Below are 57,671 nucleotides of genomic sequence, written 5' to 3'. Positions count from 1 at the left end.
TTCCCTCTATGATCAAATAGGTATGATTATCAAAAGTCAACTCAAATGTTTTTTCCGCACGCCTGCCGGCTGTAAAATCAAAGATAGGAAACTGTGCGTGGCCATCGCGGAAAAGCGTCTGCATCACGCGCTCAAAGCATTCCAGGTCAAGCCCTTCGACGCTTTCATAGTTCTGATAACCGTCCTCCCACCGGGGAAGCTCATCGCTTGATTTGTAAAAATTGTCAAGAGACAGGCGGTTGACGCGTTTGCCACGCACATGCAGCTCCAAAGCAAGCTTTTTTGCTGTCGTTGTTTTACCGGAGGCGGATGGCCCTGTGACAAGCAGAAGATGGATGTGATTATGTGTGACCATATCGCAAATAGAGGAAATCTGCTGGTAATAGGAATCCTCTACCTGTGCAATGGCATCGGTGGGATGGCTGGACAACGCACCTGCAACGACGGATGTGCGCACCTGCTCCATTATCTGGCTGTATTTCAATATCCATACCCCCTGTTCGGCAACTCTAAGACGGATGTCGCTCGTTAAAACAGGGCGGGCGCTTGACATACGCCCGCCCCACGTTTGTTCTGATTAGATCGGCGTTTTCCACAGCCCGTGCAGATTGCAGTATGCAAAAACGGCAACCGGTTCGTCATCAACGACAAGAAAACGCGCGGCAGCTTCTTTTCCGGTTTCTAACGTCTTGCGCTGGCCGCCGTGACGGGTCTGTAAATAAATCCATGCGATATGGTGTTCTTCACTCATCGGATGCAGCACGGAACCGACCTTGACGCACACTTCATTGCCCTCCGCTTCGACAACGGGGACATGCTTTTCTGTTGCCGCGTCGGTCGTATTTGCGACAAGCTCCGTCATTGGTTCGCCACAGCAGACTGGCTTCACACCGGCGTCATAAATCATACCGACGATATTGCCGCAATGCTTACAAATCATAAATCTGTGTTCCATGCCCATGCTGAAAGACCTCCTTCAATAATGCCGCTTATCATTTATATGTCGACGGCCGCGCAGACGCAGCGATCTATATTTTTTATTGTAGCATGTATGCAAGGTTTTCGCAAGCAGCAGCCCTATAGCAAAAAAGTCTTTAAGGCTGTAGCATGAAACGCCTCGCTGTGCTATAATATGCGCAGGGCAAACGGCTTTGCCGTTTGCGGGCGTCAGATGGCTGCAACCGCTGCAAAGCAGCGGACTGCGCATGTTACACCACAGCCGAAACCGGCCAAGCCGGTTTACCTGCCGCTTTGCGGCAGACAAGCCCAAAAGGGCTCGCCGCTGTGGTATCATAACCGCAGAGCGGTTATGATACCGGATTATGCCCAACGGCTCGCCGATTATGCGGCAACCGCATTTTAATCAAGCGGCCCCGCGCCGGGGACGGCGCGGATATCCAATTTTTTATAGATTGTGCTCCGCAATCTATAAAAAATTATCGCGACATAAAGAAAGGAAGGTTGTTCAATGCAGTACAAGCAATTTGGAGATACGTATGTTGTACGTCTGGAAAAGGGCGAGGAAGTGGTTGCGACGATCAAGAGCCTGTGTGAAAAGGAACAGATTCGTCTTGGTACCGTTACAGGACTTGGCGCCGCAGACCGTATTGTGATCGGGCTGTTTAATACAGCCGAGAAAAAGTACTATTCCATAACCTATACAGAGCCGATGGAGATGACAGCGCTCTGCGGCAATATTACGGAAATGGATGGACAGGTTTACCTGCACTTCCACGCCAATTTTGGCCGTGCGGGAGGCGCTGTGATCGGCGGCCATCTCAATGAGGCGCATATCTCTGCGACAGGCGAAATCTTTATCCGCCGTTTGGATGGAGAGGTCGGGCGTATCTTTGACGAGGAAATCGGACTGAACCTCATGAAGTTTTGACCTTTCGCGCAGCCTGGTAAAGTGTATGCAAACGGCAGGCGTTGCTGTACATACGGAAGAGAATGATTTTGTGCAAACGATCTTGACGGCCACGGGTGTTTTGGCGTGTATTTTACTGCGCTTTCAAAAAACAGAAAAACCCCCTTGATTTTTCCGGAAAAGTATGCTAATATAATATAGTTGATTTAGCACGATCCGGATATGGCGCAGTTTGGTAGCGCGCTACCTTGGGGTGGTAGAGGCCGTGGGTTCAAGTCCCGCTATTCGGACCAAAAAGAATGCCCACTTTGGATACCATCGGCAGAAATGCCGATGGTATCGGGCTTTTCAGGGGTTTTTGCCCCTCAAATTTCACAGGTAAAATAAAAGATCCAAACGGGGGTTTCACAGAAGCTGGCTGGATTCGAACCCCCAATTCTTTAGAAATCTACAGCGCCCTTTTTGAAATGGGATTTTTCAAAAAGGGCGCTGTTTTCATACCCAGCAAAAATCAGAGTGCCAAAGGCGTCAATCTCTCAGCCAACAGGCTGAAGGGTTGGCGCCTTTTTTCATATTCCGAAAAAGGGCGCTTCGGACACTGTATAGCCCGCCCGTTTGAGCAATGTAACCATGATTTCATATCCAGCTAAATAATAATATTCTTGGGAATCCTCAATGGCGCGTTTTCTTCTTTCAAACTGCTTGTTAACTTCCTCGCGCGCCTCTGGCGGAAGCTCTTTTATAAATGATTGGCAAACCTGTATCAATTTCTGTTCCTTATCCGCATGGCCAGGAATTTCTTTCAGATCGACTGTTTTAACAATCTGTTCGAGCAGATCTCCAGCTGCGCTCAGAAAACCTTGTGCAAGATAATAATCGTTGATGAGCTCTTCATAATCAATAAAAGCATCTGTGACGGAAGAATAGCTGTCTCGCAGGTCGTATTTTTTGAGACAGAGACAGGAAGAATGATAATGCTCCTTATACTCTCGATAGATAGGGGAGCACCGCTTCTGATAGGGTATCACTATAGAAGAAAGTTCGCCCAATATACCTTCTATAAATTCTTCTGTGATTAGATGTTTTTGAGACATTGTGCGGCCCCCTTTCTATTTTAACGTGTGGCGCTCAATGTAATCCCTGGACGCTGTCGAGACCGCTAATAATCACAAAGCTTTTTGTTGGTAATGAGCTGTGTGTTGGCAAAATGCCCAATAAAAAGAGGATTATTTATACGAAAGCGTACAGCTACAGGGACTAAATGAGGGAATAAGTTGGTATACTTACAATTAAGAGGTGGGGGTGTGCAACTCAATAAAGCTGTAAGTAAACGAATTGAGCAGTTACTTGAAATGTATGACCTAACACAATATGAACTTTTTATGCGAAGCGGTGTTCCAAGATCGACTATTGGAAATGTTATAAACTGTACGTATGAATCAGTGAAGTTGCGTGTTATTTATGAGATATGTCAAGGGTTCGGTATAGGACTTGATGAATTTTTTAGTTCACCGCTTTTCGATGAGAATAATTTGGAACCGTAATCCTCTCAACACACAGTATGTTGAGAGGATTTTTTGACTTAAACTTAACATGATATATAAATACATTATATTCCAAAAATAAAAATATTGCAATACCGGTATTTTTAACAAGCCAAAGTATTTATACATAATAACCTCATGATCAGTGAAAGTGAGGGCACATTATGTTTTCAAATCGGATTAGATTTTTGCGTCAGTCAAAACAAATAAATCAAGTTCAACTTTCTGAAAAACTGAATGTGACTAAGCAAACTATTAGCAATTGGGAAAATGGAAACATTCTTCCATCCGTGGAAATGTTAATAAAGATTGCCAATTTTTTCAAGGTTAGTACAGATTATCTCTTAGATCGTGATGTTCAAAAGAGCGAAAATATTTATATGATAGACGTAACTGGTCTTAGTCCACAGCAAATAGAACATATACAGTATATTGTAGAAGATTTTCGTAATGGAGCAGATTAGAAGATGCACTCGCATTGTCTACGTCAAAGGAGCCTGCGGCAAAATATGAAGCGAAAATAACAGCTTAAAATAAATGCGCAATGCTGTACGCCGTTGTGATTCATCAAATGCCTTTTCATGACATCATTTTTTGCCTATATTATATATTTGCTCAAAATATTAGTCAATAGCTCACTGGGAGAGGCGGATTATTTTCTCTTTCCACCGTATAATAAGAGCCAAAGGAGGAAGGGAATTTTGAGCAAAGAGGTGCAATTCCAAAATCGTGACCGCTTTATTGAGCTTGGCTTGACAATTTCTGCTCTAAGGAAAATGCGCGGTATGTCACAAGAGGAGTTAGCGGAACGAGCCAAAATAAGCCGGTCGCATTTAAGTTCTATTGAAGCACCGAATATCATCCGGCCTTTCTCGGTCGAAGTGTTGTATAATATTGCTGATGCATTAGAAGTTCGGGCGGGCGATTTGCTAAACAGCTCCATTTTGCCTGAAAAGAAGAAGTAGACGAAGTTCGCCGCCATTTGGCTGGCGGCTTTTTATTATATAATACCCCGGATGCTGATGTATCTTCATCCGACTATTACCGTGTACGGGAATAGTTGGGTATTTTTATTGCTATCATAAAGAAAATACTGTATGAGTATTAACTAAATGATAGCAGGTAGAAAAGATGAATGACCAATATTCACAGATTATCGTCAATCGAATACTGTCATTATGTCAGCAGCATGATTTCACGATATATCAGCTATCTACTATGAGTGGCATTAGTTATTCAACACTGGATAACCTTATAAAGTACAAGACATTCAATCCCAAAATAAAGACACTCCACAAAATTGCTTCTGCGTTTAGTCTCACATTGTCTGAATTTTTTGATTACCCTGAAATTGAAAATTTTTCATTTGATGATAGCAATGATTAGGAGCGAGAAACTGATTTTGATTGCCCCTCAAGTAATCAAGATGCAGTTCAACATTTTCTATTTATCGTATCATGTTAGGTCTAGGGTGTCAATGTGATTCGACTAATATTATTGATTTTATCATCGTTTTTAGACTACACCAACGTATTACAATATTATTGGGGTGGTTTTATGTCGACAGATGAAGCCTTTGACTTTGGATTACGATTACGCCAACTCCGAGAAGATCGTGGAATGTCACGATTAACTTTGGCAAAAAAGTTGGGTGTAAGCAAAGAAACTATATATCGCTATGAGAACAATTTGCAAGATCCTGCATTAAATCGTATCATACAGCTTGCCGGAATTTTTCAGACCTCTATTGATTATTTGGTCGGATTGGATTATAGCTACACTATAAAGCTGCCCCAACTTACTAATGAACAACGAGTTGCCCTAAACGAATTTCTAAGGGTGTTTGTGCGTGATTTGGAAAAGAGATAGGCGTACCAGTATATGTTGGTACGCCTATCTTTAATGGTGCTCAATGTGGCAATGTGGCTCTATGATCCGCTCTCCTACTGCCGCTCGACTGTCCGCCTCCTTCGTGCTATACTAAGGGGGAGAACAAGAGAACGGAGAACGAACCACATGACCAAAATATTGTTTATCTGCCACGGTAAACGGTCGTTTTGCAGACAATGACTTTTCTATGCCCAAAACAAACGCCCGTGTCCGGGGTGGTTCCAAACTGGACAGGCGCATCAATAAAGAAACCTGCTTTCAGCCAAAAGCAGCAAATCAAAAAGCCAGCGCCATTGGGGCGCTGGCTTTTCTGTCTATATTTTGTGCGTGAAACAGACCCAGATCAGACGAGGCCCTGTGCCATCATGGCATCGGCAACCTTGAGGAACGCGGCCACGTTGGCGCCGGAAACATAATCCTCCGGCGTCTTGCCGTATTCAGCGGCAGCGGACGACATGCTCTTGTAGATGTCCTTCATGATATTCTGCAACCGCTGGTCAACGTCCTCGAAGCTCCAGGAGAGACGCAGGCTGTTTTGGCTCATTTCCAGAGCGGAGACGGCGACGCCGCCGGCATTGGCGGCCTTGCTGGGCACAAAGAGGATTCCCGCTTCGATGAAAGCATCCATTGCCTCCAGAGTGGACGGCATATTGGCGCCTTCACAAACCATCCAGCATCCATTTTTCAGCAGGCTTTTGGCGGCGTCCAAGTCGATCTCATTTTGTGTCGCGCAGGGCAGAACGATATCGCAGGGAACGCTCCAGATCCCTTGGAAGCCCTCGTGGTATTCCGCGGACGGACGGACTTTGATATATTCCTTGATTCTGGCGCGGCGAACTTCCTTGATATCCCGAATGGCAGCGATATCAACGCCGTCCTTATCATAAATATAGCCGTTGGAATCGCACATGGCGATGACGGTGGCGCCCAAAGAAATGGCTTTTTCCGCTGCATAGATCGCCACATTGCCGGAACCGGAAACCACGACTTTCTGGCCCTGGAAGCTCTTACCCTTATGGGTGAGAATTTCATTGGCAAGGTAAACCACGCCGTAACCGGTGGCCTGTGTGCGCGCCAAAGAGCCGCCATATGTAAGGCCCTTTCCAGTGAGAACGCCGGAATACTCGCCAGTGATGCGCTTATACTGGCCATAGAGATAGCCGATTTCACGGCCGCCCACGCCGATGTCGCCCGCGGGAACATCACAGTCTGGACCGATATGACGGTAAAGCTCGGTCATGAAGCTCTGGCAGAAGCGCATGACCTCGTCGTCGCTTTTACCCTTCGGGTCGAAGTCGCTGCCGCCCTTGCCGCCGCCGATGGGCAGACCGGTGAGGGAGTTTTTAAAGATCTGCTCAAAGCCGAGGAATTTCAGGATGCCCTGATTGACGCTCGGATGAAAGCGCAGGCCGCCTTTATAGGGACCGATCGCGCTGTTGAACTGGACACGGTATCCGCGATTGATCTGATACTCGCCCTTGTCGTCAACCCACGGAACACGGAAGCTGATGATGCGCTCCGGCTCGACAAGGCGTTCAAGCAGCTTGGCCTTTTGATATTCGGGATGGCGATCCAAAACGCCGCGCAGGGAGTTAAGGACCTCGGTGGTTGTCTGAAGGAATTCAGGCTCATGTGCGTTTTTTTCCTTGACCGAAGCCAAGACCTGATCAACATAGCTCATTGATAAGACCCCTCCAAAAAAATATTTGCCGGAAACGGTGTGCCCGCAAGGGCGGCGGTCCGGTATCATGCTGCCGGAGACGATGCGCAGAAAAAACGACAGGAAATGATCTCGTCCGCTTTGTATTGATTGCCGCGCCCGGACTTAAATTTCACTTTAATTATACTGTCTAACCGGGGGGCTGTGTCAATAGGTTTTGCCAAAAAAATATATTTTTTTGCATGTATCAGAATAAAGTGCTGCAAAAAGAGGTCTGTTTTGTCCAGAAAAGATAGACTTTTTACATGGAATCAATTTGAGATCGTCAAAATTGCGGATAATTTTCCAATTATTAGAAAACAGTTTCGGTGCAGGAACAGCACCTTACGGCCTGATAAATCAACACCGAAAGCCGTGTCAAAATTCACATGGGCAAAAAAGAAAGGGACGCTGAGGCGTCCCTTTCTTACTGATAGCCGCCTGTTGAAGACAGACGGTTTATTCAGTTTGTAATTTACATCTTGCTGAGTTCGCAGGCGATCTGCGTGGCAACCTTTGCGTTGTTGTAGACAAGCTGGATGTTCGCCTTGAGGCTTGAACCGCCAGTGATTTTCTCAAGCTTATCGAGCAGGAACGGCGTGGTATCCTTACCCTTGATTCCCTTGGCGTTCGCCTCGTCGATGGCCTCTGCAATCGATTTGGAGATGTAGTCCGCGTCCATCGCATACTCCTCGGGGATTGGATTGGCGACAACCATGCCGCCGCGCAGGCCGAGATCATTTTTTGCCTTAAAGGTAGCTGCAAGCTCCTTCGGGGTATCCATACGGTAGTCGACCTTGAAGCCGCTCTTGCGGGTAAAGAACGCGGGCAGCTCCTCGGTCTGATATCCAAGGACGGAAACGCCGTGCGTTTCAAGGTATTCAAGCGTCAGACCAAGATCAAGGATTGATTTGGCGCCGGCGCAGATAACCATAACCGGGGTGGAGGCAAGCTCCTCAAGGTCGGCGGAGATATCCATTGTGGTTTCAGCGCCACGGTGAACACCACCAATACCGCCGGTTGCAAAAACGCTAACGCCCGCGAGATTGGCAAGAATCATGGTGGCGGCGACTGTTGTGGCGCCATCCTCGCCGCGTGCGACCAACACAGGAATATCGCGGCGGCTGGCCTTGGTAACTTTCAGCCCCTTCTTACCGATATAATCGATTTCATCCTTGGAAAGACCGACGCGCAGCTTGCCGCCGATAATCGCGGTGGTAGCAGGAATCGCGCCGTTGTCACGGATGATCTTTTCAACATTCAGCGCCGTTTCGACATTCTGCGGATACGGCATACCATGGGAGATGATGGTGGATTCAAGCGCGACGACCGGGCGGCCTTCGTCAAGGGCTTTCTGGACTTCGGGCGAAATTTCGAGGTATTTTTTCAGATCTGTCATGACAATACACTCCTTTTAAAATATATATATAAATGTGGATGGGTGGACTGTTTTTATTCCGCTTCCTCGGACGGCGTCATCCCGATGATATCATAGACCGCCTTGGCGCTGATGCGCGGACTGATGGTTTCTTCGCTTGCGATGCAGATGCTCGCGGCGGCCAGGCCGGCGCGTGCGGTGTCCTCCAGCGAAAGACCCTGTCGCCATCCCCAGGCAAGCGCCGCCATAAAGCTGTCGCCCGCGCCGGTCGTGTTGACCGATTCGGAATCGTAACAGGGCAGAAGCGCCTGTCCATGGTGATTGGCACAGAAAACGCCGTCGCCGCTAAGCGAGATAAAGACCTGCTCAAGTCCCATATCGAGCAACTTTTTAGCCGCGTGCCGCAGGGAGCTTTCGTCGGTGATCTCGATCCCGGTGAGAAGCTGCGCCTCCAGCTTGTTGGGCTTGAGCGTGTGAATGTGATAGAGCAGCCCCGCAAGCTTTTTCGCCTTTGTTGTGGAAACTGTGTCCGCAAAAAGCGGACAGCGGCAGTTTTCCGCGAGGTAACGCAGCGATTCGGTGGTCAGATTTGTATCAACGATGCACAGGCTTGCGCGGTTGATAAAATCGATTTTTGTTTCCAGAAATTTAGGGGTGATCTGATTGTAAATGTCCATATCAGCGATGGCCAGCATCATATCGCCGTGCTCGTCTGTGATGAACATATATGTAGAGGTGACGCCGCCAGGGACTGTCAGCGAGTTGGAAATATCCATGCCGACCCTGCGGCATCCCTCGGCAAGCTGTGCGGCATGAGTGTCCTCACCGAATGCGGAAATAAACTTGACATCCTCTCCAAGAAGGGCCAGATTGTGCGCGATATTGCGCGCGACGCCGCCGGGGGAGAGGCTGACATGGCCGGGATTGGAATCCTTCTGGACCAACGGCGCGTCCGGATGCCCGAAGATGTCCATATTAACGCCGCCGACCACAACGATATAAGGATTTTTTTGAAGGATGTAGCCCTTACCCTGGATCAACCCTTTTTTCATCAGGTTGGAAATGTGCACGGCCACCGACGAGCGGGTGATGTTGCCAAGCTCGGCAAGCTCCTGCTGTGAAATCAGCGGATTTTCCTCAATCCAGCGCAGGATTTGACGCTCACGCTCCGTAATCATTGGGTCTCCTCCTTGGTTTCAACAATTGTTTATTTGAATAATCTTATGTTTAAAATATATCATGCGTATTTTAGATTGTCAATAGGGATAAAAGAAAAATACAAACAAAATTATGTAAGGTTTTTTGGGAAATATATAAAAACCGGGCAGATCGCAGGTACATTCCTGTGATCTGCCCGGTACAGGGCGGTTTGATCGCTATATAGCAGCTTTTTTCATAGCGGCGATGCCGTCGTTTGTCATTCGTTTTGCGATGTTATCGCGTATATACGCCTGATTTTCAAGATACTGGCTGAATGCGGTGCAGTCGTCTTCTGTGGATAGGAGCGATAAATCACGGCACGCCTCAAAAAATACGCGGTTGACGCGGTAGATTTCTTCAAGTGTGTCGGCATAAACTTTGGTATGACGCTTATTGCTGCCGCATGCATCCCGCAAGTGCGTCAGTACACGCAGCATCGTTTCGTGACGCTCTTTACAATAGTCGTCCGCACCGCGCGCAAGAACCTGCTGGACGGCGGCTGGCTGTTGGTTTATGGGAAGCGGCAACCCATGCTCGCCGCATTTCAGTCTATAATCCGGAGCCGTTTGGCCGATGGCATGAACGGCAGCCTCTGTGAACGCAAGGCCAAAGGGGTCGCAGATCTGCCGCAGACGCTGGTGTTGCCGGGAGCTTATGACGAAGCTGGCTCCAACAAAAAGTATCATAAGTCCGTATACGATCAGATAATTGGTATCCATCAGCACTTTCCCCCATCCAAAGTATGGATATTCATTTTGAACAAAACAACTATTGAAAATATAACATAAATCAGATGAATTGTCCAGCACAAAGCTGAAATAAGGGCGTCTCTCCGCTTTGGAGAAGACGCCCTGTTGCGTATTTTATCAGACGACGCCGACCGTCAGAATGATGCAGGCATATGTGCGCTTTTCGCCCGTCGAGATTGCAAGGCGGACCTTCGGCTCATTGGCCTTGCTGTAAAATCCCCAGCGATCAATGGTTTCCAGCTTCACGCCGTCAAGCAGCTCGCGGAAATCCTTGAAGATCGGCGGCTCTGTGCCGTCGCCCGGAGTCATGACGAGCGCGCTTTCAATGCCGATCGTTTCGGACAGAACCCTGAGCGTGTCGGTTACGGTCGGGATGCCGGCGGTCAGGCCGAGATAAACCTTTTTCGCGTCGCCGCTCTCCGCGTCAAGCGGATAGTTGCCGTCGGCGATCAGGATTTTGTCGCCGTGACCGCACAACGAGATGGCTTTCATAATTTCGGGATTGATACACGCGTTTTTCAGCATAGCAGATGCTCCTAACCTTACAAAATTTATTTTTCGTTTTCGCGCAGTTGGCCGAGCGTCCCGCCCGGATGCCATTTGACATACTCCTTTGGATCAAGGCCGCGGTTGACCTGGAGCAGGACGCTCAACCGTTGAAGGACAAACGTCTCTGCGAGGATTGATGCGCGCGGCGCGCGGTTGAGCGGGCCGCCTTCCTGCTGCACGCCGGCAAACAGATGCACGTCGCTTTCCTTTGCGAGCCATGATGCACGGTTGCCGGTGATGCCGATCATTTTGCAGCCGTTGCGCTTGATGGCGGTAACGGTTGTTTTCATTTCCGCCGTTTCCCCGCTGTTTGAAATGCAGATGACAACGTCGCCGGCGGCAAGCTGGCCGCAGGAACCGTGCACTGCTTCCGTGCCATGGAGGAAATATGTCGGCGTGCCGGTGGAGGACATCAGCGACGCGCCGTATCCACTGACATGGCCCGGCTTTCCGATACCGGTGATATGCACGCGGCCGCCCTTTGCCTGTGCGTCCAGAATAAGCTGTGCGGCGTCGATGTATTCCTGATCGGCGGCATTGTCCGCAAAATGATCAAATTCGGCCTTGGCCAGGGAGGTGAACGCTTCCATAGCCTGAATTGCTTCCTGTTTCAACATTGGATCAATCTCCTTTTCGTCTGCTTCGTCTGCGGAATGTAATTTCATTTCAGGATATCGAGCAGTCCAAGATCGAACCCGTCAAATTGCTCGCGCCGCATCAGTTCGACCACATCGGCCAGATGCGGCAGGGACGGCTGCGCGCCCATCTGTGAAACGGTGATCGTCGCGGTATAGTTTGCAAAGTCGAGCGCCTGGCGCTGGTCCAGTCCGGCGCATACGGCTGTACAAAACGCGCCGACGAACGAGTCCCCCGCAGCGGTCGGGTCCTTGACCTCCACCACATCGACGCACGGGCTGAGGTCAACGCCACGATCGCCGGCCACGGCTGCACCCGCGCTGCCAAGCGTGATAATGACGTTCTGAACACCCTTGCCGCGCAGAGAGGCGATGACAGCGTCGAGATCATCGCGATTGACAGACTTGCCCTCCTTGCGGATCGGGATGCCGGTAAGGTCCGCCGCCTCGTGCTCATTGGGCGATATGTATGCCAGGTGTGAAAGCAGCGCGGCTGAAAGCGGCGCGCTTGGAGCGGAATTGAGCATCACCGGTACGCCCTTTTCAAAGGCGTACTGCGCGACCAGTTCATTGATCTGCATCGGGATTTCAAGCTGAAGCATCACCATATCGAATTCGGAGACGATGTCGCGCACAAATGCGACGTCGTCCGGAGTGATCGCCATATTGGCGCCTGAAACGACGATGATGCGGTTTTTGCTTTTCTGGCCCTCTGCGACCTCCAGCAGGATATTTCCGATTGCGGATGGATTGTCCGGGTCCTGAAGGATATGCTGCGTGTGGATGCCGGCCGCCTGCGCGGAGGCGATCAGCTCACGGCCGAAGCTGTCGTCGCCGACCTTGCCGACCATGGTGACATCAGCGCCAAGACGCGCCGCCTGCACAGCCTGGTTCGCACCCTTGCCGCCCGGCGCGGTCCGAAAGCTCTTGCCAAGCACGGTTTCACCGGAACCGGGGAATTTTTCGGTGGAAACGATCAGATCCATGACGAAGCTGCCGACCACCAGGATTTTCGGTTTCCTGTTCATACGATATCTCCTTTATTATAACATGTTGGACGCCGTTTGCCTATAGGGTATCAGGACCGTGCGCACCGCCGTGCGACTGCCGGACGGCAAGTGTGGAGGGAAGGACGACGGCTGCCGGATCAGGCGTATTGCCTGCGAGCAGCTCAATAAGCATACGCGCGCCGCGTGCGCCCATACCGCGCGCATCCTGGCGCACAGCCGTGATCGGCGGAGAGACGATCTGTGTCCAGTCGTAATCGTCGAACCCGACGAGCGCGATTTGTTCAGGGATGCGGACCCCCTGCTCGTTGAGGTATTGGACAACACCCATCGTCAGGACGCTGTTTGCGGCAAATATGGCGTCGGCCCCGTACCGCACAAGGGAACGGGCCGCACTGCGCGCGCTCTCAAGATTGTAATCAAGCTCGTAGGCGATCAGGCTGAAGTCATACGGAAGCCCCAGCGCCGCAAGCGCCTTCTGATAACCGCGGTAACGGTCATATGCGGAGGAAAAATCGAGCGTGCCCCCAATATAACCAATTCTCCGCCGTCCGCTGCGCGCCAGAAGCCCGACAGCGCGCGCGGCCGCCTGCTCGTTATCGGAACAGACGGAAGGCAGGCTGACGCCGTCCAGCCGGCGGTCAATCAGAACGACCGGGACATCAATGCCGGTCAGACATTCGGCGCGCCGCCGGCTGCCCGGTACGAACAGCACGCCGTCGATCCAGTTCTTTTGCAGGACGGGGATATTGCCAAGGAGAAAGTGCGGATCGTTTTCAGAATAAGTGGAAACGACCAGGTTGTACCCCTGTTCCTGCAATGCCTCTTTAACGCCGCCGAGCACGTCAAAGAAAAAACAGTTGGTGGAGTTGTTCGGTTCTGTGGAAGGGATGACGAGCGCGATGATGTTGGTACGCTGCGTTTTGAGCGCCTGCGCAGCGCCGTTGGGGCGGTAGCCGGTTTGGGCGACCGCTTCGCGGATGAGAGCCATACTTTTTTGCGAGACAGCGCGCGTTCCATTGAGCGCATGGGAAACAGTGGTGATCGAAAGCCCGGTTATACGGGCGATTTCCTTCAGCCCCATAAGAAGCTCCTTTATATCAAGAGGCGGTTGTATGAAATGAGTAAAACGTTTGCGCGCAAACGTTTTATATATGATAAGGATACCACCCTAAAGCAAATAAAGTCAAGGTTTATGCAATCGTGAAAGGTGACAAATATTTAAATGTTTTTTATACATTAACCCAAAAAATCCAAATGTTAGTAAAATATTTGTGGAAAGGGCTTGCAAATTGAGAACATTATGTTAATATAAACCTGTAGTACAGGTGAACAGATTTCGGAAACGCTTGGCAATCAATGAATGCAACTTTGCAGCGTGCGTAAAAAACGCCGGACTGCTTCACCGCAATGAGCAAGGAGGAAAAGAAATGAAAAAGATTCTAACATCTATGCTGTCGGCTGCAATCGTTTCGGCCATGCTGCTTACAGGCTGCGGTTCATCCGGCAGCGCGCCGGCGGCGGACGCGTCGGCCGCCGGTTCCGCCCCCGCCGCGGACAATGCCGCCGGCACAGCGACCAGCTATCCGACCAAACAGATCAGCATGATCATCCAGGCGTCACCGGGCGGCCTGTCCGACACGAACGCGCGCGCCATCGCGCAGCTTGTCCAGGAGGATTTGGGTGTACCCGTCGTCTGCACCAACAAGCCCGGCGCTTCCGGCGCGGTTGCAATGTCATTTTTGCAGGCGAGCAAGCCGGACGGCTACACCATCGGTTATGTCCCGGTAGAGCTGTCGATGGTTCAGGCGCTTGGCTATGCGACAGACGTTTATCCGGATGCGTTTGATCTGATCTCCGGATGCAACGTGCAACCTGCCGCGATTACCGTTCGAGCCGATTCCGGCTGGAACAGCATTGAGGACCTTGTCAATTATGCCAAGGGGAATCCAGGCCAGCTTCGCGTCGGAAACTCCGGCACAGGTTCCATCTGGCAGGTTGCCGGCGATTCCTTCGCGAACGCTGCGGGCATCGAGGTCAACCAGGTCCCGTTTGACGGCGCCGCTCCGGCTGTCGCCGGCCTGCTGGGCAAGCATATCGATATGGTTTCTGTCTCCGAATTTGAGGTTTCCTCCGGCGTTGCCAGCGGCGAGTTGAAGATTCTGGCTGTCTGCTCCGAGGAGCGCAGTAAGTTTAACCCCGATGTTCCCACGCTTAAAGAGCTTGGTTATGATGTGAATGTCAGCGCCTGGGGCGGCTTCGCGCTTCCAAAGGACACCCCGGATGATGTCAAGGACATTCTGTATGCCTCGTTTGAAAAGGCGGTCGGCTCCGACAGCTATGCCGATCTGTGCGCAAAGAATCAGTATTCTCCGATGCCCCTGAAGCATGATGAATTTGCGGCGTTCGCCAATGAGCAGTATGAGTTCTACAAGAGCTATTTTGAGCAGAATTCCGTGACCTGATCCGGTTGCCAGACGCATTTTCGGGAACGGGCCGGCTGTGTGTCGGCCGGCCCGTTCCCATTTTCAGCAGCTCCTAATATTGATAGAAGGTGATGTTGCTTGGATAAAAAGAAATCTGCATTCAATGCTGATGTCGTCATTGGGATATTCGGTATCCTGTTAAGCGTCTGGTGGATTGTCATGGCGCTCGGTTTCCCTGGCTCCACAGCCAAGGACGGCACGCCGGGACCGGCGGTTTTTCCAATCGGCACGGCGGCGATTTTGATTGTTCTGTCTGTGTTGATGATCCTGGCTGGATTAAAAAATAAGGTGACTTATTTTAATTTCCGCCAGATGGACCGCGACAATAAGATCGCTCTGGCGCTCTCAATCGTATGCTTCATTCTGTTTCTCATGCTCTGGAATTATGTCCACTACATTGCGGCCAGCTTTGTGATGTCCTTTGGGCTTGGCATCCTTTATCGGATGAAGCCGGTCAAGGCTGCCCTGCTTGGCGCGATCTTTGGCGCGGGCACCTATTTTTTCTTTACAAAGGTGCTCATGGTCATGCTTGACATCGCACGATAACAAAAGGGGGCTGCACATATGGAATTGCTTTGGTCGACGCTCGTCGGCATTTTTACGACAGATGTATTCTTTTATTGCCTGCTCGGCGTTGTGGCCGGTATGGTCATCGGTACGCTGCCCGGCCTTTCCGCCACGATGGGCATTGCGATCCTGACGCCGCTGACCTTCTGGCTGGAGCCTGCGCAGGGCATGGCTGTCCTGCTTGGCGTTTATAATTCGGCCATATGGGCGGGCGGTATTTCCGCAATCCTGATCAATACGCCGGGAACGCCGGCGTCCATCGCGCAGTCTTTTGACGGGTATGCGCTTGTTAAAGAGGGGAAAATCGCCAAGGCGCTCAATACCAACACGATCTTTTCGTGCTTCGGCGGCCTTGTTGGTACGATTGTCCTGATCGTCGCTTCGTTTCCGGTCGCGCGCTTTGCGCTCAGCTTCGGACCGCCGGAGATGTTCGCGCTGTCCTTTTTCGGCCTGTCCATGATGATCGGCGTTTCGGGTGGCAACATCCTGAAGGGATTGTTTGCCGGTATCGCCGGCTTCATGATCTCCACCATCGGCCTTGACCCGATGTTCTCCGTCCCGCGCTTTACCTTTGGAAATGTCAATCTGCTTTCCGGCGTCCAGTTCGTCGTTGTGCTGGTGGGAATGTTTGGCGTCGGCGAGGTGCTGTATCAGGTGAGCAACCGCGTCAAGGGGGAGGAGACGCGCAAGGCTGAGATCAAGCGCGTGAAGGGCGACAGCCTTCTGACAAAAAAGGAATGGAAGGATTGCGCGGTCCCTACGGTGATTTCCGCTCTGATCAGCGCCGTGATCGGCGCAATCCCTGGGACGGGCGGCGATATCGCCTCCATCATCTGTTGGCAGCAGGCAAAGAACATGTCCAAGGACCCGGACAGCTATGGCAAGGGAAACATCACCGGGCTGTGCGTCACCTCCTGCGCGAACAATGCGGTCATCGGCGGCGCAATGACTACTATGATGACGCTGGGCATCCCGGGCGACGGCGTAACGGCGGTGCTCATTGGCTCGCTGATGATGTACGGTATGCAGCCTGGGCCGCAGATGTTTGTTGAACACGCCGATTTTGTGTACAACGTCATGGCGCTGATGGTCGTCGGCTACATCATGATTATGATCCTCGGACTGCTTTCCTCAAAGCTGGCAACGCTGATCCTCAAGGTGAAGCAGGAGGTCATCTGGGTGATCGTCATCGGCTTCTGCGTCCTCGGCTCCTACGCGGTCAACAATTCGATGTTTGATGTCATCGTCATGTTCTTTGCGGGCGTCATCGGCTTTATCTGTAAAAAAGCGGATATCCCGCTCGGACCCTTTATCCTGGCGTTGCTGCTCGGTCCGATTGCCGAGTCAAATTTCCGCCGCAGTATGGCGCTGTCTATGGGCGACGCGTCAATTTTCTTCACGCGCCCGATCACAGTGATCCTGTTGCTGCTCACAGCCGCTTCGCTGATCGTTCCGATCGTCCGCGAGGGCATGAAACGCAAAAAAAGCCAGGTCCCCGCTTGACGCTGGATGATGGTTTCATTTAAAATGGATGTATGAATAAGCGTTGAAACGTCTTAATAGGGGAGGACGATGGTGGTGAGGACGCTGCAAAACATCGATTATGAAGTGAAACGCGAAAATTTGTATGAAACAGTTGCGGAGAAACTGGAGGATAGTATTCTCAGCGGTAACACGCAGGTAGGCGAGCGTCTGCCGTCTGAGCAGGCGCTCGCGGAAAGCTTTGGCGTCAGCCGCAATGTGATGCGTGAATCGTTAAAGCTGCTCAAGGAGCGCGGGCTGATCGATTCGCGCATGGGCGGCGGTTCATACATTACAAAGCCGGAATCAAGCGATCTTGTGAATGTTGTCAACCGGATTATTCTGATGGACAACATTGATTATGAGCAGGTTTTTCAGATGCGCGGCATTTTGGAGAGCGCCGCATGCTCACTTGCAGCCGTAAAATGCACACAGCAGCAGGTCGCGCGCCTGGAGCTGATGAACCGTCAGCTTCGTGAGGCTGCGGGCGATCAGGAAAAAAGCATGGGTATCGATGTGGACTTTCATACGGAAATCGCCCGGCTGTCAGGAAATCCGCTGCTGGAGATGTTTGTGGAGGTTATGGCGCATCCGCTCCGGCGGGGAATCGCCGCAGGCTACAATATCAATGACGAGAACCGTGACGCGTTTATGCGTCATAACAACATCATACAGGCGCTCAGCGAGCATGATCCGCATAAGGCGCATGCCGCCGCAATGGACCATATCAGCCATTCTCTGGATAATATCCGGGAACGGGAAAGGATGAGGATGCAGTGATCTTTGATTCGATCGCATATCTGGAGCAATACCGCGGGAAGATTCCGTGTGTCGATGGGATATTGGCTTTTCTTGATAAGGCGGACCAATTGAAAGAAGGACGGTATGATTTCGATGGAGGCTTCGTATTAGTCCAGGAGGGTACGACGCGTCCGCCCGAACAGGCGCAGTTTGAAGCACACGACGCTTACGCCGATTTGCAGCTGCTTTGCAGGGGTGGCGAGCGTGTGGAATGGGCTGACCGCGCCGCGCTGCCGGAGGCTGTTGCATACGACGCGGACAAGGATATCGCTTTTTTCCATGGTTCCGGCGTCGCGTTCGATCTTATGCCGGGCATGTTCTATGCGGTTTTTCCGCACGATGCGCATAAACCCGGCTGCCATATGGGCGGCGAACGCCCCGTGACCTACCGTAAGCTTGTATTCAAATTCAAAGTTTAACAAAGCGGCGGAATATTCCGCCGCCCCTTTGGCCCGCCGGCAGCAGGCCAAAGGGGCAAAAACAGATTTGGAGGCAATCAGCTATTATGAAAAAGTTGTTTGGTGTTACCACGGCTATGACCACGCTGTTTACTGCGGACGGTACGCCGGACGTGGATGCAATACGTGAGTTGACCGATTTCTTGATTGAAAAGGGAGTAAACTGCCTGTATCCGTTGGGGACGACAGGCGAAATGCTCCGCATGACAGTTGAGGAGCGCAAGCTTGTGGCCAAGACGGTTGTCGGGCAGGCAGCGGGACGCTGTACCGTGTTCATCCATGTTGGAGCGATGCGTCAGGAGGACGCTGTCGAACTGGCCAGACATGCATATGAAATTGGTGCGGATGGAATCGGCGTTGTTTCCCCACAGTTCTTTGGGGCCAACGACCGTGAAATTGAGGAATTTTATGTCGCTGTCGCAGGGAGCGTTCCAGAGGATTATCCCGTTTATCTTTACAATATTCCGCAGTGCGCGGCCAATGATATCAAAACATGCGTGGCGCAGAATGTTGCCAACCGCTGCAAGAATGTAATCGGCATTAAATACAGCTATCCCGACTTTATCCGTACATATGAATATCTCGAAATCAACGGCGGAGATTTTTCCGTTATGCAGGGTCAGGACAAGATGTTTTTCCCGGCGCTGATGATGGGGTGCGACGGCACAGTATCCGGGATTTCGGGCGTGTATCCCGAGCCGTTTGTCGCCGTCTATAAAGCGTACTGTGACGGCGATTATAAGCGCGCCAACGAGCTTCAGCATGTCTGTATCAAGTATTGCAGCGCGCTGCGCGGCGGCAGCAATATGGCCTATTTCAAAGAGGCGCTCAAAATGCGTGGCTTGAAATCCGGCCACATGAAGGCGCCGCAGCTTGACCTTACGCCCGCCGAGATTGAGGAACTCAAACGCGATCTCGAAGCGATCACGGAAAAATATTGATTTATCCATAACGCAATTGAAAAGCGGTGCGGTCTTTGACCGCACCGCTTTTGTTTTGATTCAGGGCATGGTATAATAACCGCAGAGCGGTTATTATACCGGGTTATGGCCAGGGCGATACGCGGGCGCAGCCCGCTGCCGCCCCGATGGCCAATTATACCATGCCGCTTCGCGGGCATGGTATAATAACCGCAGGGCGGTTATTATACGCCTTATGGCCAGGGCGATACGCGGGCGCAGCCCGCTGCCGCCCCAATGGCCCATTATACCATGCCGCTTCGCGGACATGGTATAATAACCGCAAAGCGGTTATTATACCGGGCCATGCCCAACGGTTCGCCGCTTGCGCGGCAACCGCCTTTTGATGGGCAATTACACCATGCCGGTCAGAAGGGAATCGGCCCGCCTAGATGGAGCGGTTTGTGATGGATTGTATTTTTGATGAAATTGCGGCTGGAGATGAGCATCGAGCCGGTGTTTGGGATGGGGTGTTTTTGTTGGATTGCGATGCTCTTTTGGACATTGTCTGTGATATCGGCTGTGAGCTGCTTGAAAGCGGCGCAGAAACGTACCGTGTGGAGGAATCGGTTTCCCGAATTGTGCGCGCGTTTGGCGATATGGAGGCGAGTGTATTTGCCGTACCGACATGCGTCATTGTTTCCATCGCGCGCACAGGCGGCGGAAGTGAAACAAAGACGAGGCGTATCTATGCGCGCGGGACGAATTTGGATCGCGTGGAGCGGCTCAACGACCTGTGCCGGCGTATTTGCCGTGGGGAATTGGATATTGAACAGGCACGCGGCGCGCTTGAGGAGATTCGAAATCAGGATGTGGCTACGCCGCGCCGCCGCATAGCAGGTTTCATCCTGATCGCGTTTGCATTCACGTTGTTTTTTGGCGGCGGGCTGCCGGACGCGTTGTGTGCGGCTGTGACCGGTGTAGCGGCGTTTTTTATCTGTCTTGTCATGCAGCGGTTGGAAGCAAATGCTGTGTTTGTCAACATCGTGGCGGGCGGCGTCATTATGCTGTTGGCTGTGGGCGCGGTATCGGCGGGGCTGGCGCACAATATTGATAAAATCGTGATTGGCACATTGATGAACCTTGTTCCGGGCGTTGCGCTGACCAATGCGATGCGCGACATTATGGCGGGCGATTATCTTGCCGGTCAGACGCGCATGACGGAGGCGCTGCTTGTAGCGACTGCGATTGCGCTCGGCGCAGGCGCAGCACTGATGCTGACACGTTTGCTTTGAGGAGGATGCTTGATGGATATCCTGTTTCCGTGCCTGTATTCGTTTATAGGATGCATCGGCTATTGTCTGTCGTTTAATATCCGTCCGCGCAAGCAAATGCTGCTGCTTTCGTCGGCGGGCGGCGCGCTGGGCTGGTGCGTCTATCTGCTCTGCGGCGGTATGAAAAACGATATTATCCAGTCATTTTTGGCCATCATAGTGGTTGCTGTCTATTCGGAAATTATGGCGCGCCTTTATAAGGCCCCCGCGACCGTTTATCTGGTGGTGGGGCTGATCCCGCTTGTTCCAGGCGGCGGCATCTATTATACGATGGAATACTGCATCAACGGCGATATGATGAATTTTATGGACACAGGTATCCATACCTTTGGGATTGCGGGCGCGCTTTCAATCGGCATCCTGCTTGTTTCCGGTGGTGTGCGCCTGCTCAATGTCGTCGGCCGCCTGCGCAGAGGCGACGTAAGGTAGATGTGAAGCTTACTGATTGAACATTTGTTTATATTGATTACTTTATTAAGGCGGTGTCCTAATGAACTTCCGAATTAAATGCATAATGCAAACGATCTTTGGTATGTTGCCCAATAGCGAACAGATGAACTATGTTGCACAAAAATATATTTCGAGAAACCTTCCTCCTTCAAGGAAGATGTATCATTCCAAATTTGTCCAAGCCATGGAACATCATAAAAGCTTTGTTGCTCATAAATCAGTAGATAATGCGATCGTTTATGAAATTGGATGTGGATGGTATTTGGCAATGGCGTTGGTTTTCAGCACATTAGGATATAAGCGGATCAAGGCATTGGATGTAAATGACCATATTCGATCTGAGTTAGTCAATACAATTGTTCGCTATCTGCGGGAAGATGGTAAAATCTCAGTATCAACTATAGATATTAAAGAAAACAAAATGAAAGGTATGCTGGAAGATGAATTCCGAATTGATCTTTTGATACCTGGTGATTCTGCTCAGACAGGGATGGACGATCAATCGGTTGACTTCATTTATTCTCAGGAAGTATTTGAGCATATTGAACCAGCGTTATTGGCGCCGATTATGTATGAATGCCATCGTGTATTAAAAGACGATGGCCTTATATCTTTTTATATTAACTATGCTGATCATTACTGCAGTATCGATAAAAAGATCACTCCTTATAATTTTTTACGATATGATGATAAAAAATGGAAAAAATATAATCCTTGTTTACATTATGTCAATCGCCTCCGACACAAAGATTTTGTGAAAATATTTCAGGAAACAGGATTTAAAGTTATGGAAGAAACTGTATATCGTCCAAATGACTGGGAACAAATGCTAAAAGATTTTCCACTTTCTAAAAAGTTTAGCGATATATATACCTTGGATGAGATCAGCATTACTTCAGCCAGAATTATTTTGCAAAAACGATTATAAACAATGTTTCCATAAGAGAAGTCAAAATGAGTGGTATTTATACGTATTGTATTATAAAATAAAATCCCGTTGTCCTTTGCAGACAGCAGGATTTATTTATATTGCTGTGTGTGGATTTTCAAGAAAGTGCCGGACTAGGCGGCCCCTTCAGCGCGGCCGCTTCCTCTGCGCGCAGGACGCCTGTTTCATAGTCAAGCTCGGGCATGTTTTTCCAGAAACGCTTGGCCATATGCGTCATACGGCACTTCGGATTATACCGGCCTTCAATAGCAATGGATCGGTAGTAATGCCGCCACAGATCGCGGAAACAGCGCTCGGCGTCATCGGCAGGAGGTAAGGTCAGATCGTCAACCGGACGGATGACCGACACATATGGGCGATAAAAAAGTGCAAGCCCATGTGTGCGGTCAAAGATCATAAAGGTTTCCTCAGGAAAACGCGCGGAAAAATGCGCCCCCATCTCGGCGAGTACGATTGACTTTGGATCGATCACGCAGACAAGCGCGCCGCCAAAATCTGAAAAACGCGCAAATTCGATCAGCAGATGCGCTTCGTTGCGCTGCGCACGCACAAGGCGAAAGAGCGCCGCCGTGCTGCTCTCCGACAGCAGGTCCGTGACAGCGGCGCCATATCGGTATGCCGCGCGAATAAAATCAAATATGACGCGTTCGCGTTTGGCGGCACAGGAGTTCCAGCCGTCGCGCACCCAGTCGCATACCTCGCCGCCCATACGTATGAGCGAACGCCAGACACGGTCGGCGTGTGCCAGGTCAGTTGTGATATCACGTGTCGGAAAGAGCGTCGCGGCGTCCGGTTCCAAAAGTTCGGCGGGCAGCTCGCGGCGCGTGTAGCTTTCAAAGACGCAGCAGAGCAGCCCCTCAAAGCTGCCGTCGCTGCGGTATGCGGGACCCTGGACAAACGGCGGACGCGAACTGCCGTTTTTTACAGTTGACCGGTCAGGCATTGGACCACCTCCGTTCGGCTGGGAACGCGGTCGAACAGGGAAAGCTGCTCCGGCGCATCGCCGGGAAGGGCCGCCAGTTCATAATCGCGCTCAGAGATCAGCGCGCGCAGCGCGCTGTCTGGTGTAATTTTGACGCCGGCGGCCGCGCGCCCTCTGCATAAAAGAAAGTATTGCGCACGCTTGAGAACGACGCCGATGCGGCGCAGGCCGTCGAAATCGAGACTTGTGCGGCGCCGCGCCGCGACGATGCGCTGTGCGCTTTTGACGCCGACGCCCGGCACGCGCAGCAACAGCTCATACGGCGCGGTATTGACCTCAACAGGGAACTGCTCCATATGGTTCAGCGCCCAATTGCATTTGGGATCGATCAGCGGGTTGAAGCTTTGATGCGTTTCATCAAGCAGTTCCGACGCTTCAAAACCATAAAAACGCAGGAGCCAGTCGGCCTGGTAAAGCCGGTGCTCGCGCAGCAAAGGCGGCTTGGTATCAATGGAAGGCAGCAGCGAATCGGACTGCACCGGCATATAGGCGGAGAAAAAAACACGCTTGAGCGCATATTTTCGGTAGAGGCTCTGTGTCAGCCGCAAAATCTGAAAATCCGTGTCCGGCGTCGCGCCGATGATCATCTGGGTGCTTTGTCCGGCTGGTGCGAAACGCGGCGCGCTGTGGTAACGGACAAGCTCGGCCGAGCTTTCCACGATTGCGCTGCGGATAAAGCCCATGGGCCTGAGAATGGAATTTTTTGTTTTGTCCGGCGCAAGCTTTTCCAGGCTTTGATGGCTTGGAAGTTCAATATTGACGCTCATGCGATCGGCGAGCAGGCCGAGCCTGCGGATGAGCGCATCGTCGGCGCCGGGAATCGCCTTGACATGTATATAGCCGCCGAACCGGTATTCGCCGCGCAGCAGCGAGAGCGTTTCAATCAGCCGTTCACAGGTATAGTCGGGATTTTTGAGGATACCGGACGAAAGGAACAGCCCTTCAATATAGTTGCGGCGGTAGAACTGGATCGTCAGATGTGCAAGCTCACGCGGGGAAAAAGCGGCCCTGCGTGTATCATTGCTGCGCCGGTTCACACAGTATTTGCAGTCATAAATACATGCGTTTGTCATGAGAACCTTCAGCAGTGAAATACAGCGTCCATCCGCCGCAAAGCTGTGGCAGAGTCCGGCCGCGGTACAGCTTCCAATACCGCCGCGCGGCGCGGTGCGCGATACGCCGGACGATGTGCAGGCCGCGTCGTATTTGGCCGCGTCCGACAGGATCTCCAGCTTCTCCATCAGGTCCACATGTATGCCTCCCTTTATAGAACGTATGTTCTTTTTTAGGATATCATGGAGCACGGTTCTTGTCAAGCCCATACCAACGGCTGTTTTTTCTGTGCCAAAACGATACAATTGGTTTACAGCGCGAAAATTTGGTAATATAATAAATAATAAATTAGGATTGTGTGCCGGGAAAAGCCAGCCCAATGGCGGCTTTCAGGCTGGTGGCTGTTTGAAAAATTAGAATTCCCGTCTTTTTCTACAAACAGGGGCGGACGTTGTGTGGAAAAGCCTCGGAATCCGAAAGGATTCCTGCGTTTTTTGCCTTGTATTCGCCTGCTGTTTGCGAAAAATCCGGCAATTCCTTTATTTTCAAACGAGCCCTGAAGACAATAAAAAAAGGGGTTAAGGACATGAAGCAATACCAAATCGATAAGGAACAATTTATCAGCGACCTTCAAGGGCTGCTGCGCATCAAAAGCGTCCGCTTTGACTGTGGGCCTGAAACAGAAAAAGCGCCGCTTGGACAGGGCATCTATGACGCGCTTGAATATATGCTGGAGCTTGGGCGCAGGTTTGGATTCCGCGCAAAAAATGTGGACGGTTACTGCGGCTGGATTGAGATGGGCGAGGGCGACCGTATGGTCGGCATCATCGCGCATGTTGATACCGTTCCCGTAGAATCCGAGGGATGGGTCGCGCCGCCGTTTGACGGCACTGTGATTGACGGCCGCATCTATGGGCGCGGTACCTCCGACGACAAAGGCCCGGCTATGGTCGCGCTTTATGCCATGAAGGCTGTCGCGGACAGCGGCGTTAAGCTCGATAAGCGCGTACGCCTGATACTTGGCGGTGACGAGGAGGCCGGCGAGTGGAGCTGTATGAAGCGTTACCGTCGGACAGAGGAGCTGCCCTCCTGCGCGTTTACCCCCGATGCGGAGTACCCTACGACATATGCTGAAAAAGGGATTCTCCATGTGCGCATTTCGGCGGCGCTTGACGCGCAGGTCAAGCCGATCAGCCTGACCTGTGAAAACGCATATAATGTCGTGCCGGCGTTTGCAAGCGCGGTGGTCGACGGCGTCCGGTATGAGGCGCAGGGCAAAGCAGCGCATGCGATGGCGCCTGAGCTTGGTGTGAACGCACTTCTGGGGCTGTGCGGCCAGCTTCATGAAAAAGGGGTTGACCACCCGTTTGTCAAGCTTTGTGGGATGGCAAACGCGGAAGGCTTCGGGATCGCATTTTCGGATGAACCGTCGGGTAAACTAACAATCAATCCGTCAATTGCAAAAGTGGATGCGCATTCGGCCGACCTTCGCTGCGATATCCGCATTCCCGTCACATTTACGGACAAGCAGGTTGTCGACGCGATCGCAGAAAAGGTCGCGCCGCTTGGGTTTACGGTGGAAAACGAGTATTTCCAGCCGCCGCTTTATGTGGAAAAGAATTCGCCGCTTGTTACAACGCTCCAGCGCGTATACCGGGACTGCACAGGCCGCGAGGACGAGCCTGTATCGACTGGCGGCGGCACCTATGCGCGCGCGTTTGAAAATGCGGTGGCGTTCGGCGCGCTTTTCCCGGATGAAGAAGTTACTTACCATAAAACAAATGAAAATTGGATTGTTGAAAACATTTGGAAAAATCACCAGATTATTTCGAACGCAATTGTTGCACTTTGATAATGTGTTTGCTTATTTCGTTAATGCATTGCCGTAACGCTGCACAATTCCTACAGAAAAATTATGGATAATCATACTTTTTCGACAAAAATGGATATTTTATTCCAACTGCGTTGGAAGTCACGGAAAATTGTGGTATACTGTTACCGTTGCAAATGCAACTGACCTTGGATGGCGGTACAGGGAAACGCCGGCTGTGGTTATGTTGCGCTGTATGCGGCATGCAAAAGGGAAAAGAAAAAGGAAGTGGTTGTTTAATGGAGGAGAAGTCCAGCTTCAAGCCGTTCATACCGGCGGAGAAAATCGTTCCCGAATTTACGGCGACATCGATTGTAATCGGTGTGATTCTGGCTGTGCTGTTTGGCGGTGCAAACGCCTATCTGGGCCTGCGCGTCGGCATGACGGTTTCGGCCTCGATTCCCGCGGCTGTTATCTCGATGGGAATCATCCGCGTGATCCTGCATCGTGAATCGATCCTGGAAAACAATATGGTTCAAACGATCGGCTCCGCTGGTGAATCGGTCGCGGCGGGCGCGATTTTTACATTGCCCGCCATGTTCATGTGGATGAAGGAATGGGGACAGGGCGCGCCCTCCCTCATTGAGATCGCTTTGATCGCTCTTTGCGGCGGCATTCTTGGCGTCTTGTTTATGGTGCCGCTGCGCTCAGCGCTGATTGTAAAGGAGCACGGCGTGCTTCCCTATCCGGAAGGAACCGCCTGCGCCGAGGTCTTGCTCGCCGGTGAAGAGGGCGGCGCCAAAGCCGGCACCGTGTTTGCCGGGTTGGGGATTGCCGCGCTGTATAAGTTCATTGCGGATGGCCTGAAGATCTTCCCGAGCGAGGTGCACTATGAAGTGACCGCATATAAAGGCTCCGGCATCGGCATGGACATTCTGCCTGCGCTGGCCGGCGTCGGTTATATCTGCGGGCCGCGTATTTCATCCTATATGCTGGCCGGCGGCGTGACAAGCTGGTTTGTGCTTATGCCGCTGATCGCTCTGTTCGGCATTGATACCGTTCTGTTCCCCGGATCCGTACCGATTTCCGAGATGGACTCTTTCTCTATCTGGACAAATTACATCAAATACATTGGCGCGGGCGCGGTTGCTGCGGGCGGCATCATGAGCCTGATTAAATCCCTGCCGCTGATTGTGCGCACCTTCGCACAGGCTATGAGCAGTTACCGCAACAAGAATGAATCCAGCGGGCTGCGGACCGATCAGGACATGAATATGGGGATTATTCTGATTCTGATCGTTCTGACGATTGTGTTCATCTGGCTGTTCCCGCCGATTCCAGTCACATTGATCGGTGCGGTCTGTATCGCGCTCTTCGGTTTCTTCTTTGCAACGGTGTCGTCGCGGCTCGTTGGTCTGGTTGGTTCGTCCAACAACCCGGTTTCCGGTATGGCGATCGCCACGCTGCTCATTTCGACCATCCTGCTCAAATCGACCGGCTCGTCCGGCCAGAGCGGCATGATGGGCGCGATCGCGATCGGCTCTGTCATCTGCATCATCGCGGCCATCGCGGGCGATACGTCTCAGGATCTCAAAACCGGCTACATTGTCGGCGCCACGCCGCGCAAGCAGCAGTACGGCGAGCTGGTCGGCGTTGTCGCCTCCGCGATTGCCATCGGCGGCGTGCTCTATCTGCTTGACAGTGCGTGGGGCTATGGTTCCCAAATGCTGCCGGCTCCACAGGCCATGCTGATGAAGATGGTCGTTGAGGGCGTTATGGAGGGCAATCTGCCCTGGACGCTTGTTTTTGTGGGTGTTGGCATCGGCATTGCTATTGAAATCCTTGGGATTCCCGTGCTACCGTTTGCAGTCGGCCTTTATCTGCCAATCCACCTGTCCACGCCGATCATGGTGGGCGGCCTGATCCGTCTTTGGTTTGACAAGCGTAAGTTTAAAAGCGAAAAGGCGCGCAAAGCGGCGATCGATTCGGGCGTCTTGTATATGTCCGGCATGATCGCGGGTGAAGGGCTTGTCGGTATCCTGCTGGCGGTTTTTGCGGTCATCCCTGTAAAGAAGCTGCTGGATGGCACATCGGTCAGCCTTGGCGACGTGATCGATGTTTCCGATCGGCTTTCAATCGGACAGATCGGTGGTTTGATCGTCTTTGCGCTGCTTTTGCTCACAGTTCTCAAGTTCACGATCTGGCGCAAATCCGATGAAAAATAAGTAGATGCAATAGACGTTAGAACGGACGCCGGGTCCCAGACCCGGCGTCCGCTTTCAATGGGGGTATGACCGATTGGCAAAGAAAACGAGACGCGTCACAAAAAATTATCTTGATTACATCCCGATTAAAAATCCGGATATGCCCTGGAGTCAGTCCGACAACGGGATTGTGACGGTGACGGTTACAAATACCGGCTTTTACAATTGGATCGCACAGAAATTTTTCCACCGGCCGCGGCAGAGTTATATCGATCTGGATCAATATGGAAGCTTTGTCTGGCTGCTGATTGATGGCGAACGCAGTGTGTTTGACATTTCCGGGGAGGTGGGGCTGCGCTTTGGGAAAAAGGCGGATCCGTTGCTTGACCGGCTGATCAAATTTTTTGAAATATTGAAAGGGCATGGCTTTATCTGCTGGAAGGAGGCGGCCTGTGAGCACGCTTGAAATCATTCTTTGGGTGCTTGCGTTTGCGGTTGTAACCATGATCATCTACGGATGGGGCCTTGTCAAAAGCAGCCGTCAGCAGGACGATTTGCTTGCAATGCTTTATCGCAAGGGAGAGGCGGCGATCCGCAGGACGCTTAAAAAGAAAGGCCCCATGACGCGCGCGCAGCTTGAGGAAAAGCTTTCTGGTATTCATGCCTCCTTGTTTTATACGAAAAATCGTGCGGTGGTTCGTGATGTACACACATTTGCTGGACAATTGCTTGAATCAATGATGCAAAGAGGCGAGCTGCTTCTGGATAATGGAGCATACCGGCTCAACCCGGATAGAAAAAAGCGGTGAGAAACAGTTGGTTTCTCACCGCTTTTTTTAAGAGCCTTGGATTTTGTGCCGTTTGCTGCGCTGCCAAACCAGTAACAAAATCGATAACAATGATGTAAACAGATTGATCAACATTGGGGCTGTAGCATTCCCGCCGCCTTGCGAATAGGCTAATAAGGGTCCATCCACGAAGACCCGGAAACTTATACAGATTTGGAGAAGATAACATGCATGAATCAATTATCCCGCTCAATCGCGTGCCTGAAGGGTCTATCGCGCGTGTGACCGGGCTTTTTACAACCGGAGCGATGCGCCGCAGGCTCCAGGATATCGGCCTGATTGAAGGAACAGATATCGAGTGCCTTCAAAAAAGTCCAGCCGGCGATCCGATTGCCTATTACATCAGGGGCACGGTAATCGCGCTGCGCTCAGAGGATTCTGGAAACATATTGGTGCGCTGTAATCAGGCTGTTTAACAAATTGTAACCACCATCAGATATAAGGGGCGATTATAAATGGGCTTGACATCCGAATCCACGGGAAAGCGAACGTTGGATGAGATATTTTCAGTTGTGCGCGGCGATGGCGATACAGTTATAGCGTTGGCGGGCAATCCGAATGTAGGAAAAAGCACGGTATTCAACCAACTAACCGGCTTGAAACAACATACCGGAAACTGGCCTGGTAAAACTGTAACGAACGCGCAGGGACGCTGCCTGTATCGTAACCGGTCTTATGTACTGGTTGATATACCAGGTACATATTCGCTGATGGCGCATTCCGCAGAGGAGGAAGTAGCGCGCGACTTTATCTGTTTTGGCGGAGCGGATGCAACCATTGTAGTCTGTGACGCAACTTGCTTGGAACGCAATATGAATTTGGTGCTGCAAACCCTGGAAATCACAGGTCGTGCTGTCATTTGCGTCAATCTGATGGACGAGGCGCGCCGCAAACAAATCCATATTGATTTTGATTTGTTGGAGGAACGGCTGGGCGTGCCGGTGATTCCGGTGAGTGCACGCGGGCGGGAAGGATTGGATACGCTTTTAGACGCAGTCGGACGCGCCGCCGATCTAAAGATTGCGCCTGCGCGCCGGATTCGCTATCCGAAGGTTGTGGAACAGGCATTGGAGCTGCTTACACCGTTGCTTGCGGATTGCGGCGGATTGCCGGCCCGTTGGATCGCGCTGCGGCTCCTGTGCGACGATGCCCCGCTGATTGCAGCTTTGCGTCAAAGAGGCGCTGATCCAATTGCGGATGAGACGGTTTTAAACGCGCTGCGTCAAGCTCGTGAAGGGCTACAGGCAGCAGGTATATCCGAAGAACAGCTCGGCGACATGGTCGTATCCTCTATTGTATTACATGCTGAGGAGGTTTGTTCCGATGCGATCCGTTTTGAACGGGTCGATTATAACAGTTTTGACCGCCGCCTTGACCGCATCTTGACGAGCCGTGCTACAGGAATTCCAGCAATGTTGCTGATGCTTGCGGTTGTTTTCTGGTTGACAATTGCAGGCGCAAATCGACCGTCGCAGTTATTGTCACAGGCGCTGTTCGGCTTGCAGCCGCACCTGACGGCTTTTTTTGAGATGCTTAACGCCCCTGTATGGTTAACGGGGGCGCTGGTGGACGGTGTTTATCGCGTGCTTGCCTGGGTTATCAGTGTGATGCTGCCGCCAATGGCGATCTTTTTTCCTCTGTTTACGCTTCTGGAAGATTCCGGATATCTGCCGCGCATTGCCTTCAACCTCGACCGGTGTTTCCAAAGGTGCAACGCCTGCGGCAAACAGGCGTTAACCATGTGTATGGGCTTTGGATGCAATGCAGCCGGCGTTACCGGATGCCGGATCATCGATTCGCCGCGTGAACGGTTGATCGCAATTATAACAAACAATTTTGTCCCCTGCAATGGGCGATTACCGCAACCATATGAATGGAAACAAATGCGCTTTTCAAGGCTGAAAAAATTTTGAAAACTGTCGCGGGGACCAAAGGCGTTGCTTTTATTTCAAGCCTTTGCGCAAACACGCCAAGGGCGCGATGGATGCTGCCAAAATCAAAACCCATTCCCCGCCAACCGCAAAATAATTGCGCTGTGCATAGACATCCGGCAAGACCCACCATGCCACCAGACTGCCGGTTACAGCGCATAAAAAGAGGCGTAAAATTAAAAAAAGAAATTCATAGTCTCTCTTTTTCATTTTTAATATGCTCCTTTTATTGGCTTAGCGTGAAAAAGACGCGCAAGGAAAGTATAAATGATCTTTTAAGAATCGCAGAGACCGTTCCAACTGATGTGGCGAACCGGCCAGGATTGTCACAGGAAGGTCTTTGACTTCACATGCCAAGAGTTTGCATAGTTTGCTGATCCGCTCCCAGTCGTTGCGGCCATCCCCAAACGCCAGACGGCTGCCGAACAGGTGATTTCGCTCGCTCAGATGGATATAACCAATATGTTTACGCAAAAGCTTGACCCATGCTTCCGCAGGGAATTGGGTGTGTGTAATCCGGCCAAAATCCAGGCAAGCTTTTAGCCGGGGTTCTCCAGCGGTTTCCAAAAGGCGGTAAAGTGGTTCTGGACTTCTGTCCATAAAATTTTTCAGATAGATCTGTAGGTCAAATTCAATCGCAAGCCCTCGAAAAAAGGCTGCATTTAATACTATCCAATCATAAATATTCCGATCAGTATAAAGTCCGGTGGAAAAAATTACTTGGCGTATACCAAAGATTTTGGCAATCTCACAGCTTTGCCGGCAACGTTCCTGGGAAATCCTCCGAATTTCCTGATCTCTGCTGGCGATATTGATATCCATAAAGGTGCCATAAAGCGTCCGGCAGCGATGGGGCGGATATTTTTTACTGTATGTATAAAGTTCCCGATTGTCCATCACCTCCGGGAAGGAAAGGTCGAGTATCTCAATCCAGAGGTTTTCACGCTTTATAATAGCGATATAGTCCTCCATATTTTCTGCTGCTGGTTGGACAAGAATCATTCAAACTCCCCCATTGAAAGGATTTGCTTGGAATTGTTCCGGTTTTTTATCATATTATAACGAATTATTTTTTCAGTTACAGCAGAAATATTTAAAATTGATAGAAAATTGATTTTTGTCGAATTTTGTCCACTTCATTTTATGGTATAATATGCGCAGTGCAAACGGCTTTGCCGTTTGCAGCCGCCGTCTGGCGGCACCCGCTGCAAAGAAGCAGACTGCGCATGTTACACCACAGCCAAAACCGGCAAAGCCGGTTTCTCTGCCGCTTTGCGGCAGACAAGCCCGAAAGGGCTTGCTGCTGTGGTATCATAGCCCAATTCCCAGCCCAGTGAAAACAAGAACGGAGGAGAAAGCATGTCAAAGCTGCTTTTTATAGATGACGATCCGGAAATTCTGCAATTTAACCGGCGCTATTTTGAAAACTGCGGCTTTGATATCTGCTGTGCGCAAACAGCATCCCGCGCGCTGCAATTTATAGAGGAAATGACATTCGACTGCATTATTTTAGATATTGATTTGCCGGATATGGATGGGTTCAGTGTGTGCCGGAAAATTTGCCGGCAGGATGGCCCGCCTGTTATCTTCCTTTCCGGCTTGACACAGGATGAAATCCGTATCCGCAGTTTTCTGGAAGGCGGTGTGGACTATCTTGGAAAGCCCTATCAGATTCGGGAATTGGAGCTGCGCGTCAAAGCCCGGATTGGTTGCCGAAACAGCGATGAGAAGGCGCTGGTTTTCGGTTCTCTCAAAATCGATCTAAACGCGCGGGAGATTACTTATAACGGAAATCAATTGGATTTTTCAGCGCTTCAGTTTGACATTATATCCTTTCTCGCGCGTAATCCCGGCCATGTGTTCAGCTATGAACAAATCTATCATGAGGTTTGGAATGAGCCGATCATGGGAGGACGGCATAATTTACAGGTGCAGATCGCACTGATGCGGCAGAAACTTGCAGCGGCCTGCGGACGGAAAAATTATATCAGGACCGTCCCGCGCAAAGGATATTGCTTCATTGAAAATCCCATAGAATCGGAAAATTTGTAAAAAATTGTTTCGAAGCAACTATTTTTTGAGTATCTGCCCGCAGAGCGGGCAGGCGACTTTTAATCAAACGACCCCGCGTTACAAGACGGTATGGATGATCAATTTTTTATAGATTGCAGCAATCTATAAAAAACAGCGCTTTCAAATGATGAAAGCGCTGTTTTTTAGCGGGTATGTACAGCTTATTTTTTTCTTTTTGTAAGGATAAAATAGACCGGCGCGCCCAGCAGAAGCAGAACCGTCCATCCAAGTATAATCTGCGCTCCCGGTGGAACGGCAGGCTTATGCGGCTGCGTGGGGAGGGGGGACATGGTGGCCTTTTGCGGCGGCGAACTTTCGGAAACGGACGAGATGCCGGCCGTGTCCAGCACCGGAGACACTGCTGAAGATGCAGGTAATTTATCCGGCGTAGGTTCGGTCAGGTTTTCTTTTGCCGGTTCAGGTGGGGCCTGCGGCACAGGTTCGGGGGTTTGGGACTGAGGAGGCTGTTCTGTGGCGGATGCAGCGCTGTCTGAGGCAACCGCATTTGTTTCGGAGAGACGCGGCGGCTTCCCTTCTGAACTGCCGAGGGATACGGCGCCGGGCGCCTCTTCCGGATTGATTGAACCAAGCCCCCCGCTGTTCTCCGGAGGAGCGGGTGGAAAGGGGGATGTTTCCCCATTACGCCCCCCGCCGATATCACTGCCGGTAACCTGGTTTTGCCCCGTCACTTCAACGGTATCGGAGTAGCGCGTTTTTCCATCCTGCCCGACTACTGCGACCGAAAAATAATTGGGCAGGTCGGCTCCGGTATAAATTGCCATAACATCCACCTGGCCTACAGTGTTTTCGTCACACCAGTATTCCAACAAATCCTTATCGACAGCTCCCCAGACTTCTCCGTCATAGGAGGATTCCAGCCAATGCTCCGCATGGGGGTCATCAAGCAGATAACCCGCGTCAAAAATGGTGGCCGAGTGCCTTTCCTGCACAGCACACTGCAAAAATACGGCGGCATCCTGCCGCAGAAAGGTGATTAGCAAACGGGGCTGATCGCCATAGGACTCAAAATCTTCTGTAAAACGCCCTTCCAACAAAAACCGTTTTCGTTCCCGCAATTCATCCTGATATTCTGACAGGTTCCATTCCACAGGTATCTCATGCAGCTCATAATCGGTCTTTCCGTTCTGATAGACACAACTGGGAAAAGTGTCCGGCAGTACGGTGGGATCAAACGGACCCTCATAAGGCAGAGTCACTACAGGCTGATCCACATTTGGATAAAAATTCAAAAGATCATTCGCAGGCCATACGACCGGACGTTTCGCGAAATGCACAGTTTCTTCCGGCACTGTCTCATCGAGGACAAGCACGGCTCCTTCCTCCTGATAGACAGCGAATCCATTGATCGCGGTCACCGAAGAATGACACTCCAAAAGACCGCCGCGTTCAATATGCAGCACGCCTTTCTCTCCGCCTTCTCCGACGAATGCAAGACTTTGGTGTACTTCCATTGTCCCCTGGATTCGTATGCTGTACGGGCCGGCGTCAATTGTTATCACCGGCTGCCCGGCCCAGCCAATATACTGCCAACGCGTATCCTTTTCCACTGTGAGGTCACAGCCAAGACGAACTGTCCCGCCAATCGAGCTACAACGGCTGATCCAATCCTGTAGTTCCTCCAGGGAAAAAACAGTTTGAGTTTCCACCGTTTCGGAGCCAGACGATTCCTCGGGGGCGGATGATTCCCCAGAAATGGGCGGCTCCGAGGGGATGAGCGGTTCAGCGGCTTCCGTCGGGGAAACAAGCGTATTTTCATCATACGCGTAAACAGGCACGGCGAAAGTAAGGCAAAGAAAAGAAAGCAAGATGGCGATAGCACGAATATACACAGGTCAAATCCTTTCAGAAAGAGGTGCTGCATGATACAGGGGAAAGAGCGGATCAAGACGGCGGCCGGAGTGATTCTGTTTCTGATACTTACAGCCACAGCGTTTTGGATATGCTATCAGGCCGATAATAAATATACTGCAAATCTTCCGGTTTTACAAGACGGGACGGCATTTTTTTCCTCCGATTTTGGAGATTGCGCATTCTTTTTGACGGATGGATGGGAACTCTATCCTGACCTGCTGCTCACTCCCGATGAGCTCGCCGGAGGGGGATATAAGCCGGTGCGGGTACGGATTGGACAATATCCAAGCCTTTCCGCATTTCATTCGGACGCTTCTCCGCATGGAGAAGCGACCTATCGAATCAGGCTCAAGGTCAAAGACACCAGGCAGCAGATCTTGGTGTTTCCAGAGGTATTCAGCGCCTACAGGGTCTATCTCAATGGAAAACTGATATTACAAACGGGGGATGTCGCGCCTTATCGTCCCCGCATACAGGCGCGGATGGTGACGCTTCCAATAGAGGATGAGATTGAAATTGTTGTACAGACAGTCAACCGCACCCATTATTACAGCGGGATTTATTATCCGCCTGCTGTGGGAAGCCTTGACGCGGTAAATCGGATGCTGTTTGTGCGCGGTTCGGTTTATGGGGTTTTTGCACTGTTTTCACTAAGCCTTGCGTTGTTTTCTTTAGCGGTATGGGCGGGAAGCCGAAAGGAGCCTTCCAGCCGCCTGTACCGATGGTTGGGGATGCTCGCGTTGAGTTTTTCGCTGCGCAGCTGCCATGTCTTTTTTTCTGCCGCCGGTTTTTCTCAAATTCGGGCAGTCTACTTTTTGGAAGACGTCGCGGCCTTTTTCAATATCCTGTGTATCCTGAAGATCACTGCGTATCTGACCGGGACGGCGGATACATGGCAGAGCAGATTTTTCTGTCGGGTCGGGGTTCATGCAGTCCTTGCCGGGGCGGTGTTCCCTCTGCTGATTTTGCCGGCTTTACCTGCGTTTGTTTCGGTTTATGGAAGCTTGGTTTTTTGGTATAAGCTGGGCGCATCGCTTGCAGCTTTGGGGATGGTGCTTTGGCAAAAAAATGCAGGAAAAGATTTCATCTGGCTGCTGGCTGCGGTAGAGATTCATGCAACAAGCTTGATTGCCCGGATGTTTACTCTGCAAAGCTATGAACCCGCCTATGCCGCATGGCCGGATGAATATGGCGCTTTTATTTTGGTACTGTGTTTTGCAGTTGTGATGGTGCGGCAGAGCATCAGGATGGCAAAAGAAAACAAATATCTCCGGTACAACCTTCAACAGGAAGTGGCTGAAAAGACACGCAGCCTCAATCTTGTACTGGAAAATCGCAAACAATTTCTCGCCGGAGCGGCACATGATCTGAAAGCGCCGATCACGCTGCTTCAGCTTTATACACAGGCGATTAAAAAGAGCGGAGTCGGGCTTGACGAAGAAACCGCCGATTATTTGAAGATGATCCAACGCAAATCCAGCGAGATGCAGGAACGGCTGGGGGAGCTGCAAACCTTTGCTTATGAAGACGCACGGCCGCTCCAGATGGAGCCGGTTGATCTGCGCGAAATTGTTGAAGCGTTTTATAAACGCAATCTTCCGGATGTTGAAGCTTCGGGTATTGACTTGATCCTTCAGCTGCCCGAAAAACCATGTATGATTCAAGCGGATCGGGAACGGCTTGACAGGGTGCTGCAGAATCTTGTGTATAACGCATTAAGTTTTGTGTCAATTGGCGGAAAAATCACAATCTCCCTCATAACACAAAACAAATGGGCTGTCCTGAAAATTTCCGACAACGGGATGGGAATACCCGCAGAGAATCTGCCGCGGATTTTTGACCGGTTTTTCAGCACCCGCAGCGGGGACGGCGGTTCCGGATACGGTCTGTATCTGGCGAAGTCCTTTGTTCTGGAACATGCAGGCGATATCTCGGCGGAATCGGAATATGGAAACGGCAGCGTCTTTACGGTGAGGCTGCCTCTGTTTTTCCAAACAAATGGCGTTTTGAATCAGCCATAGCAAAGCCTGCCTGTTGAAGATATGTCCTGTCCATTTTCATCTTGCACTGGAAAACGGCATCAGTTTCCTGTGCAAGGATGCAATCACTGTGAGGAAATATGGTGGAATTCCCTTTGACAGATAAGAGCGGAGCGTTTAAAAACGCTCCGCTCTTATGATTGGGTCAGGGCTTGTTTGAAAATAGAAAAAGACGGAAATTTTGATTTTTCAAACAGGCATTAAAGCTGCTTGGATGGCTTATGTGGAGGACGGCGCGTTTCCGGACGAATTTCTATGTAGGCTACCCAAAGAAAAAATAATCAATGCGGCCCATATGAATCCATATCCAGCGAGATAGGCCGCGGAAAAACGTTCATGAAAGACGGCCAGCGCGATCAGAAAAGAAATTAAGGAGGTGATATACTGCAAAAAACCAGCCAGCCCCAAGGGGAGAATCTGGAGGCTTTTGGCATACAGTACAAGCGGAAGCCCCGTCACGATCCCAATGGCCGGCACCAGCCAGAGCCGGACCGCCGGCAACAAAGCCAAAGCGCCTGTATCCCGTATCTCAGAAATGAGTACAAAGGGCAGACAGAGCGGCAGCACAGCCGCTCCCTCAATAAACAGCGCTACAAGCGCATCCAGGCCAAGAGCCTTTTTGCAGGTGCTGTAGATACCAAAGGTACCAGCTAAAAACAGCGCGATCCATGGAACCTGCCCATAGTATACCGTCATCCACAGAACGCCGGTTCCCGCTACCGCAATGCCCACCGCTTGAACCCGATTGGGGTGTTCATGAAAGAACAGATAGGCGGCCAGGCAGCAGGTAAGTGAATTGAGAAAGGAACCCATGGTGGAATCAAGCGTGCGGCCGCTGTTGACCGCGATGATGCCTAAAAGCCAGTTAGCGGCGATCATCCATCCGGCAGCGGCGCTTTTGAACAGGGAATGCTTATCACGCAGCAACGCCCGTACCTGCGGCCAACGGCCCGTTGCGAGGATGAGAACACCGGAAAACAGCGTGGCCCAGAGGATGCGGCTTGAAAGAATGTACAGAGGGGGGAGTTCGGACAGGGCGCGCCAGAATAAGGGCAGGCAACCCCATACAATGGTGCTGCCAAGCGCATAAGCCAATGCTCTTTTCACAGCTCCGCCTCCACAGGCACAATGCGGGAGGGCTTTCCCAAATACTGTGCCAATGCAGTTGTCAGCACGCGGTGATCATCCAGATGCGGCAGCCCTGATATACAGTATACGCCAACGATTCCCTGGCTGCGGATGCGAATTGGAAAGCCGCCGCCGCACAGGGCGTACTGGTCTTCGTCGCACTGCCAATCGGCTGGTGTACACTGTGAAAGTGCCTTCTCCACAGCGGCGGTCAGTGAGGAAACGCCGGCTTTGCATACCGTGTTGTATTTCTTGGTCATCCAAAATGCATTCTTTGCGCCAGTACCCGGCATAAAATAACGCAGGATATCAAATCCATCCAAAACAGCCTGCATGGCGATGGGCTTAGGCTCCTTCTTCGCCGCTTCAATCAGCAGCGCGGCGATCCCCCAGGCGTCCGCCGCGTCAAATGCTTCAAACACAAGCTCCCGCTCCTGCGCGCGCAGGACACGTAATGTTTCGTCCGTGTACATATGGCGTTACCAGGCAAGGAAACCGCCGTCCACAGGCAGAAGGATTCCGGTCACGTAATCAGCCTCTTCAGAGGCCAGAAATACGCTCGCGGCGCGCAGATCGCGTTCAACGCCCCACCGCCCCACGGGAATACGGGCCAGCAGATGGCCGCTGCGGGACAAGTCGGCACAGTAGTCCTTGTTCATGTCGGTATTCATATAACCCGGGGCGATGCAGTTGACCGTAATGCCATAGGGCGCCCAATCATTGGACATCGCTTTGGTCATCTGCACAACGCCGCCCTTCGCCGCCGCGTAGCCAAGAGACATGCGGCCGCCAATGATACTCAAAAGGGAGGCCATATTGATGATGCGGCCGTATTTTTGTTCCATCATGACCTTGGCGGCGAGCTGGCTCATCAGAAACACCGCGTCGTAGTTAATCTTGCGGATGACGTCCCAATCCTCAAGCGGGAAGTCCTGCGATTTATGGTTGCGGTTGATGCCCGCGTTGTTGAACAGGATATCCAGCCGTCCGCCCAACAGCTTCAGAGCCTCGTCAAATCCCTGGCGGAGGCTTTCACGGTCAGACAGGTCGCAGACGACGCCGTGCGCCGGCGCGCCGCCGTCCGCGGCGATCTCCGAAGCCGCCCGCTTGCAGGCGTCCGTCGTAGAGATGATAACAATTTCAGCTCCCTGTTCGTGATAGGCTTCGGCAATAGCGCGGCCGAGTCCGCGATTGCCACCGGTGACGATTGCCTTGCGGCCGGTAAGATCAAACATCATAAGATACTTCCTCTTTTCTTTTGTGGCCGGATACCGCGGCAAAATTTACGCCGCGGTATCCGGCCTCCTGTTGTTTACTAATTGTTTTCGGGGGCGACGACCCACTTGCCGTTTTCAACCTTGATAACCGTCATACCGCGGTTTACCATGCGGTTGTCGTCAAAGGTAGCGTAGCCTGTTTCGCCGTCCCACTCCTTGATTTTGAGCAGTTCATCATAAAGGGAGGCGCGGTCGTCAGCGCCGTTTTTCAGCGCCGCTTCGATCATAGCGAGCGACTCGTAAGCATTGGTCGCGAAATAGTTGGGGTTTTCATTGTACAGCGAGCGGTATTTTTCCGTAAAGGCGGCGATGCGCTCGTCCGGATTATCCGCGAAGAAAATGGTCATTGAATAAACGCCTTCGCCCGCGTCGCCGGCCAGTTTCAGAAAATCATCCGAATAGATCATGCCGCTGGAAACCCACTTCACATCTCCCAAATCAATCTGCTTGGCCTGCTGAAGCATGGTGCCCATGTCATTATAGCTTGTGACACAGATGATCAGTTCAGGCGCGGCGGCTTTCAGCTTTGTGAGGATAGAGGAGAAATCGCTTACCTGGCCCTGCACATAGCTTTCCGTCAGAACAACCTCGCCGCCCATCGCGGGGATTTGTTCGTTGAGAATCTGGCTTAACACGATACCGGAATCATTTTCAAGGTGTACGATCGCGATCTTTTTCTCACCGAGCTTGTTCACGGCCACATCGGCCAGCCAGGTGTATTCCACATCGTTTGAGTTTTGCAGACGGAATAGATGGTCGTTGGCTGTTGTGATGTCGGGATGTCCGGCGGTAGGAGCCATCTGCACCATGCCGGCGTCCTGATAGATGGGAGCGCCCGCCAGAACGCACGTGCTGTTGTAACTGCCGATTTCAGCAATGTATTTTGAGTCGGATGTTACCATCTGCGCGATGTTCGACGCTTCCTTGGGCGTGCTCTTGTCGTCAAAATAATCGATCTGGATCATCTTGCCGTTGATTCCGCCGGATTCATTGATCTCGTTCATTTTCATGTCGAGCGCTTTCTTGAAGAAGTTTCCATACTGGGCATCGTCGCCGGTGAACGGAGCGCCGCACGCTATGTAATATGTGCCGCCCTCTGTCTGCGCTGCATTCGCGGGGGCGCTGGAGGAGGCCGCCGCGGCGCCTGTGGAAGCGCCGCCGCCCGCGGCGCTTGGTGCCGTTCCTGCGCCGGCGTCGCCGCTGCTGCCGCAGCCGGCCAGCAACGCGGTGGTCATTGTGAGTGCCATTGCGAAACAAAATGCTCTTTTCATAATCTGCTCCTTTCAAAATCAGGCGCGTAAGCGCCGAATTGACTGTTCAGGCGTTGCCGCCAAGATAGGACGCATAGACCTGCTCGTTGTTCAAAAGGTCCGCGCCTGTACCTTCCAGTGTAATTTTCCCATTCTCCAGCACATAGCCATAATCGGCAATGGACAGCGCGCCAAAAGCGTTCTGTTCAATCAATAAGATGGTGACGCCCTGCTTTTTGATCTCGGCGATCAGCTGGAAGATGGTTTCCGTTAAAATGGGCGAAAGCCCCAGGGACGGCTCATCGAGCATCAGCATGTCAGGGGCGCTCATTAACGCCCGGCCGATTGCAAGCATTTGCTGTTCGCCGCCGGAAAGGGTGCCCGCCTGTTGATTGATGCGTTCCTTTAGAATGGGGAACAGCTCGAACGCGCGTTCAAAGGAAGCGGCCAGCGTTTCCTTTTTGCGGGTGTAGCCGCCCATCAGCAGGTTCTCCTGAATGGTCATTCTTGGGAAAATCTGCCGGCCCTCCGGAGAGAGCGTGACACCGCGGCATACGATTTTGTTCGCGGGCAGACCGCACAGGTTCTCGCCGTTGTAAAGAATCTGTCCACTGCGCGGACGCACAGTGCCTGCGATGGATTTGAGCAGGGTGGATTTTCCTGCGCCGTTGGAACCGATCAGAGCCACGATATTGCCCTTTTTGACCTTCATATCCACATCCCACAGCGCATGGAGGTGGCCGTAAAACGTGTTCAGTTTACTGATCTCCAGCAGCATCGCGACGCACACCTCCCTTGCCGATATAAGCCGTGATGACCTCCGGGTCCTTTTGCACCTGAGCCGGGGTGCCTTCAGCGATTTTGACGCCGTGATCGATAACGTTTACATAATCCGAAATCCCCATCACGAGCCGCAGGTCGTGTTCAATCAATACAATGGTAAAGCCCTTTTGGGTAAGGCTCTGGATATACGTGCTTAGCTCCTGCGTCTCCTGTGGATTCAGGCCCGCCGCAGGCTCGTCCAGGAAAAGAAGCTTTGGATCGCTCATGAGAGCACGGGCGATTTCCAGAACCTTTTGTTTTCCATAGGGGAGGTTGACGCACAGCTCGTTTTCATACTGCAACAGATTGATTTCCTCGAGCGCCGCGCGCGCTTTTTTTAGCGCCTCGGCCTCTGTGCGTTTTTTCCTTGGGGTATTGAACAGGCCGTCCCACAGATTCTGTTCCAGACGGCACTGATAACCGATCAGCACATTTTCCAATACGCTCATCTGGGCATACAGACGTATATTCTGGAAGGTACGCGCGATACCGCAGCCGATGAATTCGTATGATTTTTTGCCTACCATCTCCACGCCGTCCAGTTTGATGCTGCCGGCGTTCGGCAGATAAAAGCCCGTCAGCATATTAAAGATCGTCGTTTTTCCCGCTCCGTTGGGACCAATGACGCTGACAATCCTGCCTTTGGGCACGCTGAAGGAAACATCCTGTACCGCCTTGAGTCCGCCAAAGGAGATTGATAGATCCTTAACTTCCAGCAGGTCCATTTTCATCGCTCCTTTCAGCGTTCCCTTTTGAAGGTAACAGCGGTTTTCAGCGCGCGTTTCACAGCGCCCCAATCAGTGATTTTCAACAGCATCATGACGACAAGCACGACGCCGTATACCAACATGCGGTAGTCGGAGAACGAGCGCAGCGCCTCCGGCAGCACCGTTAAAAGTATGGCGGCAATAATAGAACCGTTCATATTGCCCATGCCGCCAAGCACAACCATGCTCAGAATGACGGTGGATTCATCGCTGATAAAGCTTGTGGGATCGATAAATTCCATATAGCTTGCATACAGCGCGCCGGCGATGCCGGCAATGCCGGTGGAAATAACAAAAGCAATCACTTTATGGCGGTAGACATTGATCCCCATGGATTCAGATGAGATTTCATCATCGCGCAGCGCCTTGAGGTTGCGTCCAAACTTGGAGCGGATCAGATTGCGCAGGGCGATATACACCACAATGGCAATGATGATGACCAGATAGAGAAACGCCGCGCTGCTTTTGATGGTATAACCGAACAGCTTAGGTTTGGGGATATTGAGAATCCCCATTGGTCCGCGTGTCACATCCGTCCAGTTTAAAAGAATCAGGCGGATGATTTCAGCAAAGCTCATGGTGAGGATAGCCAAATATCCGCCGGAGAGCTTGAGCGTGGGGATGGCAATCAACAGGCCAAAAAGCATGGAAATAAGGAACGCCGCCAGAATTCCCAGCCATACGGATACGCCAAGGTTTACGCACAGCAGCGCTGAAGTATAAGCGCCGATTCCATAGAAAGCGATATGCCCCAGGGATATCTGTCCGGCGACTCCGGCGATTAAATTCAAAGACATGGCCAGAATCGCGTACAGCACGCTGATGACGCATACACGGTAGACGTATTGGCTGAATCCCAGCAGAGGAAACAGAAAGAGCGCGGCCAACAGCAGTCCCACCAGGGCGGCATGAATTTTTGGAGGCAGTGTTTTCAGCTTTTTCATCATATACACCTACACCTTCTTTTGTACCGGCTTGCCCAGTAGGCCGCAAGGGCGGAAGATCAGCACAATGACCAATACGACAAAAGCAGCGATATCGCGCATACTTGAACTGATATATCCGGCGGTGAACGTTTCGACGACGCCGATCAGCAGGCCGCCCAAAACAGCGCCGCGCAGCTCGCCGATGCCGCCGAGCACAGTTGCCGCGAACGTTTTGTTGCCGGTCGTCACGCCGATTGAAAGATTGACGCTGCGGAAAATCATACAGGCGAAAATACCGGATACCGCAGCAAGCACAGCGCCGAAGAAAAAGGTGAGCCCCACAACGCGGTCCACAGGAATTCCCATCAGTTCCGTAGCCTCGGAATTCTGCGCGGTGGCGCGCATCGCCATGCCAATTTTCGATCTTTTAATGAAAAGGGTGAGACCCGCCATCAGCAGTATGGACATCGCGATCACGAACAACTGGATATAGGAAATATTGGCGGTGGCAACCGTGATATATTTTCCATCAAAAAGCGTGGGGAACTGCCGGGTTTCGCTGCCGAGAAAAAGCAGCATGACGTTTTGAATGACAATGGATACGCCGATGGTACAGATCAGAGCTGTAAACTTGGGCAGATTTTTTTTGCGAAGCGGCCGCAGCGTATATCGTTCAATCAGATATCCAAGGCAGCCGGTCAAAAAGATAGACAGGATAAAGGCGGGCAAAAATGGGATTTGGCACAGGCTTGCAAATACATAGAACAGGTAAGCGCCCACCATGTACATCGTGCCGTGGGTGAAATTGATAAGCTCCAGTACAGCATAAACCAGAGAATATCCGATTGCCGTCAACGCATACAGACTGCCAAGCGCAATGCCGTTAACTAATTGCTGTGTGAAGAATTCCATATCTGTACTCCTTTCACGCGGGCCGGCGCCGGTCAGCGCCTGTATGTACCCGTGGAGCGCACAGCCTGCGCGATGCGTTCAAGGGCGATGTCCGTCGGCAGCGTGCAGTCGGCGCCCAACAAAATGTTTTTGGTCCCTGCTTCGTCCAGTACTTTGTGTACGGCAAGCTCGATCTGATCAGACGAACCGTCGACCAATACGCCTGCCCGGTCGTCTAATCCGCCCAGCAGGACGCGCTGTGCGCCCAAAAGCGTGCGTCCTTCGTTTAGAGAGATGTTCCCCTCGTGGACGCCCCAGTTGATTACCTTTGCGGGATACCCCAGATAACGGGCAAGGTTGAGGTGATCCTTGCACATATGCAGGACGTTGAAGCAGGGCGCGAGCTGGTCATACTTTTGAAGCAGCGCCACCTCATAAGGTTTGAAAAAGGTTTCAAACTCATCGTCTGTCATCATGGCTGTTTCTCCGCCAAGGGATGCAAAGTAAAGGCCGTCTGCGCCGGCTTCGATACAAGCGCCGCAGAGAAAATCAAGGTAATCGGCGATGATCTCCATGCCATGGCGGAAAGCCGTTGGATTCTCACGCAGGCAGCGTGTGACGGCCAGCTTGTCGTTGTCGTACAGTTCGCCGCCGCCAAGGTAGTGAAAAGCTGATGCAACCATACCGTGGATTGTAGCCAATACGACCGCCTGTCCTTTTACTTCCTCGCAGACACGGCGCACAAGCTCCACCTGCCGCGTAATAAAGGGGGCGTCGTGAGGAATAGGCGCCAGCTTGGCCCAATCGTCAGGGGCGGACAGGGCGGGGTTGTTCGGCAGGCTGTTTTCGTTCATTACCTTGCACAAATCCGTGCCGCTTTTTTCAAAGAAATGAAGGTGCATTTGTACAGCCGCTTCACCCGCTTCGTATCCTTTGGGAAAATGCAGCCAGAAACCACTGGGTACCCTGTCGGGCGCTTCGCCGGATACCGCCGCCAGAACCCGTTCGCGTTTGTTCATGGTAATCCCCTTTCAATTCTATAATCATGTTATTAACAATATCCTTAATATTATCAGGATGCCTAAATGATAGCATCCTGCACGTTGGTTGTCAATAAAATCTGACATTATTTTTATAATTTTGGCAAATAGAACGAATTTTTGTTATAAAAAAAGGCAAAATGACAATTTTGTTTTGAAAAATTTTTTTGGAATCTGCGTCTGGTTTTTTGTGAAACAGTGCTGATTTTCGGCGTTTATGCCGTATCAGATAATCTGTGCGAATGTTGTGACAGGCATTGACAGGAAGCTTTTGGGAGCCTATAATAGATTTTAATATGTTATTAATAATATCAAAAGGGCAATCAACAGGACAAAGTCCTCAAATAGACCCGGAAACGGAAGTAGGGAGGAATCTGTGCCGTGGCGGAAGCTACCATTAAGTCGCGTGTGTATAACGCCGTCTGGAATGACATTATTGATGGCGCATACGATTGGAATTATGTTTTTAATGAAAAAAGCCTTGTGGAAAAGTACGGCGTCAGCAAATCGCCTGTGCGGGACGCGCTGCTGGAACTGTGCAAAGACAATGTGCTGCGCAGTATCCCGCGCTACGGATATGAGATCGTGCGCATCCCCGAAAAGCAGCTGCGCGAGATGATCGATATGCGGGTGTTGATTGAAACGGCCAGCCTGCGCCAGTGTTTTTCATCTCTTGGCCATGCCGAATTTGATACGCTGCGCGAATATAATCTGCGAAGCCGCCTGCTTTTGCTGGATAAAAGCTCGACCGCGCGCGATTTGTGGGACGACAATATGCAGTTTCACCGGCGGCTGTACTCTTTTTCAAACAATGAGTTTGGCATGACAATCCTTGACCGGTGCATGCAGATGCAGACGATGGCTTATGTGCAGTTGTATCGCTTCACACAGGATGCGCATAAAATTATGACCAGCACTTCGCATGAGCGAATCGAGCAGCTCATAGTGGATGGAGACTGCGAGGGGGCGATTCGCGCGCTGCAAAACGACATTCGCTCTATACGAGCAGCACAAAATGCCAAGGAGGAGGGTTTTGATTGCGTACCCTGGAGCTGAATGCCGGCGGGGAAAGCCTGCAGCTTTCGCGCCTGGTGTTTGGCACAGGCAGCGTGGGCAGTTCAATTCCCCCGCAGGAATCCGCTGCGCTTTTGGATTTATATCGGGCGATGGGCGGTAACTGTATCGATACCGCGCGCATGTATGGCAATGGCGCCAGCGAGGAGACGATCGGCCGCTATCTCGCGCTGCGAAGCTGCCGTGCAACGGTAGCGATATCCACCAAAGGCGGATTTCCGCCAAAAAATGATATGCATCATTCCCGCATCCGGCCTGACGCGCTCAAGAGTGATCTGGAGTCCAGCCTGCGCGCCCTGGGAACGGAGTATGTGGATCTTTATTTCCTGCACCGCGACGATCCGGGGTATCCTGTGGAGGAGCTGATGCCCTTTTTAGACGGCCTTGTCCGCGATGGAAAGGTGCGTTTTTTAGGCGCTTCGAATTGGACGTCCGCCCGTATTGCCGAGGCCAATCGGTTTGCAGTCTCCAACGGATTGACACCGTTTGCGATCAGTCAGATTCAATGGAGCCTTGCCGCGGCGACGCCTGCCATGTGGGAGGACGACACCATTGTGTGCATGAACGACACGGAGTCCGCTTTTTACAGACAGGCGCATATGCCTGTCATGGCGTTTACGCCGCTGACGCGCGGCTTTTTTTCAAAGGCGATCACGGAAGGGATCGACAGTCCGGCGCTGGAGACGTATGCCGCCTTTAAAACGCCGCTGAATCTTGCCCGTGCGGAGCGTGTGCACGCGCTGTGCGATCGATACAATGCGACGCCGACGCAGATCTGCCATGCATATCTGACGAGCGGATCGCCGGACGGCCTGGCGGTATTGGGTGCAAAGAAGCGCGCCCATCTCGAGGACTCGCTGGCTGGAGCCGATCTAACGCTTACGGCTCAGGATCTGGAATTTTTGTGTGCGTCGGATGCACGATGAACAAAAAAAGCAGGTATGGCCCGCGTGCTTACAGCACGCGGGCCATACCTGCTAATGATCGGTCGATAGCTTTTGCTGGATCAATGAAAGGACTTCGGATTGTCTCTGTGGGGAAAGGCGGGACGCTTCCAGTTGGCGTTCGATAATCTTTATATGAAGCTGATTGAGAAAATCTGCGGCGCTTTGTCCATCCGGAGGAGGGACCATGTGAACCCGGATATTTCTGATCTGGTTCTGCTTCATCCCGCCACCCCTTCCTGATACAGGGTATGCGGCATATGGATTGTCCCATACAAAAAAGAAAGAGCTGATTATACAGGCGGGCGTCTGGGTCTAGGCACAGGCGTCCGCTTCATATTTTTATAGAAGCAGGAACAATCCGAAACTCAGGGAGGAGATCGATACGCTGATTTTTATTTACAGCCGCAAGTCGGTCTATACGGGAAAAGGGGAGTCAATTGAAAATCAGGTTGAGCTTTGCCGCCGTTATATTGACGACCGGATCAGAGGCGGCAGGGACGCAGAGATTGCTGTCTATGAGGATGAGGGATTTTCCGGGAAAAATCTTGATCGCCCGCAGTTTCAAAGGATGCTTGCCGATTCCAAAATACAAAAGCCGGATTATATTGTCTGCTATCGTCTCGACCGCATCAGCCGCAGTGTCGGGGATTTTGCGCCTCTGGTGGAAGATTTTATTGCACGGGATATTGGATTTGTCTGTATCAAGGAACAGTTTGACACCTCGACGCCGATGGGTAAGGCGATGATGTATATTGCAAGTGTATTTGCGCAGCTTGAGCGTGAAACAATCGCTGAACGAGTGAAGGACAATATGACTTTGTTAGCGCGAACCGGCCGTTGGCTTGGTGGTGTGACGCCCACAGGATTTATTTCTGAACAGGTGGAAAACGATGCATCCGATGGGAGAAAAAAGACGATTCACCAGTTGACGCCCAATCCGGCTGAAGTAGGAACAGTTCAATTGATCTTTCAAAAATATCTGGAGCTGCGTTCGCTGCGTGGCGTCTCCAAATATTTGATGCGCGCTGGTGTGCGAAATCGCAGCGGGGAACCGTATTCAATGCTTGGTATCAAGGATTTACTGCGTAATCCGGTTTACTGTACTGCTGACAGTGCCGCACGGGCTTATTTTCTCGCCGAGGGCGCGCAGGTTTGTTTTTTTGAGTGGGAATGTTCGAAAGAGCATGGCCTGCTTTCTTATAATAAACGCCAATACGTGCATAAGGGCCGCTCCCGATTGGAGAAATCACAGTGGATTGTCGCAATTGGCGGCCATCCCGGAATGATCGACAGTATGGATTGGATTGCGGTTCAAAAACTTCTGGAGGAACATTCCGAACAGAACCGTCTTAAATTGCCGCAGAGCTACAATGATTATGCTATTTTATCAGGCCAGATTTTCTGCGCTAGCTGTCATTCGCGGATGTTTGCAAAACGGCGAAGTAACAGTGAAACGTTGTTTGACTATATTTGTAAAAGTAAGCTGAAGGCCGGCGGCTCCTGCGGCTGCCGAAATTTGAATGGCTCTCGGACTGATCAGCTTGTCTATTCTTATCTGTTGCAATCAATACAGGGGGATCGGAAACTTTACAGGCTATTGGATGATCTGAAAAAACATATCCAGGAACAGGCAGCGCCGGATACGACGGCATATCTTGACAGACAGCTTGCAAAGACACAGCGTGAGATAGATGGCCTGCTTGCGGTTTTGGCATCCAACGCAGCAAATGAAGCGGTGATTCGCCAGGTTAATGCTCAGATCGAACGGTTAGAGATGGAATCAGAAAGGCTTCGCATCTCCAGAGAGATTGCAAAACAGGCTTCGCAAGAGGGGGATAAGGCGGATACCGAGCGGGCATTGTATTTATCAAAGCAGCTTTTGGATGTTAAGGACTGCTTTTCTTTGGCAACCATCCATGAAAAACGTGATTTGATCCGGTTTTTTGTAAATAGATTAGAATGGGATGGCACAGATCTGCACGTCTTTCTGTATGAACGTGAAGGGATACGATCAATGGAAACGGCTGTGCAGATTGTTTCCAATCCCAGGGGGAAGCTTTCCCAACGCTGATCGCAATTATCACCATGTTTTTTATCGGAGGAGCGGTTGGCGCATTCGCATCGTTGGCATCAACGCTCTTTTTAACTGGTGTGATAATACTGGGCGTCCTGATGACGTTCCTTGTATCGGCGCTTCTTTCCAAAACAATCCTGAAAGGGATACCATCTTCGTTTACACTGGAACTGCCGCCCTATCGGCGTCCACAGGTTGGGAGAGTGATTGTGCGGTCTATCTTTGACCGCACCCTGTTTGTACTTGGGCGGGCGGCGGCGGTTGCAGCGCCGGCCGGACTGATCATTTGGCTTCTGGCGAATATCCAGATGGATGGCGTTAGCCTGTTAGCGCACTGCGCGGCGTTTCTTGATCCGTTTGCACGGCTGCTTGGGCTTGATGGAGTCATCCTGATAGCATTTATTTTAGGCTTTCCTGCCAATGAAATTGTCGTGCCAATCATGATTATGACCTATCTTTCCACTGGCAGCATACAGGAGTTTGACAATCTGACACAACTGAAAGCCTTGCTGGTGGATAATGGATGGACTTGGCTGACAGCCATCTGTACGATGTTGTTCTCCCTGATGCATTGGCCATGTTCAACCACCTGTCTGACGATCCGCAAGGAGACGCAGAGCTGGAAATGGACGGCGGTATCTATTCTGCTCCCAACCCTAATCGGTATGGCCGTCTGCTTTATGGTAGCGGGCGCTGCGCGCCTTATGGGACTTGTTTGATTAGGGGCTGTTTGAAAAATCAAAATACCCGCCTTTTTCTGCATATTCTTTACTCGATACCATTGCCTTTTCCCCACTTTTTACATTGTTCAATTCTCACCCCATTGTCGCTTTGCTCCATATCGTAAGCAAAAGTATGAAGCAAAGAACAGACAAAATTGTCACATTCTCCACAGTGGTTTTTCTCTTTCGTTTCACAGCAGGATTTGACAGGGCAGCTATCAGCCCAGAAAGGCTTATCCATATTTGCACAACCTTTACACCCTGTTGCTTTCCGAAAGTCACATTTACTGCATAATAATCCACATCTTGATTCAACCATGATAATCCAGCCTCCTTTTGTTATTTATACAGAATAACACACCAAACATGACGCCTATATGTCATGTAGCGTGTTAAAAACAAGTTTACAAAATCATAAATATTTGCTCAAGGTAGATATTCTATCCTTTATAATGCAAGCGGCAGCTACCCATTCAAAGGGTGCTGCCGCTTAAATCTCTTTCTATAATTTTGTCATTCAAGGCTCTTGCCGAAAAAATGATGTAGTAAATGCCTTTTCACTGCATAAAATCATTGATTTTACCGAATTTTCCAGAACCCTTCAAGATACTGCCGTGGCAGACGAGTAAGATGTTTACCATAAAGGTTTTTACTCCTCAAGCATCTTTTTGCAGGACAACTCATTCAGCCATTGCTCAAGGTTGCAGAGCAGCTCTTGAAAAAGCGCCTGATCAGAAAGATCATCGATGTCGTCCATCTTTAAAAATGCGGCGTTGTTTGAATGGCGGCCGTCGATTTCATTGAGACATGACAATATGCCATACTCTGAGCCGCCAATTCCGATAAATTGCCAGTAAATTGGGAAACGCGACGTTTTGATTAAAATTTCCTCGATCGCCCAGTCCGCCGACAGATGGCCGTCCGTTACAAACAGCACCATAACCGGCGCGCGCAAGCCGCCATAGATCATCATAATATCGCGCATGGCTTCAGGCTCGTTGTTGAACTGATAGTTGAGCATACTCATCCATCGCTCAAAGCCGCCCATCTCCGCAAACGTATAATCACGCACATTGTCCATTGTGACCGCGCCGAATTGGCGGCTTTTGGCCGCGAACGCCCAGAAATCCATGGCTGCGGCGTCCGAAAGGGTAGATGCATATGTAAAAAATTTGTCTACAACACGCTGCATACGCCCGTTGCGGTACTGATCAAACATGGAACCGGAGATGTCGGAGCACATGACAACCTGCACAGACCGTTCGATGGCGCCGGGATAGCGTGCTAACATAAGAAACATATTTTTATAAAGCTCGGACAGGTAGGCTGTATCGCCGCGGCATTGACGCGCAAGATTATCCATGCGCGCACAGACTTCGGCGGGCAGGGAACGCACCACATTTTGAAAAGCCGCGTTTGCAGGCCGGCGCGGCGCGCCCGCCCGGATGCCGCCCGCCGGACGGACGGGCGGCGCGGGCGCATCAGCCGCGCCGGCGGGGACCGGCGCAGCCGGCGGCTGCGCCGGTGCGGGCGAGGCTACAGAACCGCCGTAACTTTCAATCAACGCTTTCAAACCGCCATTGAAACCGCGTCCGACTGCGCAGAAACGCCAGTCGTCGCCCTTGCGGTAAATTTCACAGATAACAATGGCGCGTTCACCGGAAAATTCAGCGCCGGAATAGGAAAAGCGCAGCGTTTCCGTCTGTCCTGAAAGCAGACGGACATACCCCTTTTCCAATTCGCGCATTGTGCGCGTGCCGTCGATGGAGATAGCAAAGGATAACTTGGCAATCTTTGACGGCAGTTTTCCCAGAGAAAGAGTAAAGCGTTCCGAGCCGGTAGCAGCACCCGCGCTCAGGGAAACTGCCTGTTCAGGCGACTGCTTTTGATTGTAGAAAACAAAATACTGCTCATCTGACAGGCGTCCGGCGCTGTCGAGCCCAAAACAGGCGACATCAAGCTCCATGGGCGCTTTGTGATAAAGCTCCAGCACACAGTCGGCTCCGCCGCAAAGCCCGCGGATGGATTCACGCTGTCCCCTTAACGCTTCTATCATTGTTTTCACGCCTCCTCAAATTGAGGGCCGTGTGAAAAACCGGACCAGACGCCGGTTTTTCACACAGGGCCTAAATTGGTTGTGGCAAAGCGTTATTCCGCTTTTGCCGGAAAGATCAGCTTACGGATAGTGCCGACCGGCAGAACGATCAGTGAAAGCAGGATCACAACGCCCCATTCCTTCAGCGTGAGCGGCGCGGTACGCAGGATCGAACCGCCTATAAAGGTCATAAGGACCTGAACTGCAACGATCAGCCCCATGACATACAAAAACATTTTATTTCCGGAGATATTGTCAAATATATTCAGTTTATCCGTGCGCGCATTGAAGCCGTTGAGCATGGCACTGAATACATAGAAACAGAAGAAACCGGTCATAAAATAGATATCGCTGCCATTATAGACCATCAGACCGTCCTCACGGAACAGCGTCTTGAAGAACGGCACCTGCAAAAAGATCAGGCTCGCCGCCGTGAGATAAATTCCAACAACGATCAGCGACGACCACATGTTTTTGCTGATGATCGATTCGTCGCGGCGCTTGGGCTTTTCGTTCATATAACGCGCCAACGGCGGCTCTCCGCCGAGTGCGAGCGCGGCCAGGGTATCCATAACGATATTGACCCAAAGCATCTGCGTAACGGAAAGCGGCGTGCCCATTCCAATAAACGGACCGATCAGCGCGATCAAAACGGCGCTGATATTGATCGTAAGCTGGAATACTATAAATTTACGGATATTGTTATAGATGGTGCGGCCATAAAGCACTGTTTTAACAAGGGAATTAAAGTTGTCGTCCAAAATCGTGATTTCCGCGGCCTCCTTAGAAACCTCGGTACCGGAACCCATCGCAAAACCGACGTCCGCTTTTTTCAGGGCGGGCGCGTCGTTGACGCCGTCGCCGGTCATGCCGACCACAAGGTTCTTTTCCTGGGAAATACGCACAAGGCGGCTTTTATCCGTCGGAAGGGCGCGCGCCACCACACGCAGGCGGGGCAGCACATTTTTCAGCTCGTCATCGGAAAGCTTTGCCAGATCGTCGCTCGTCATCGCCACATCGTCCGGCGAATCGATCAGCCCCGCGTCGCGCGCAATCGCGGCGGCGGTTTCTTTTTTGTCTCCTGTGACCATAACGACCTGGATGCCGGCTTTTTTAGCGGTGTGGATCGCTTCGACCGCTTCAGGCCGCAGCTCGTCACGGATACCGACGAGTCCGGCAAACGTCATATCCTGCAAAAGCGAATCGCCGATGCCGTTGTCAGAAGTGGCGAAAGCAAGCACGCGCATGGCTTTTTCCGACAGCTCGGACATGCGCGCTTCAAGGCGGGTGCGGACTTCATCCGTCATCGGATGCGGCTTTAAATCCTCGCCGTAATAGGCGGTGCAGAAGCCGAGCAGCTTTTCCGGGGCGCCCTTGATGATGGCGCGGTTAAGCTTGCCGCGCAGCACGCTCGCGGAATATTTGTTGGAACTGTTGAACATCAGCGAATCGCTGCATTCAAGTTTATAGGTTTCATAGGTGAGCGTGCCGTCTACGCCCACAAATTCATGAAGGGCGCGTTCGGTGGCGTTTCCACCGGTCACCTGGAGATGGCCGTTGCGTACCAGCGCGATGGCGTTCGTGTTTCCGCAGATGTTGATGAGCAGCATTTCGCGGAGCTGCTCCGGGATTGCTTCAAATGACTGGAAATCATTCCCTTCAGGGGAGGTAAAGCTTACCACCTGTAAGGCGCCCTTGGTGATTGTGCCGGTCTTGTCTGAAAACAGGATGTTGAGGCTTCCAGCCGTCTCCGCGCCGTCTATTTTCCGGATCAGGATATTGTCTTTGAGAAGCTTTTTCATGTTTAGCCCCGATACAAGCGCGATCATCATCGGCAGGCCCTCCGGAACAGCCACGACGATGATGACGACGGCAAGCGTTACAGACGAAACAAGATCGCGCAGAATCTGCATCACGTTGGCGGCGGAAAAATACGTCGCCGCACCCGGCAGCAGCGTCGGATTAAAGAAGATACAGTTGACCATAAAGGCGATGGCAATGAGCGTACCGCCGAGATATCCGAATTTGGAGATTGCATCGGCCACCTTGCCCAGCTTGACCTTAAGCGGCGATTCGCGCTCCTCGTCCTCCTTGAGTTCCTGCGCGAGGCGGCCGAACTGGGATTTGTCGCCGACACATTTCACCTGCATGATGGCCTCGCCGTTTGTCACGACAGAGCCGCGATAGACCTTATGCTTGTCCAGAAAATCGATCTGTTCGGCGTCATAGACGTAATCGGATTCGGCAGCCGTCTTGCTCGCTTCCTCGCTTTCACCGTTTAAGCTTGCCTGGTTGACCTTGATGTCGCCGTCGACCAGAACGCCGTCGGCACAGATCTTGTCGCCAGCCTGCAAAAGGACAAAATCACCGGTTGCGATGTCGTCGATTTGCAGGTCGCAGACCTGTACCAAACCGTCGCGGCGTCGGAACGCTTTGCAGAGGATTTTTGAATATTCGTCCTGCAGCTTTTGGAAAAGCTGGTTGTTGGAATATTCGCTGTATGTGGAAACTGTTGTGGCCAGCACGACAGCGATCGCGATGCCAACCGCCTCCAGCCAGTCGCCGACGCCAAAGATAGCAAACAGGATCGTGATGACGAGCGCGACGGTTAAAATCCGCACAAGCGCGTCGCCGCGAAACGTGTCCCACAGTTCGCGCCAGAATGACGTTTGTTCCGGAGGCGTCAGGGCATTGCTGCCAAACTGCTTTCGGCTCTGTTCCGCCTGCTCATCCGTGAGAGCATTGATTTCATGTCGATTCAGCATACATGATACTCCAATCATTTATTTGTCGCCCCGATGGGGGATCATACAGGTTTTGAGAATTCGATCGAGGATTTCCTCGGAGCCGGCCTGCGCGGGACGCTCAGAAAAGAAAATCGGGAAGGCGCATGGCAGGGAAGCGAGGGCGCTTTCTCCAGGCGCGTAAGCGTGGCGGCATGCCTTGAGCATCGGCAGATCGAACCAGGAATCGCCGAAGCCGACGGCTTCATCTCCGTCCTCCAGCATACGGACATATCTCAGGACAGCCCCTTTGTCGATTGCAAGCGGGGAAAGATACAGCTTTTTTCGCTCCCGGAACAGCTCCCAGCCGCTTTCGGAGAGCGACTGTGCCAGTTGGCCGCATGCTGCGTCGTCAAAGCGCCTCTCGTCGACGAAAAAAACGGCAAGATATTCATAGCGTTTCGACAAACACTCGATCCCGGCAAGACCGTCCAGAACCTGTCCTGCCGCTCCGCCGAGATCAAGCGGCAGCGCCCGCACAGTCCGCGCGACGTGCGCGGCCCAATCCGTGTCTGGTACTCCGTCATGATAAAGGTACAGCCCATTTTGCAGCGCCAGATACCGGCAGCTTGCATCGCGGACAAATGAGACGCGCATGGCCTGTTCGTATCCGCGCAGCGTGTTGATGAGGCAGACTGCGTTTTTCTGTATCCGCCGCAGAGACGCCAGCGCCCTCGGTGTCATATAGGAAAACGCCTCCCCGAGCCGATGTTCCACAGCAGTAACAGGCGCGCCGCCCCGCAAATGGCGCTCTGTAAAAATCAGCGTATGGTCGAGATCCGTGGAGAAGATCATAGGCGTCCCTCCCTCCGGTCCGCGATCAGCCCGCAGCACAGGTAGGGCATATCAGGATAAACACAGACGGGGACGCCCTTTTCCTGCGCCAACAGCCGGATATGCTCGGTGTCGGGATGCGCAGGCTCGCGCAGCAGAATGCGGTCTGGAACGCGGCGCAGCAGCACGCGCGTCGTTTCGCCGATGCTCGGCTTGATGCGATTGATATCCGCGATACCGAATACAGCCCCGATTTTCCGGACGGCTTGCATTCCGCGCCAGTCGGGCGGCGGCGCATCCAAAGCGCCGGCGGCCGCTGAGATTTCGTTGTCGAGGCGGGAGAACCACGACGACACCGTGTCAAGATAACGGGCCGTCTGATCGATCGCGGCGAATTCATGATAAACGCGCGCGCCGTGAAAGTCCTCCGGCCCGATGATCGAACGGTTGTGCACGGAACGGCTGATCAGGCCGCAGATTGTGCTGTTGAGACAGCAGGACGGATTGATGAAGTCCTCCCGTGTGGCGTACAGTGAGCAGCAGTGCGCCGGGTCGGCCAGGACAGCCAGCGTCGGACGCAGCGCCGTGCCGTTTCGCTCGTTGAAAGCGCGGCAGGACTCCTCAAGCTGCGTGGTGATCATGCCCTTTCCGGTCCAGCCGTCCACAAACACGATTTCCTGCCCGGGATGCCGCCTTAGAATCAGACGGATGGCGTTTTCGTCAAAACCCTTACCGCGGATGATGCTGACGCTGTAGTGCAAAAAGTCGCGCCCAAGCATACGCGCGGCATAGCGCCGCATCAGCACGCCGCAGGGGACGCCGGCCCGCACCAGGGAAACGAGCACGGGACGTTTAAAGCGCGCGGCAATCAGCCGCGTCACAATCCCCGTGTATAGCGCGGTCTGCCGTGCCTTTGTCTCCATCAAATGGTCAAAAACACGCATGTAAGCCTCGCTCGGCACCTGTTCGATAGGCAGATCCTCCGAATAGTGGCGGCCTGCCTGGATATCCCGCTCGCGCAGCGCCGTGTCGCGCTCCTCGACAAGCCCGGTGACGTCCTTTAAAAGCAGGATCACATCGTCCTGTGAAAAGCTGCCGATCGGAGGGGGCAGCCCCCTGTTCATAGCATCACCACCGAAACCGATTTGATACCGCGCATGGACAGATATTGTGTCAATTGCCGCGCGCCGCGCTCGACAAACGCGCCGCGTTCGGCGAACAGATACGCGCATTCATATGCGCCGTCCGGGACATTGTAAAAATAGCCGGCGGCGCTGTAGCAATCGGCAGGGTCGAATCGTACGCCGGAGACGATGGCCGACCCTGGCAGCGGAAATACCGGGCTTTGCGTGGTGGAGTGGAACGCTCTCCCGCCGCAGAAACCTGCAATCAGCGCGGGCGCATAGATCAGCTCGCCGGAGCCGAGGTACAGCGTGCGCGCTGCCTCCGCTGTGTCAATTGCATCCGCGACCGCACGGCAGGCCCGCCGCAGCGCGGCAAGGCGCTCCTGTGTCATCAGCCGCCGGCCGGTTCCGGGCAGGGAAATGCCCGGCTCCAGCAGCGTGGGCGCGCTGCCTGCGGCGCCAGTCAGATCGGCGAGAGCGGGAGCTGGTGTAGCGCCGTTTTCGAGTGAAACAATGCGGCTTTTGAGCAGGGAAATCGCCTCAATTTCGACGCCGAGCCGCTGCTCGACAGCCCGGCGCTGCCCGTCTGAACTGTTGTCGAGCAGCGCCAGCAGCGCAAAGCGCCGAATACCGTAAGCGGCGTGCAGCCGTTCGACAAGGCGAAACGCCGTATTGCCGGTCGTGAATTCATCGTCGATCAACACGGCCCGCCGGCATCCACGCAAAAAGGCGTCGTCCGGGTCGAGATAAAGCAGATGCGTTCTGGCGTGGGAATGCGCCTCATCGAAGGAGAGCGGCACACCGCTTTCCTGTTCAAAGCGCGTTGTGCTGATATAAGCCGACTCGCCCGAGAAGCAATCAGCCACCGCCTGCCCAAGGCCGGTCGCCGTCTCGGCAAAGCCGATGAACAGCGTGCGTTCCTGCGCGGGCAGAGGGCTTCTGGACGCTTCAAGACGTTCCCATAACGATTGGAACGGCGGGTCAGCCGTGCCGTTTACGATGGAGGCCCAATATTCACCGCCAGACTTTCCTGAGAGCGCCAGCGCGAGCAGCTTTCCGGCGGCCAAAAGCGCACCGGGACGGATCGGCAGATGCTTTCCGAGCACCTTGCTGACAAATAGGAACGCCCGCTGCGGGTTTTGCCGCGCGGCCAGCCCGAACAGCGCGCCAGGGGAAAGGCCA

General features: G+C 52.1%; 57 protein-coding genes, 1 tRNA gene and 2 pseudogenes (2 of these 60 cut by a window edge). 29 read left to right on the top strand and 31 right to left on the bottom strand.

The features are described 5' to 3' along the window. Both FMM72_RS02990 and FMM72_RS02985 read right to left on the bottom strand, forming a co-directional pair. Nucleotides 1-484 carry the 5' portion of a uridine kinase family protein gene (locus FMM72_RS02990; protein ID WP_160210597.1) on the bottom strand. The gene continues 455 nt to the left of window position 1, outside the view, so only the first 484 of its 939 coding nucleotides appear in the window; its start codon is at nucleotides 482-484; its stop codon lies off the left edge, out of view. 93 nt (nucleotides 485-577) lie between these two features. Next, nucleotides 578-961: a desulfoferrodoxin family protein gene (locus tag FMM72_RS02985; protein WP_162220540.1), complete on the bottom strand. Its 384-nt coding sequence runs from the start codon at nucleotides 959-961 to the stop codon at nucleotides 578-580. A 507-nt stretch (nucleotides 962-1,468) separates the two neighbouring features. On the opposite strand from FMM72_RS02985, the gene FMM72_RS02980 reads away from it, so the two are divergent. Then, on the top strand, nucleotides 1,469-1,888 hold the full coding sequence (locus tag FMM72_RS02980; RefSeq protein WP_160210600.1) for a PPC domain-containing DNA-binding protein: 420 nt from the start codon (nucleotides 1,469-1,471) through the stop codon (nucleotides 1,886-1,888). A gap of 195 nt (nucleotides 1,889-2,083) precedes the next feature. Further along, nucleotides 2,084-2,160 (top strand) — tRNA-Pro (locus tag FMM72_RS02975). Between the two features lie 276 nt (nucleotides 2,161-2,436). Here FMM72_RS02975 and FMM72_RS02970 read toward each other — a convergent pair. Then, nucleotides 2,437-2,961, bottom strand: a complete 525-nt coding sequence (locus tag FMM72_RS02970) for a hypothetical protein (protein ID WP_162220539.1) — start codon at nucleotides 2,959-2,961, stop codon at nucleotides 2,437-2,439. A 210-nt stretch (nucleotides 2,962-3,171) separates the two neighbouring features. On the opposite strand from FMM72_RS02970, the gene FMM72_RS17335 reads away from it, so the two are divergent. From FMM72_RS17335 to FMM72_RS02945, 5 genes are all read left to right on the top strand, one after another. Continuing rightward, entirely contained in the window at nucleotides 3,172-3,411 is a 240-nt protein-coding gene (locus FMM72_RS17335) for a helix-turn-helix transcriptional regulator (RefSeq protein ID WP_162220538.1), read from the top strand. 164 nt (nucleotides 3,412-3,575) lie between these two features. Continuing rightward, nucleotides 3,576-3,875, top strand: a complete 300-nt coding sequence (locus tag FMM72_RS02960; protein ID WP_162220537.1) for a helix-turn-helix domain-containing protein — start codon at nucleotides 3,576-3,578, stop codon at nucleotides 3,873-3,875. A 237-nt stretch (nucleotides 3,876-4,112) separates the two neighbouring features. Then, nucleotides 4,113-4,376, top strand: coding sequence for a helix-turn-helix domain-containing protein (locus tag FMM72_RS02955; RefSeq protein WP_243157702.1), 264 nt, complete (start codon nucleotides 4,113-4,115; stop codon nucleotides 4,374-4,376). 166 nt (nucleotides 4,377-4,542) lie between these two features. Further along, nucleotides 4,543-4,797: a helix-turn-helix domain-containing protein gene (locus tag FMM72_RS02950; protein ID WP_006873234.1), complete on the top strand. Its 255-nt coding sequence runs from the start codon at nucleotides 4,543-4,545 to the stop codon at nucleotides 4,795-4,797. 171 nt (nucleotides 4,798-4,968) lie between these two features. After that, a complete protein-coding gene (locus FMM72_RS02945; RefSeq protein ID WP_160211085.1) occupies nucleotides 4,969-5,280 on the top strand; it encodes a helix-turn-helix domain-containing protein in 312 nt (103 codons plus the stop codon). Between the two features lie 364 nt (nucleotides 5,281-5,644). Here FMM72_RS02945 and gdhA read toward each other — a convergent pair whose 3' ends face one another. From gdhA to FMM72_RS02905, 8 genes are all read right to left on the bottom strand, one after another. Beyond that, on the bottom strand, nucleotides 5,645-6,982 hold the full coding sequence (gene gdhA / locus FMM72_RS02940) for an NADP-specific glutamate dehydrogenase (protein ID WP_162220535.1): 1,338 nt from the start codon (nucleotides 6,980-6,982) through the stop codon (nucleotides 5,645-5,647). Nucleotides 6,983-7,475: 493 nt separating this feature from the next. Next, complete coding sequence (locus tag FMM72_RS02935) at nucleotides 7,476-8,399, bottom strand: pseudouridine-5'-phosphate glycosidase (protein WP_160209299.1); 924 nt, start codon at nucleotides 8,397-8,399, stop codon at nucleotides 7,476-7,478. A gap of 53 nt (nucleotides 8,400-8,452) precedes the next feature. Next, a complete protein-coding gene (locus tag FMM72_RS02930; RefSeq protein ID WP_180322866.1) occupies nucleotides 8,453-9,556 on the bottom strand; it encodes a PfkB family carbohydrate kinase in 1,104 nt (367 codons plus the stop codon). 198 nt (nucleotides 9,557-9,754) lie between these two features. Then, nucleotides 9,755-10,297, bottom strand: a complete 543-nt coding sequence (locus FMM72_RS02925; protein ID WP_162220534.1) for a hypothetical protein — start codon at nucleotides 10,295-10,297, stop codon at nucleotides 9,755-9,757. A gap of 147 nt (nucleotides 10,298-10,444) precedes the next feature. Continuing rightward, nucleotides 10,445-10,852 carry an RbsD/FucU domain-containing protein gene (locus tag FMM72_RS02920; protein ID WP_160209276.1) on the bottom strand — a complete coding sequence of 136 codons (408 nt, stop codon included), beginning with the start codon at nucleotides 10,850-10,852 and terminating at the stop codon, nucleotides 10,445-10,447. A gap of 26 nt (nucleotides 10,853-10,878) precedes the next feature. Continuing rightward, a complete protein-coding gene (locus FMM72_RS02915; protein WP_160209275.1) occupies nucleotides 10,879-11,493 on the bottom strand; it encodes a KpsF/GutQ family sugar-phosphate isomerase in 615 nt (204 codons plus the stop codon). Nucleotides 11,494-11,537: 44 nt separating this feature from the next. After that, nucleotides 11,538-12,539, bottom strand: coding sequence for a ribokinase (locus tag FMM72_RS02910; protein WP_160209274.1), 1,002 nt, complete (start codon nucleotides 12,537-12,539; stop codon nucleotides 11,538-11,540). Between the two features lie 40 nt (nucleotides 12,540-12,579). Further along, on the bottom strand, nucleotides 12,580-13,602 hold the full coding sequence (locus tag FMM72_RS02905; protein ID WP_160209273.1) for a LacI family DNA-binding transcriptional regulator: 1,023 nt from the start codon (nucleotides 13,600-13,602) through the stop codon (nucleotides 12,580-12,582). A gap of 346 nt (nucleotides 13,603-13,948) precedes the next feature. Between FMM72_RS02905 and FMM72_RS02900 the strand changes: the two genes are divergently transcribed. The 9 genes from FMM72_RS02900 (at nucleotide 13,949) to FMM72_RS02860 (ending at nucleotide 21,962) form a co-directional block, all read left to right on the top strand. Next, the gene (locus FMM72_RS02900) at nucleotides 13,949-14,983 is read left to right on the top strand and encodes a tripartite tricarboxylate transporter substrate binding protein (protein WP_162220533.1); all 1,035 of its coding nucleotides are present in this window, start codon (nucleotides 13,949-13,951) and stop codon (nucleotides 14,981-14,983) included. 99 nt (nucleotides 14,984-15,082) lie between these two features. After that, the gene (locus tag FMM72_RS02895; protein WP_162220532.1) at nucleotides 15,083-15,550 is read left to right on the top strand and encodes a tripartite tricarboxylate transporter TctB family protein; all 468 of its coding nucleotides are present in this window, start codon (nucleotides 15,083-15,085) and stop codon (nucleotides 15,548-15,550) included. A gap of 18 nt (nucleotides 15,551-15,568) precedes the next feature. After that, on the top strand, nucleotides 15,569-17,074 hold the full coding sequence (locus tag FMM72_RS02890) for a tripartite tricarboxylate transporter permease (protein ID WP_160209270.1): 1,506 nt from the start codon (nucleotides 15,569-15,571) through the stop codon (nucleotides 17,072-17,074). Between the two features lie 75 nt (nucleotides 17,075-17,149). Next, nucleotides 17,150-17,872 carry a FadR/GntR family transcriptional regulator gene (locus FMM72_RS02885; RefSeq protein ID WP_162220531.1) on the top strand — a complete coding sequence of 241 codons (723 nt, stop codon included), beginning with the start codon at nucleotides 17,150-17,152 and terminating at the stop codon, nucleotides 17,870-17,872. Next, nucleotides 17,869-18,312 (top strand): YhcH/YjgK/YiaL family protein, encoded by a 444-nt coding sequence (locus FMM72_RS02880; RefSeq protein ID WP_162220530.1) that lies wholly within the window; start codon nucleotides 17,869-17,871, stop codon nucleotides 18,310-18,312. Before FMM72_RS02885 ends, FMM72_RS02880 begins: the two co-directional genes overlap by 4 nt. Before the next feature lie 86 nt (nucleotides 18,313-18,398). Next, nucleotides 18,399-19,292 carry a dihydrodipicolinate synthase family protein gene (locus tag FMM72_RS02875; protein WP_160209267.1) on the top strand — a complete coding sequence of 298 codons (894 nt, stop codon included), beginning with the start codon at nucleotides 18,399-18,401 and terminating at the stop codon, nucleotides 19,290-19,292. Between the two features lie 425 nt (nucleotides 19,293-19,717). Then, nucleotides 19,718-20,545 carry a threonine/serine exporter family protein gene (locus tag FMM72_RS02870; protein WP_160209266.1) on the top strand — a complete coding sequence of 276 codons (828 nt, stop codon included), beginning with the start codon at nucleotides 19,718-19,720 and terminating at the stop codon, nucleotides 20,543-20,545. Nucleotides 20,546-20,557: 12 nt separating this feature from the next. Further along, entirely contained in the window at nucleotides 20,558-21,013 is a 456-nt protein-coding gene (locus FMM72_RS02865) for a threonine/serine exporter family protein (protein ID WP_162220529.1), read from the top strand. Between the two features lie 61 nt (nucleotides 21,014-21,074). Beyond that, entirely contained in the window at nucleotides 21,075-21,962 is an 888-nt protein-coding gene (locus tag FMM72_RS02860; protein ID WP_162220528.1) for a class I SAM-dependent methyltransferase, read from the top strand. 118 nt (nucleotides 21,963-22,080) lie between these two features. Here the strand turns inward: FMM72_RS02860 and FMM72_RS02855 are convergent, their stop codons facing one another. After that, nucleotides 22,081-22,926 (bottom strand): TIGR03915 family putative DNA repair protein, encoded by an 846-nt coding sequence (locus FMM72_RS02855; RefSeq protein WP_162220527.1) that lies wholly within the window; start codon nucleotides 22,924-22,926, stop codon nucleotides 22,081-22,083. Then, nucleotides 22,905-24,215 carry a putative DNA modification/repair radical SAM protein gene (locus FMM72_RS02850; protein WP_162220526.1) on the bottom strand — a complete coding sequence of 437 codons (1,311 nt, stop codon included), beginning with the start codon at nucleotides 24,213-24,215 and terminating at the stop codon, nucleotides 22,905-22,907. The genes FMM72_RS02855 and FMM72_RS02850 overlap by 22 nt, the downstream gene beginning before the upstream one ends. A 389-nt stretch (nucleotides 24,216-24,604) precedes the next feature. Between FMM72_RS02850 and FMM72_RS02845 the strand changes: the two genes are divergently transcribed. The 6 genes and pseudogenes from FMM72_RS02845 to feoB all read left to right on the top strand — a co-directional run. Next, nucleotides 24,605-25,870, top strand: coding sequence for a Sapep family Mn(2+)-dependent dipeptidase (locus tag FMM72_RS02845; RefSeq protein WP_162220525.1), 1,266 nt, complete (start codon nucleotides 24,605-24,607; stop codon nucleotides 25,868-25,870). 257 nt (nucleotides 25,871-26,127) lie between these two features. Continuing rightward, a complete protein-coding gene (locus FMM72_RS02840; protein WP_160209261.1) occupies nucleotides 26,128-28,053 on the top strand; it encodes an OPT family oligopeptide transporter in 1,926 nt (641 codons plus the stop codon). Between the two features lie 73 nt (nucleotides 28,054-28,126). Then, on the top strand, nucleotides 28,127-28,498 hold the full coding sequence (locus FMM72_RS02835) for a PqqD family protein (RefSeq protein ID WP_243151582.1): 372 nt from the start codon (nucleotides 28,127-28,129) through the stop codon (nucleotides 28,496-28,498). After that, on the top strand, nucleotides 28,485-28,841 hold the full coding sequence (locus FMM72_RS02830) for a hypothetical protein (protein ID WP_160209260.1): 357 nt from the start codon (nucleotides 28,485-28,487) through the stop codon (nucleotides 28,839-28,841). The genes FMM72_RS02835 and FMM72_RS02830 overlap by 14 nt, the downstream gene beginning before the upstream one ends. A 206-nt stretch (nucleotides 28,842-29,047) precedes the next feature. Continuing rightward, nucleotides 29,048-29,296: a FeoA family protein gene (locus tag FMM72_RS02825; RefSeq protein ID WP_162220524.1), complete on the top strand. Its 249-nt coding sequence runs from the start codon at nucleotides 29,048-29,050 to the stop codon at nucleotides 29,294-29,296. A gap of 39 nt (nucleotides 29,297-29,335) precedes the next feature. Beyond that, a pseudogene (gene feoB, locus FMM72_RS02820) lies at nucleotides 29,336-30,742 on the top strand (ferrous iron transporter B); the annotation flags it as partial. A gap of 81 nt (nucleotides 30,743-30,823) precedes the next feature. On the opposite strand, the gene FMM72_RS02815 reads toward feoB, so the two are convergent. Both FMM72_RS02815 and FMM72_RS02810 read right to left on the bottom strand, forming a co-directional pair. Then, nucleotides 30,824-31,021: a hypothetical protein gene (locus FMM72_RS02815; RefSeq protein ID WP_162220522.1), complete on the bottom strand. Its 198-nt coding sequence runs from the start codon at nucleotides 31,019-31,021 to the stop codon at nucleotides 30,824-30,826. Nucleotides 31,022-31,045: 24 nt separating this feature from the next. Further along, nucleotides 31,046-31,783, bottom strand: coding sequence for a sugar phosphate isomerase/epimerase family protein (locus FMM72_RS02810; RefSeq protein WP_162220521.1), 738 nt, complete (start codon nucleotides 31,781-31,783; stop codon nucleotides 31,046-31,048). A 387-nt stretch (nucleotides 31,784-32,170) separates the two neighbouring features. Here FMM72_RS02810 and FMM72_RS02805 point away from each other — a divergent pair, with 387 nt between their 5' ends. After that, nucleotides 32,171-32,863, top strand: coding sequence for a response regulator transcription factor (locus FMM72_RS02805; RefSeq protein WP_160209255.1), 693 nt, complete (start codon nucleotides 32,171-32,173; stop codon nucleotides 32,861-32,863). Between the two features lie 182 nt (nucleotides 32,864-33,045). Here the strand turns inward: FMM72_RS02805 and FMM72_RS02800 are convergent, their stop codons facing one another. Beyond that, entirely contained in the window at nucleotides 33,046-34,734 is a 1,689-nt protein-coding gene (locus tag FMM72_RS02800; RefSeq protein ID WP_162220520.1) for a hypothetical protein, read from the bottom strand. A 30-nt stretch (nucleotides 34,735-34,764) separates the two neighbouring features. Here FMM72_RS02800 and FMM72_RS02795 point away from each other — a divergent pair, with 30 nt between their 5' ends. Beyond that, on the top strand, nucleotides 34,765-36,777 hold the full coding sequence (locus tag FMM72_RS02795) for a sensor histidine kinase (RefSeq protein WP_162220519.1): 2,013 nt from the start codon (nucleotides 34,765-34,767) through the stop codon (nucleotides 36,775-36,777). Nucleotides 36,778-37,014: 237 nt separating this feature from the next. Here the strand turns inward: FMM72_RS02795 and rarD are convergent, their stop codons facing one another. From rarD to FMM72_RS02750, 9 genes are all read right to left on the bottom strand, one after another. Then, nucleotides 37,015-37,902 (bottom strand): EamA family transporter RarD, encoded by an 888-nt coding sequence (rarD, locus tag FMM72_RS02790; protein ID WP_162220518.1) that lies wholly within the window; start codon nucleotides 37,900-37,902, stop codon nucleotides 37,015-37,017. Further along, nucleotides 37,899-38,345, bottom strand: a complete 447-nt coding sequence (locus FMM72_RS02785; protein ID WP_162220517.1) for a heme-binding protein — start codon at nucleotides 38,343-38,345, stop codon at nucleotides 37,899-37,901. Before FMM72_RS02785 ends, rarD begins: the two co-directional genes overlap by 4 nt. 57 nt (nucleotides 38,346-38,402) lie before the next feature. Next, nucleotides 38,403-39,161 carry an SDR family NAD(P)-dependent oxidoreductase gene (locus FMM72_RS02780; RefSeq protein WP_162220516.1) on the bottom strand — a complete coding sequence of 253 codons (759 nt, stop codon included), beginning with the start codon at nucleotides 39,159-39,161 and terminating at the stop codon, nucleotides 38,403-38,405. A 77-nt stretch (nucleotides 39,162-39,238) separates the two neighbouring features. Further along, the gene (locus FMM72_RS02775; protein ID WP_162220515.1) at nucleotides 39,239-40,471 is read right to left on the bottom strand and encodes an ABC transporter substrate-binding protein; all 1,233 of its coding nucleotides are present in this window, start codon (nucleotides 40,469-40,471) and stop codon (nucleotides 39,239-39,241) included. A 46-nt stretch (nucleotides 40,472-40,517) separates the two neighbouring features. Beyond that, entirely contained in the window at nucleotides 40,518-41,228 is a 711-nt protein-coding gene (locus FMM72_RS02770; protein ID WP_160209248.1) for an ABC transporter ATP-binding protein, read from the bottom strand. Next, on the bottom strand, nucleotides 41,209-41,997 hold the full coding sequence (locus tag FMM72_RS02765) for an ABC transporter ATP-binding protein (protein ID WP_160209247.1): 789 nt from the start codon (nucleotides 41,995-41,997) through the stop codon (nucleotides 41,209-41,211). The genes FMM72_RS02770 and FMM72_RS02765 overlap by 20 nt, the downstream gene beginning before the upstream one ends. Before the next feature lie 14 nt (nucleotides 41,998-42,011). Then, nucleotides 42,012-42,986: a branched-chain amino acid ABC transporter permease gene (locus FMM72_RS02760; RefSeq protein WP_160209246.1), complete on the bottom strand. Its 975-nt coding sequence runs from the start codon at nucleotides 42,984-42,986 to the stop codon at nucleotides 42,012-42,014. Nucleotides 42,987-42,992: 6 nt separating this feature from the next. After that, the gene (locus FMM72_RS02755; protein WP_162220514.1) at nucleotides 42,993-43,877 is read right to left on the bottom strand and encodes a branched-chain amino acid ABC transporter permease; all 885 of its coding nucleotides are present in this window, start codon (nucleotides 43,875-43,877) and stop codon (nucleotides 42,993-42,995) included. A gap of 32 nt (nucleotides 43,878-43,909) precedes the next feature. Then, the gene (locus FMM72_RS02750; protein WP_162220513.1) at nucleotides 43,910-44,875 is read right to left on the bottom strand and encodes a uroporphyrinogen decarboxylase family protein; all 966 of its coding nucleotides are present in this window, start codon (nucleotides 44,873-44,875) and stop codon (nucleotides 43,910-43,912) included. 402 nt (nucleotides 44,876-45,277) lie between these two features. Between FMM72_RS02750 and FMM72_RS17475 the strand changes: the two genes are divergently transcribed. The 5 genes and pseudogenes from FMM72_RS17475 to FMM72_RS02730 form a co-directional block, all read left to right on the top strand. After that, nucleotides 45,278-45,952, top strand: coding sequence for an FCD domain-containing protein (locus FMM72_RS17475; RefSeq protein ID WP_162220512.1), 675 nt, complete (start codon nucleotides 45,278-45,280; stop codon nucleotides 45,950-45,952). After that, nucleotides 45,934-46,896, top strand: a complete 963-nt coding sequence (locus FMM72_RS02740; RefSeq protein WP_162220511.1) for an aldo/keto reductase — start codon at nucleotides 45,934-45,936, stop codon at nucleotides 46,894-46,896. The genes FMM72_RS17475 and FMM72_RS02740 overlap by 19 nt, the downstream gene beginning before the upstream one ends. A gap of 132 nt (nucleotides 46,897-47,028) precedes the next feature. Then, nucleotides 47,029-47,157 carry a hypothetical protein gene (locus FMM72_RS17325; protein WP_257431277.1) on the top strand — a complete coding sequence of 43 codons (129 nt, stop codon included), beginning with the start codon at nucleotides 47,029-47,031 and terminating at the stop codon, nucleotides 47,155-47,157. A 136-nt stretch (nucleotides 47,158-47,293) separates the two neighbouring features. After that, complete coding sequence (locus FMM72_RS02735; RefSeq protein WP_347561219.1) at nucleotides 47,294-48,988, top strand: recombinase family protein; 1,695 nt, start codon at nucleotides 47,294-47,296, stop codon at nucleotides 48,986-48,988. Continuing rightward, nucleotides 48,976-49,710, top strand: a pseudogene (locus FMM72_RS02730) (nucleoside recognition domain-containing protein); the annotation flags it as partial. The gene FMM72_RS02735 and the pseudogene FMM72_RS02730, both read left to right, overlap by 13 nt. Nucleotides 49,711-49,759: 49 nt before the next feature. On the opposite strand, the gene FMM72_RS02725 reads toward FMM72_RS02730, so the two are convergent. From FMM72_RS02725 to FMM72_RS02700, 6 genes are all read right to left on the bottom strand, one after another. Next, nucleotides 49,760-50,032 carry a DUF3795 domain-containing protein gene (locus FMM72_RS02725; RefSeq protein WP_180322865.1) on the bottom strand — a complete coding sequence of 91 codons (273 nt, stop codon included), beginning with the start codon at nucleotides 50,030-50,032 and terminating at the stop codon, nucleotides 49,760-49,762. Nucleotides 50,033-50,362: 330 nt separating this feature from the next. After that, on the bottom strand, nucleotides 50,363-51,769 hold the full coding sequence (locus FMM72_RS02720) for a VWA domain-containing protein (protein WP_162220509.1): 1,407 nt from the start codon (nucleotides 51,767-51,769) through the stop codon (nucleotides 50,363-50,365). Between the two features lie 92 nt (nucleotides 51,770-51,861). Then, the gene (locus tag FMM72_RS02715; protein ID WP_243157699.1) at nucleotides 51,862-54,573 is read right to left on the bottom strand and encodes a calcium-translocating P-type ATPase, PMCA-type; all 2,712 of its coding nucleotides are present in this window, start codon (nucleotides 54,571-54,573) and stop codon (nucleotides 51,862-51,864) included. Nucleotides 54,574-54,591: 18 nt separating this feature from the next. Further along, entirely contained in the window at nucleotides 54,592-55,386 is a 795-nt protein-coding gene (locus FMM72_RS02710; RefSeq protein WP_162220507.1) for a hypothetical protein, read from the bottom strand. Next, the gene (locus tag FMM72_RS02705) at nucleotides 55,383-56,489 is read right to left on the bottom strand and encodes a cysteine protease StiP family protein (protein WP_162220506.1); all 1,107 of its coding nucleotides are present in this window, start codon (nucleotides 56,487-56,489) and stop codon (nucleotides 55,383-55,385) included. The genes FMM72_RS02710 and FMM72_RS02705 overlap by 4 nt, the downstream gene beginning before the upstream one ends. After that, nucleotides 56,486-57,671 carry the 3' portion of a phosphoribosyltransferase domain-containing protein gene (locus FMM72_RS02700; protein ID WP_162220505.1) on the bottom strand. Its footprint extends 65 nt past the window's final position, so only the last 1,186 of its 1,251 coding nucleotides appear in the window; the start codon falls outside the window, past its right edge; it ends in the stop codon at nucleotides 56,486-56,488. Before FMM72_RS02700 ends, FMM72_RS02705 begins: the two co-directional genes overlap by 4 nt.

It is taken from the genome of Anaerotruncus colihominis (assembly GCF_010206195.1).
Taxonomy (GTDB): domain Bacteria; phylum Bacillota; class Clostridia; order Oscillospirales; family Ruminococcaceae; genus Anaerotruncus; species Anaerotruncus colihominis_A.
This window is presented reverse-complemented; position numbering and strand designations above follow the sequence as displayed.

Coding starts and splice junctions, on each gene's coding strand:
- FMM72_RS02840 (WP_160209261.1), top strand. CDS start 26,128: ATGGAGGAGAAGTCCAGCTTCAAGCCGTTCATACCGGCGGAGAAAATC.
- FMM72_RS02875 (WP_160209267.1), top strand. CDS start 18,399: ATGAAAAAGTTGTTTGGTGTTACCACGGCTATGACCACGCTGTTTACT.
- FMM72_RS02960 (WP_162220537.1), top strand. CDS start 3,576: ATGTTTTCAAATCGGATTAGATTTTTGCGTCAGTCAAAACAAATAAAT.
- FMM72_RS02765 (WP_160209247.1), bottom strand. CDS start 41,997: ATGGACCTGCTGGAAGTTAAGGATCTATCAATCTCCTTTGGCGGACTC.
- FMM72_RS02930 (WP_180322866.1), bottom strand. CDS start 9,556: ATGATTACGGAGCGTGAGCGTCAAATCCTGCGCTGGATTGAGGAAAAT.
- FMM72_RS02775 (WP_162220515.1), bottom strand. CDS start 40,471: ATGAAAAGAGCATTTTGTTTCGCAATGGCACTCACAATGACCACCGCG.
- gdhA (WP_162220535.1), bottom strand. CDS start 6,982: ATGAGCTATGTTGATCAGGTCTTGGCTTCGGTCAAGGAAAAAAACGCA.
- FMM72_RS02970 (WP_162220539.1), bottom strand. CDS start 2,961: ATGTCTCAAAAACATCTAATCACAGAAGAATTTATAGAAGGTATATTG.
- FMM72_RS02715 (WP_243157699.1), bottom strand. CDS start 54,573: ATGCTGAATCGACATGAAATCAATGCTCTCACGGATGAGCAGGCGGAA.
- FMM72_RS02985 (WP_162220540.1), bottom strand. CDS start 961: ATGGGCATGGAACACAGATTTATGATTTGTAAGCATTGCGGCAATATC.
- FMM72_RS02925 (WP_162220534.1), bottom strand. CDS start 10,297: ATGGATACCAATTATCTGATCGTATACGGACTTATGATACTTTTTGTT.
- FMM72_RS02780 (WP_162220516.1), bottom strand. CDS start 39,161: ATGATGTTTGATCTTACCGGCCGCAAGGCAATCGTCACCGGTGGCAAT.
- FMM72_RS02725 (WP_180322865.1), bottom strand. CDS start 50,032: ATGGTTGAATCAAGATGTGGATTATTATGCAGTAAATGTGACTTTCGG.
- FMM72_RS02750 (WP_162220513.1), bottom strand. CDS start 44,875: ATGAACAAACGCGAACGGGTTCTGGCGGCGGTATCCGGCGAAGCGCCC.
- FMM72_RS02815 (WP_162220522.1), bottom strand. CDS start 31,021: ATGAAAAAGAGAGACTATGAATTTCTTTTTTTAATTTTACGCCTCTTT.
- FMM72_RS02890 (WP_160209270.1), top strand. CDS start 15,569: ATGGAATTGCTTTGGTCGACGCTCGTCGGCATTTTTACGACAGATGTA.
- FMM72_RS02950 (WP_006873234.1), top strand. CDS start 4,543: ATGAATGACCAATATTCACAGATTATCGTCAATCGAATACTGTCATTA.
- FMM72_RS02755 (WP_162220514.1), bottom strand. CDS start 43,877: ATGGAATTCTTCACACAGCAATTAGTTAACGGCATTGCGCTTGGCAGT.
- FMM72_RS02945 (WP_160211085.1), top strand. CDS start 4,969: ATGTCGACAGATGAAGCCTTTGACTTTGGATTACGATTACGCCAACTC.
- FMM72_RS02980 (WP_160210600.1), top strand. CDS start 1,469: ATGCAGTACAAGCAATTTGGAGATACGTATGTTGTACGTCTGGAAAAG.
- FMM72_RS02810 (WP_162220521.1), bottom strand. CDS start 31,783: ATGGAGGACTATATCGCTATTATAAAGCGTGAAAACCTCTGGATTGAG.
- FMM72_RS02920 (WP_160209276.1), bottom strand. CDS start 10,852: ATGCTGAAAAACGCGTGTATCAATCCCGAAATTATGAAAGCCATCTCG.
- FMM72_RS02805 (WP_160209255.1), top strand. CDS start 32,171: ATGTCAAAGCTGCTTTTTATAGATGACGATCCGGAAATTCTGCAATTT.
- FMM72_RS02795 (WP_162220519.1), top strand. CDS start 34,765: ATGATACAGGGGAAAGAGCGGATCAAGACGGCGGCCGGAGTGATTCTG.
- FMM72_RS02935 (WP_160209299.1), bottom strand. CDS start 8,399: ATGACAGATCTGAAAAAATACCTCGAAATTTCGCCCGAAGTCCAGAAA.
- FMM72_RS02855 (WP_162220527.1), bottom strand. CDS start 22,926: ATGCCTGACCGGTCAACTGTAAAAAACGGCAGTTCGCGTCCGCCGTTT.
- FMM72_RS02770 (WP_160209248.1), bottom strand. CDS start 41,228: ATGCTGCTGGAGATCAGTAAACTGAACACGTTTTACGGCCACCTCCAT.
- FMM72_RS02710 (WP_162220507.1), bottom strand. CDS start 55,386: ATGATCTTCTCCACGGATCTCGACCATACGCTGATTTTTACAGAGCGC.
- FMM72_RS02905 (WP_160209273.1), bottom strand. CDS start 13,602: ATGGGGCTGAAGGAAATCGCCCGTATAACCGGGCTTTCGATCACCACT.
- FMM72_RS02870 (WP_160209266.1), top strand. CDS start 19,718: ATGGATTGTATTTTTGATGAAATTGCGGCTGGAGATGAGCATCGAGCC.
- FMM72_RS02720 (WP_162220509.1), bottom strand. CDS start 51,769: ATGATAGAAGCGTTAAGGGGACAGCGTGAATCCATCCGCGGGCTTTGC.
- FMM72_RS02910 (WP_160209274.1), bottom strand. CDS start 12,539: ATGAACAGGAAACCGAAAATCCTGGTGGTCGGCAGCTTCGTCATGGAT.
- FMM72_RS02825 (WP_162220524.1), top strand. CDS start 29,048: ATGCATGAATCAATTATCCCGCTCAATCGCGTGCCTGAAGGGTCTATC.
- FMM72_RS02865 (WP_162220529.1), top strand. CDS start 20,558: ATGGATATCCTGTTTCCGTGCCTGTATTCGTTTATAGGATGCATCGGC.
- FMM72_RS02705 (WP_162220506.1), bottom strand. CDS start 56,489: ATGAACAGGGGGCTGCCCCCTCCGATCGGCAGCTTTTCACAGGACGAT.
- FMM72_RS02845 (WP_162220525.1), top strand. CDS start 24,605: ATGAAGCAATACCAAATCGATAAGGAACAATTTATCAGCGACCTTCAA.
- FMM72_RS02915 (WP_160209275.1), bottom strand. CDS start 11,493: ATGTTGAAACAGGAAGCAATTCAGGCTATGGAAGCGTTCACCTCCCTG.
- FMM72_RS02900 (WP_162220533.1), top strand. CDS start 13,949: ATGAAAAAGATTCTAACATCTATGCTGTCGGCTGCAATCGTTTCGGCC.
- FMM72_RS02760 (WP_160209246.1), bottom strand. CDS start 42,986: ATGATGAAAAAGCTGAAAACACTGCCTCCAAAAATTCATGCCGCCCTG.
- FMM72_RS02860 (WP_162220528.1), top strand. CDS start 21,075: ATGAACTTCCGAATTAAATGCATAATGCAAACGATCTTTGGTATGTTG.